43 protein-coding genes (2 of these 43 cut by a window edge) are annotated in these 57,671 nt (G+C 40.3%); 18 read left to right on the top strand and 25 right to left on the bottom strand.

Going from position 1 to position 57,671, the window contains the following annotated elements:
* Positions 1 to 679, top strand: partial view of a response regulator gene (locus tag QUB80_RS07500; protein ID WP_289788882.1) — the 3' portion only. 563 nt of this gene lie to the left of the window's left edge; only the last 679 of its 1,242 coding nucleotides appear in the window; its start codon lies beyond the left edge, outside the window; it ends in the stop codon at positions 677 to 679.
* 110 nt (positions 680 to 789) lie between these two features.
* Positions 790 to 2,145, top strand: coding sequence for a bifunctional UDP-N-acetylglucosamine diphosphorylase/glucosamine-1-phosphate N-acetyltransferase GlmU (gene glmU, locus QUB80_RS07495; protein ID WP_289788881.1), 1,356 nt, complete (start codon positions 790 to 792; stop codon positions 2,143 to 2,145).
* Positions 2,146 to 2,292: 147 nt separating this feature from the next.
* On the opposite strand, the gene QUB80_RS07490 is transcribed toward glmU, so the two are convergent.
* The 3 genes from QUB80_RS07490 to QUB80_RS07480 all read right to left on the bottom strand — a co-directional run bounded on the left by QUB80_RS07490 (position 2,293) and on the right by QUB80_RS07480 (position 6,748).
* A complete protein-coding gene (locus QUB80_RS07490) occupies positions 2,293 to 3,273 on the bottom strand; it encodes an isoaspartyl peptidase/L-asparaginase (protein ID WP_289788880.1) in 981 nt (326 codons plus the stop codon).
* A gap of 38 nt (positions 3,274 to 3,311) precedes the next feature.
* Positions 3,312 to 3,485, bottom strand: coding sequence for a DUF2256 domain-containing protein (locus QUB80_RS07485; RefSeq protein ID WP_289788879.1), 174 nt, complete (start codon positions 3,483 to 3,485; stop codon positions 3,312 to 3,314).
* Between the two features lie 410 nt (positions 3,486 to 3,895).
* Positions 3,896 to 6,748, bottom strand: a complete 2,853-nt coding sequence (locus QUB80_RS07480; protein WP_289788878.1) for a sensor histidine kinase — start codon at positions 6,746 to 6,748, stop codon at positions 3,896 to 3,898.
* Positions 6,749 to 6,932: 184 nt separating this feature from the next.
* Here QUB80_RS07480 and QUB80_RS07475 point away from each other — a divergent pair, with 184 nt between their 5' ends.
* The gene (locus QUB80_RS07475; protein ID WP_289789096.1) at positions 6,933 to 8,075 is read left to right on the top strand and encodes a quinone-dependent dihydroorotate dehydrogenase; all 1,143 of its coding nucleotides are present in this window, start codon (positions 6,933 to 6,935) and stop codon (positions 8,073 to 8,075) included.
* 48 nt (positions 8,076 to 8,123) lie between these two features.
* On the opposite strand, the gene QUB80_RS07470 is transcribed toward QUB80_RS07475, so the two are convergent.
* Entirely contained in the window at positions 8,124 to 8,870 is a 747-nt protein-coding gene (locus tag QUB80_RS07470; protein WP_289788877.1) for a hypothetical protein, read from the bottom strand.
* A 681-nt stretch (positions 8,871 to 9,551) separates the two neighbouring features.
* Between QUB80_RS07470 and gorA the strand changes: the two genes are divergently transcribed.
* From gorA to QUB80_RS07450, 4 genes are all read left to right on the top strand, one after another.
* Positions 9,552 to 10,901 carry a glutathione-disulfide reductase gene (gene gorA, locus QUB80_RS07465; RefSeq protein WP_289788876.1) on the top strand — a complete coding sequence of 450 codons (1,350 nt, stop codon included), beginning with the start codon at positions 9,552 to 9,554 and terminating at the stop codon, positions 10,899 to 10,901.
* Positions 10,902 to 10,934: 33 nt separating this feature from the next.
* Positions 10,935 to 12,314 (top strand): glutathione-disulfide reductase, encoded by a 1,380-nt coding sequence (gene gor, locus QUB80_RS07460; RefSeq protein WP_289788875.1) that lies wholly within the window; start codon positions 10,935 to 10,937, stop codon positions 12,312 to 12,314.
* A 90-nt stretch (positions 12,315 to 12,404) separates the two neighbouring features.
* Positions 12,405 to 13,043 (top strand): YqiA/YcfP family alpha/beta fold hydrolase, encoded by a 639-nt coding sequence (locus tag QUB80_RS07455; RefSeq protein WP_289788874.1) that lies wholly within the window; start codon positions 12,405 to 12,407, stop codon positions 13,041 to 13,043.
* 68 nt (positions 13,044 to 13,111) lie between these two features.
* The gene (locus QUB80_RS07450) at positions 13,112 to 14,260 is read left to right on the top strand and encodes a histidinol-phosphate transaminase (RefSeq protein ID WP_289788873.1); all 1,149 of its coding nucleotides are present in this window, start codon (positions 13,112 to 13,114) and stop codon (positions 14,258 to 14,260) included.
* A gap of 8 nt (positions 14,261 to 14,268) precedes the next feature.
* Here QUB80_RS07450 and QUB80_RS07445 read toward each other — a convergent pair whose 3' ends face one another.
* Positions 14,269 to 14,823 (bottom strand): hypothetical protein, encoded by a 555-nt coding sequence (locus QUB80_RS07445; protein WP_289788872.1) that lies wholly within the window; start codon positions 14,821 to 14,823, stop codon positions 14,269 to 14,271.
* Positions 14,824 to 15,592: 769 nt separating this feature from the next.
* The gene (locus QUB80_RS07440) at positions 15,593 to 16,201 is read right to left on the bottom strand and encodes a GNAT family N-acetyltransferase (protein WP_289788871.1); all 609 of its coding nucleotides are present in this window, start codon (positions 16,199 to 16,201) and stop codon (positions 15,593 to 15,595) included.
* Between the two features lie 613 nt (positions 16,202 to 16,814).
* Between QUB80_RS07440 and QUB80_RS07435 the strand changes: the two genes are divergently transcribed.
* Positions 16,815 to 20,408, top strand: coding sequence for a response regulator (locus QUB80_RS07435; RefSeq protein ID WP_289788870.1), 3,594 nt, complete (start codon positions 16,815 to 16,817; stop codon positions 20,406 to 20,408).
* 225 nt (positions 20,409 to 20,633) lie between these two features.
* Here the strand turns inward: QUB80_RS07435 and QUB80_RS07430 are convergent, their stop codons facing one another.
* From QUB80_RS07430 to QUB80_RS07415, 4 genes are all read right to left on the bottom strand, one after another.
* On the bottom strand, positions 20,634 to 22,817 hold the full coding sequence (locus QUB80_RS07430) for a tetratricopeptide repeat protein (RefSeq protein ID WP_289788869.1): 2,184 nt from the start codon (positions 22,815 to 22,817) through the stop codon (positions 20,634 to 20,636).
* Between the two features lie 258 nt (positions 22,818 to 23,075).
* Positions 23,076 to 23,255, bottom strand: coding sequence for a photosystem II assembly protein Psb34 (gene psb34, locus QUB80_RS07425; RefSeq protein WP_289788868.1), 180 nt, complete (start codon positions 23,253 to 23,255; stop codon positions 23,076 to 23,078).
* Positions 23,256 to 23,478: 223 nt separating this feature from the next.
* Positions 23,479 to 25,443 carry a glycine oxidase ThiO gene (gene thiO, locus QUB80_RS07420; protein ID WP_289788867.1) on the bottom strand — a complete coding sequence of 655 codons (1,965 nt, stop codon included), beginning with the start codon at positions 25,441 to 25,443 and terminating at the stop codon, positions 23,479 to 23,481.
* Positions 25,444 to 25,674: 231 nt separating this feature from the next.
* Positions 25,675 to 26,049 carry a hypothetical protein gene (locus tag QUB80_RS07415; protein WP_289788866.1) on the bottom strand — a complete coding sequence of 125 codons (375 nt, stop codon included), beginning with the start codon at positions 26,047 to 26,049 and terminating at the stop codon, positions 25,675 to 25,677.
* Between the two features lie 427 nt (positions 26,050 to 26,476).
* Here QUB80_RS07415 and cimA point away from each other — a divergent pair, with 427 nt between their 5' ends.
* Positions 26,477 to 28,114, top strand: coding sequence for a citramalate synthase (gene cimA / locus QUB80_RS07410; protein WP_289788865.1), 1,638 nt, complete (start codon positions 26,477 to 26,479; stop codon positions 28,112 to 28,114).
* 219 nt (positions 28,115 to 28,333) lie between these two features.
* Here the strand turns inward: cimA and QUB80_RS07405 are convergent, their stop codons facing one another.
* Positions 28,334 to 28,576, bottom strand: coding sequence for a hypothetical protein (locus QUB80_RS07405; RefSeq protein WP_289788864.1), 243 nt, complete (start codon positions 28,574 to 28,576; stop codon positions 28,334 to 28,336).
* Positions 28,577 to 28,735: 159 nt separating this feature from the next.
* On the opposite strand from QUB80_RS07405, the gene QUB80_RS07400 reads away from it, so the two are divergent.
* Positions 28,736 to 30,898, top strand: coding sequence for an NAD(P)/FAD-dependent oxidoreductase (locus QUB80_RS07400; protein ID WP_289788863.1), 2,163 nt, complete (start codon positions 28,736 to 28,738; stop codon positions 30,896 to 30,898).
* 147 nt (positions 30,899 to 31,045) lie between these two features.
* Here QUB80_RS07400 and QUB80_RS07395 read toward each other — a convergent pair whose 3' ends face one another.
* From QUB80_RS07395 to QUB80_RS07380, 4 genes are all read right to left on the bottom strand, one after another.
* Positions 31,046 to 32,707: a hypothetical protein gene (locus QUB80_RS07395; RefSeq protein WP_289788862.1), complete on the bottom strand. Its 1,662-nt coding sequence runs from the start codon at positions 32,705 to 32,707 to the stop codon at positions 31,046 to 31,048.
* Positions 32,708 to 32,979: 272 nt separating this feature from the next.
* Positions 32,980 to 34,527: a TolB-like translocation protein gene (locus QUB80_RS07390; RefSeq protein WP_289788861.1), complete on the bottom strand. Its 1,548-nt coding sequence runs from the start codon at positions 34,525 to 34,527 to the stop codon at positions 32,980 to 32,982.
* Between the two features lie 138 nt (positions 34,528 to 34,665).
* The gene (locus tag QUB80_RS07385; RefSeq protein WP_289788860.1) at positions 34,666 to 35,439 is read right to left on the bottom strand and encodes a TIGR03943 family putative permease subunit; all 774 of its coding nucleotides are present in this window, start codon (positions 35,437 to 35,439) and stop codon (positions 34,666 to 34,668) included.
* 53 nt (positions 35,440 to 35,492) lie between these two features.
* Positions 35,493 to 36,533, bottom strand: a complete 1,041-nt coding sequence (locus QUB80_RS07380) for a permease (protein ID WP_289788859.1) — start codon at positions 36,531 to 36,533, stop codon at positions 35,493 to 35,495.
* Between the two features lie 619 nt (positions 36,534 to 37,152).
* Between QUB80_RS07380 and QUB80_RS07375 the strand changes: the two genes are divergently transcribed.
* The gene (locus QUB80_RS07375) at positions 37,153 to 38,511 is read left to right on the top strand and encodes a sensor histidine kinase (RefSeq protein ID WP_289788858.1); all 1,359 of its coding nucleotides are present in this window, start codon (positions 37,153 to 37,155) and stop codon (positions 38,509 to 38,511) included.
* Positions 38,512 to 38,608: 97 nt separating this feature from the next.
* Here the strand turns inward: QUB80_RS07375 and QUB80_RS07370 are convergent, their stop codons facing one another.
* The 3 genes from QUB80_RS07370 to QUB80_RS07360 all read right to left on the bottom strand — a co-directional run bounded on the left by QUB80_RS07370 (position 38,609) and on the right by QUB80_RS07360 (position 41,778).
* Positions 38,609 to 39,475, bottom strand: a complete 867-nt coding sequence (locus tag QUB80_RS07370; protein WP_289788857.1) for a DUF2382 domain-containing protein — start codon at positions 39,473 to 39,475, stop codon at positions 38,609 to 38,611.
* Between the two features lie 260 nt (positions 39,476 to 39,735).
* Positions 39,736 to 40,638 carry a DUF2382 domain-containing protein gene (locus QUB80_RS07365; RefSeq protein ID WP_289788856.1) on the bottom strand — a complete coding sequence of 301 codons (903 nt, stop codon included), beginning with the start codon at positions 40,636 to 40,638 and terminating at the stop codon, positions 39,736 to 39,738.
* Positions 40,639 to 40,935: 297 nt separating this feature from the next.
* Complete coding sequence (locus QUB80_RS07360; protein WP_289788855.1) at positions 40,936 to 41,778, bottom strand: DUF2382 domain-containing protein; 843 nt, start codon at positions 41,776 to 41,778, stop codon at positions 40,936 to 40,938.
* Between the two features lie 456 nt (positions 41,779 to 42,234).
* Here QUB80_RS07360 and QUB80_RS07355 point away from each other — a divergent pair, with 456 nt between their 5' ends.
* A complete protein-coding gene (locus QUB80_RS07355; protein WP_289788854.1) occupies positions 42,235 to 42,870 on the top strand; it encodes a bifunctional 4-hydroxy-2-oxoglutarate aldolase/2-dehydro-3-deoxy-phosphogluconate aldolase in 636 nt (211 codons plus the stop codon).
* Positions 42,871 to 42,972: 102 nt separating this feature from the next.
* Here the strand turns inward: QUB80_RS07355 and QUB80_RS07350 are convergent, their stop codons facing one another.
* A complete protein-coding gene (locus QUB80_RS07350) occupies positions 42,973 to 43,146 on the bottom strand; it encodes a hypothetical protein (RefSeq protein WP_289788853.1) in 174 nt (57 codons plus the stop codon).
* A gap of 276 nt (positions 43,147 to 43,422) precedes the next feature.
* Here QUB80_RS07350 and QUB80_RS07345 point away from each other — a divergent pair, with 276 nt between their 5' ends.
* Both QUB80_RS07345 and QUB80_RS07340 read left to right on the top strand, forming a co-directional pair.
* A complete protein-coding gene (locus tag QUB80_RS07345) occupies positions 43,423 to 43,935 on the top strand; it encodes a L,D-transpeptidase (protein WP_289788852.1) in 513 nt (170 codons plus the stop codon).
* Positions 43,936 to 43,984: 49 nt separating this feature from the next.
* The gene (locus tag QUB80_RS07340) at positions 43,985 to 44,518 is read left to right on the top strand and encodes a L,D-transpeptidase (protein ID WP_289788851.1); all 534 of its coding nucleotides are present in this window, start codon (positions 43,985 to 43,987) and stop codon (positions 44,516 to 44,518) included.
* A gap of 120 nt (positions 44,519 to 44,638) precedes the next feature.
* Here QUB80_RS07340 and QUB80_RS07335 read toward each other — a convergent pair whose 3' ends face one another.
* The 5 genes from QUB80_RS07335 to QUB80_RS07315 all read right to left on the bottom strand — a co-directional run bounded on the left by QUB80_RS07335 (position 44,639) and on the right by QUB80_RS07315 (position 51,985).
* Positions 44,639 to 46,237 (bottom strand): Hsp70 family protein, encoded by a 1,599-nt coding sequence (locus tag QUB80_RS07335; protein ID WP_289788850.1) that lies wholly within the window; start codon positions 46,235 to 46,237, stop codon positions 44,639 to 44,641.
* 44 nt (positions 46,238 to 46,281) lie between these two features.
* Complete coding sequence (uvsE, locus tag QUB80_RS07330; protein WP_289788849.1) at positions 46,282 to 47,241, bottom strand: UV DNA damage repair endonuclease UvsE; 960 nt, start codon at positions 47,239 to 47,241, stop codon at positions 46,282 to 46,284.
* A 561-nt stretch (positions 47,242 to 47,802) separates the two neighbouring features.
* Complete coding sequence (locus tag QUB80_RS07325) at positions 47,803 to 49,131, bottom strand: ATP-binding protein (RefSeq protein ID WP_289788848.1); 1,329 nt, start codon at positions 49,129 to 49,131, stop codon at positions 47,803 to 47,805.
* A gap of 118 nt (positions 49,132 to 49,249) precedes the next feature.
* Positions 49,250 to 50,536, bottom strand: coding sequence for a tellurite resistance TerB C-terminal domain-containing protein (locus QUB80_RS07320; protein ID WP_289788847.1), 1,287 nt, complete (start codon positions 50,534 to 50,536; stop codon positions 49,250 to 49,252).
* A 117-nt stretch (positions 50,537 to 50,653) separates the two neighbouring features.
* On the bottom strand, positions 50,654 to 51,985 hold the full coding sequence (locus tag QUB80_RS07315; protein WP_289788846.1) for an ATP-binding protein: 1,332 nt from the start codon (positions 51,983 to 51,985) through the stop codon (positions 50,654 to 50,656).
* 87 nt (positions 51,986 to 52,072) lie between these two features.
* On the opposite strand from QUB80_RS07315, the gene QUB80_RS07310 reads away from it, so the two are divergent.
* From QUB80_RS07310 to QUB80_RS07300, 3 genes are all read left to right on the top strand, one after another.
* Entirely contained in the window at positions 52,073 to 52,396 is a 324-nt protein-coding gene (locus QUB80_RS07310; RefSeq protein WP_289788845.1) for a TMEM14 family protein, read from the top strand.
* A 1,266-nt stretch (positions 52,397 to 53,662) separates the two neighbouring features.
* The gene (locus QUB80_RS07305; protein WP_289788844.1) at positions 53,663 to 54,919 is read left to right on the top strand and encodes a phosphotransferase family protein; all 1,257 of its coding nucleotides are present in this window, start codon (positions 53,663 to 53,665) and stop codon (positions 54,917 to 54,919) included.
* Between the two features lie 100 nt (positions 54,920 to 55,019).
* Positions 55,020 to 56,120 carry a T3SS effector HopA1 family protein gene (locus QUB80_RS07300; RefSeq protein WP_289788843.1) on the top strand — a complete coding sequence of 367 codons (1,101 nt, stop codon included), beginning with the start codon at positions 55,020 to 55,022 and terminating at the stop codon, positions 56,118 to 56,120.
* A gap of 116 nt (positions 56,121 to 56,236) precedes the next feature.
* Here QUB80_RS07300 and QUB80_RS07295 read toward each other — a convergent pair whose 3' ends face one another.
* The gene (locus QUB80_RS07295) at positions 56,237 to 57,136 is read right to left on the bottom strand and encodes a DUF8173 domain-containing protein (RefSeq protein WP_289788842.1); all 900 of its coding nucleotides are present in this window, start codon (positions 57,134 to 57,136) and stop codon (positions 56,237 to 56,239) included.
* Positions 57,137 to 57,244: 108 nt separating this feature from the next.
* Between QUB80_RS07295 and QUB80_RS07290 the strand changes: the two genes are divergently transcribed.
* A protein-coding gene (locus QUB80_RS07290) for an acyl-CoA thioesterase (protein WP_289788841.1) crosses the window boundary here: on the top strand, positions 57,245 to 57,671 show its 5' portion. It continues 20 nt past the right edge of the window; only the first 427 of its 447 coding nucleotides appear in the window; it begins with the start codon at positions 57,245 to 57,247; its stop codon lies beyond the right edge, outside the window.

Raw genomic sequence — 57,671 nt, 5'->3', positions numbered from 1 at the left:
TGGTGCGGATGATTTCTTGAGTAAACCCTTTGATCGGGTAGAATTGGCAGCGCGAGTAAAGTCCTTAGTGCGCCAGAAACGTCTGAATGAGGACTTAGATCACGCTGAACAAGTGTTATTTTCCATTGCCAGAGCAATAGAAAGCCGCGATCCGAATACAGGCGATCATTGCGAACGGTTAGTAGTACTAGGACAGGCTTTTGGTAAATACCTCAATCTTTCACGCAATCAAATTCGAGATTTGATATGGGGTAGTTATCTTCATGATATTGGTAAAGTGGGTATTCCTGATGCAGTTCTGCTGAAAACAGGAAGTTTTACTCCCCAAGAGTGGGAAATTATGAGGCGCCATGTTTTGATTGGTGAAAAAATCTGCCAGCCACTACGCAGTATGCGGGGTGTAATTCCTATTATTCGTCACCACCATGAGCGCTGGGATGGATCGGGCTATCCTGATGGACTCAAAGGTGATGAGATTCCCTGTTTAGCACAAGTATTTCAAATGATTGATATTTATGATGCCTTAATTAGCGAACGCCCCTACAAACGGGCTTTCACACCAGAAGAAGCGCTAGCTATTATGCAAGAAGAAACAGCCAAAGGTTGGCGAAATCCCCAATTAATGCAGAAATTTGCCGAATTTATTTGCAATTGTAAATCATCAAATAACATATTATAGTTGCCAGTCATTGACATTTCGGCGTTCAATGAATAGCTGGTATGATTTGAGATTTGAGTCTCAAATGACCGAGTTTATTCATCAAAATTTCAGTTAGCCGATAGCTAATTATGGTAGTTGTAGCAATTCTAGCGGCAGGACGCGGGACACGGATGAAATCCAACCTTCCCAAGGTTTTGCATTCTTTGGGTGGGCGATCGCTAGTAGAAAGGGTGATCGAAAGTGTCCAACCGCTTTCGCCTTCGCGTCAAATATTAATAGTGGGATATCAAGCCCAAGAAGTGAAAACAGCCACGCTCTCAATTCCAGACTTGGAGTATGTTGAACAGAGTGTACAATTGGGAACGGGTCATGCTATTCAACAATTACTTCCTTACTTGGAAGGATACACAGGTGATGTCTTAGTGCTCAACGGAGATGTACCCCTATTACGCACCGAAACTCTAAAACATCTGTTGCAAATTCATAAAGAACATCAAAATGCCGCTACTATCCTAAGTGCGTATTTACCCGAACCTAGAGGTTATGGACGCGTTTTTTGTAACGGCGAAAATATTGTCCAACAAATTGTTGAAGAAAAAGATTGTACTCCTGCTCAAAGACAAAATCATCGGATTAATGCAGGAGTTTACTGTTTTCGCTGGCAGGATTTAGCCAAAATTCTGCCGCACTTGCAGACAAATAATGCCCAGAAAGAATACTATCTTACCGATGCTGTTACGCAAGTTTCACCCGTCATGGCAGTAGATGTTGCAGATTACCAAGAAATTCTTGGCATCAACGATCGCCTGCAACTTGCCTCTGCCTACGAAATTTTGCAAAGACGCATTAAGGAAAAATGGATGATGGCTGGTGTCACTATCATCGACCCTACTAGTATTACAATTGATGACACTGTAGAATTAGAGCCAGATGTAATTATTGAACCTCAAACCCATCTACGAGGAAATACGGTTATTCAAACTGGTAGTCAGATTGGCCCAGGAAGTTTAATTGAAAATAGCCAAATAGGTAAAAATGTTACTGTTATATATTCCGTAGTAACGGATAGCATTGTCCAGGAAGGAAGCCGAATTGGCCCCTATGCCCATTTGCGCGGCCATGCAGAAGTAGGTGTAGACTGTCGGATTGGCAACTTTGTAGAATTGAAAAATACCAAATTGGGCGATCGCACCAATGCTGCCCATCTCTCCTATTTAGGTGATACCACTACTGGGACTCAAGTAAATATTGGTGCAGGTACAATTACTGCCAATTATGATGGTGTGAAAAAACACCCCACCAAAATTGGCGATCGCACTAAAACTGGTTCAAATAGCGTTTTAGTTGCACCAATTACTTTGGGCAATGATGTCTATGTAGCAGCCGGCTCCACAATCACAGAAGATGTTCCTGATAACTGTTTAGTTATTGCCCGCGAACGCCAAGTGATTAAACCAGATTGGTGTCCAAAAAATAGGGAATAGGAAGAGGAAGGGCAACAGGGGGACAAGGAGTTGAGGCAGGTGAGGCAGGTGAGGCAGGTGAGGAAGTAATAAGAGTAAATTCTTCCCCATCTTCCCTATCTCCCTTATCTGTTCCTCTTCGACTCTCCCACTCCCCCACTTCTCTTCTTAGCCCCTAACCCCTAGCTCCATGTTTTCAATGCAGCCCACTTCTGTTCCTTCCGGAATTTCTAAAGTGTCGCCAAATTTTTCACCGTCGTGAAAGGCAGCCAGTAAAACTTGACTGGTTTTACCCCAAGCGATCGTTCCACTAGCATCCAGGGCGATCGCTCCAAAATCACGCTGATGCTGGGATGCCTCTGTAAAAGAACGCTGCATTGCTTCCTTGAGTGACATACCATCAGTAACACGCACCACAATCCGTGGTGCTAAACACTCATCGATAATATCTTCGCCAATACCAGTACAGCTAACTGCTGCATACTGAGTAGCATAATTACCAGCTGGCATTGCCGAATCGCTAACACGTCCAATTCGCTCAAATCCTTTACCACCCGTGGAAGTACCAACAGCTAAGTTACCGTGGGTATCTAAAGCTACGACACCTATCGTGCCACGTCGGGCATTACTGCTTTCTACTAATTCTGGTTCTGCTACTACACCAGCCATTGCCCTCTGAAAGTTTTCCTGGCGTTCTTGAATCCACTCTTGCAACCGTAAATCAGTTAAAGCGTTATAGCTGGGAATTTGTAGTTCTCGTGCCAATTCTGCCGCACCGTAATCGGACAAAACTCGATCAGGAGAGCTTTGTAAGGCTTGTGCCAGTTCGATTGGATTTTTTACTCTCGAAATATTGATTACACCGCTAAAGCTTTGGGTTGTACCATCCATCAGAGAGGCACTCATGCGGATTTGACCGTCTGATTGCAACACAGAGCCAGTACCTGCATTAAAGCAAGGGTTATCTTCCAACATTTGACACCCTAGTACAACCGCTTCTGTGGCAGTTGCTCCCGAACACAGAAGAGAATAAACCTCTTCCACAACTTTGTAGAGCGACTTACGCACAGCCTCTACTCCACCTTTTCCGTGCAGAGAACTACCAGCCCCCCCGTGAATAATTAATTTTGGTTGCACCTGCGATTTCATCTCCCCTTGATATTTGAGCCAACTCAGTCTAAGTATATTTACGATTCAGTAGTTTCGTTTGTAGTTGTAGAAGAACGGCGACGACGACAGCGTTCTGAACAATATTTCACTTCGTCCCAGCAATCTGCCCATTTCTTACGCCAAGTGAACGGACGTTGACATACCGGACAAATTTTTGTGGGCAGGTCAGATTTAGAACGAGCACGTCCCATGTTTATACTATGCGGATGTAAAATTGATTTCACCAGAGATGAAAATCAATTATAACCAGTTTGTTACAAAGACAGAACATTTTCTGTAGATACAACATGAAATCAGTCATTGATAATTAATTCAAAATATTGTCATGAAAATTTAAATTTCTATAAATTAATCATGGTAAACATTTTAGGTTTTTTCTGTATAGAGTTTATCTATTACAACTTTATACTTATAAGCAGATAGCTTCAGCTATTTAATATTCTGGACTGTAAGCTATTGTCTACATATAGGCAGTACGAGAAAAATTGCCTGCGGAGTTTGATACGCCACTTGCTACCACCGGGAGAATCCCGGCAACGCAGTAGCTCTTGTACTACACTGTCTGATCGTTATCACCGCGTCTTTATTTTTTCTTGCATAGTCAAAGTGGATTGATACTATTAGCTAACGGTAACAGCAAGCGACTAACCGCTCGACCATCTGGTAATTGATAAATATGTAATTCTCCTCCGAGTTGGTGCATAAGTTTTTGACAGATCTGCAAGTGTAAAGTCAGTGGTTGCTCGAAGCGAGAAGAAGCCAGCACATCTTTGGATGTATCTTGAACTAGCTCTGTGAGTAACTGCGGTTCAATAAAGCCATTGTCTGTAATGGAAACTTCTAATAAGTGTTCATCTGAACGGCGACACCAAATATCAATTCTTCCGCCATCAGTAGAACGTTGACAGGCAGCTATTAGCAATTCATGGAGAACCAATTCAATTTTGACAATATCACCTGCGATCGCTAACGAAGATTGAGGCAACAGAGAATGGTTTGGTTCTGATTCTTGAGTTTGCTGTTGTCCTAAACCATGCACTCCAACCCATAGCTTTTGTTGTTTGAGTAAATTGTCTACTCGTTCGAGCGATCGCTTGAGTAAACTTGCAATGGGTATAGTTTCCCAACTCATTTGCAACTGCCACACTTCAAGTTTTAATAGCGCTTTCATAGAAGCGTTGGTTTTATCTAGCTGCCATAGCAATTGTTGGTAGCGCATCTGAGTCATTTCATGATCGGGAATGCCCAAATCCTGCATTTGAGTCAGTAGCTGCGTCACCGTTCTTTGCAAATCTTCTAAACGACGATGCTTGTACCAATTCAGTAAGCTGAGTTCTTCTGTTCTAGACTGAAGCATCTGAGAGATTTGCAACCATCGCCGCGACCAAGCCATTTGGTAAACTAAAGTTTCTGTGACACGCAAGCAATCTTCTGACCATTGACGTTCTAGATGATCGGCGGTGACCACTACACCTGTAGGATGATGATCGGGAGTAGTACGCAACGCCATCACCAAAATTTGACCAATGCCAGCACCGTTAAACCATTTCCTTGTTGTCGCCGGTAAATCATCTACTGTTAGAGCCAAAATTCCATCTGTAGCTAGCGCCCACTGAATCAAAGCTTCTGTTTGTAATGGCAAAGGTATATCGGTCAAAATTTCAAAATGAGAATTGGCTATCACTCCGGGTATAATTTTTGCAACATTATCTCCTGATTGCCAAGCTATTAGTACTGCGAGAGAACAATTGAGAATAGATGCTATTTGCTCTAAGGCAGTCTGTTCCAGATGCTGTAAAGGTTGATTTTTAGCACTTTGGGAATCTTCCAGAATCCGAAGACATCGCTGAAAGCTGTGTAAAATTTTTTGCTGTTGTTCCGTGCGTTGGTATAGTTGCCTTTGGCGCAGAATTACACCAAGTTGTTGAGCAACAATCTGTACTAATTCCTTTTCTAAAGATGTCCAACTGCGGTGGGTTTCGGTTGCAATTGCCAATAGTGCATGGGGTGGAGAGTTGGGAGCGCAATTACTAATCACCAGCGATTGCACACCATTTTTGATTAAGGAAGGATGCCAATTAAAAAACCGCAAATCTTCTTCTAGATTTTCAATTGCCACTCCTTGAGTAGAACGTAACAGCAACTGCCAATCTACGTCTTTGAGAGCATCGAGAGTAGATATTGGTAGACGATGACTATGCAAATGGCTTTGGTAAAAAATTTGATAATTATTCTGTTGAGGATCGTATTGCAATAGCAAAAACCTAGTTGCCGAGAGTTGTTGCAAAATTTTTGTTGCACAGTTATCTAAAATTTCTTGAACCTGATAATCACTATAGATTCCTTGGGCAATATGACCTGTTATGTGGGCATGATCTTGAATTTTTTGGATGGTACTTTCCGTTTCCTCTAAAGGGGCAAGTAGGGAAATTAATCCCGCAGTACCCTTAATGAAATTTTTATCTGCCTCTGTCCAAATTCGCGGCTCAGTGGCTTCCACCGCTAAAAAGCCCAGCAAATCCTTTTGACAAATAATCGGAGCAGCTAAAAGACTACGCACTTGCAGTCTTTGCAGCAACTTTAGTGTGAAATTACTTTGTAGCGAACTGCGTCCTTCTCCAATCCAGACAATTTCATTTAGCGATAAAGCAAAATAAAAGTCACTTAAATCATTTACGGTAATTTTAGTTACCGCTTCTTGAGCCTTGGAGAGAAAACCGCGATTGACATTTTTGTTACTAATCCGTCGCCAAAAGTAGCGTTCTTCCCTGTCAAACCAATAAATCCTGGTTCGGGCAGGCAGAACAAATTGATGAGTTGCCTCTACTAATGCTTCTAACCTTTGCTCCAAATTATTAAGGGTTCGCAGACTTTCTAACAATGGTAATAATAGTTCGTCAAAGCGCTTGGTTTGCTTGTGCTGCAAATCCATCTCCATTTCATACAGCACTGCTGCCAATTCGCCCAAAACCATCATCAATTTGGCTCTAGTTACGCCACTGAGTAAGTAGCCCCAACGCTGGGAACCAAGTAGCACCAAACCTAAGCAGCGATTCTTGTAAGAAATTGGCGCGATAATTGTTCCTTGGATATTAAATTTTTGTGCTAATTGTTGCCATCCCTCAGCCCGAATTTCTGCTCGCAAATCTGGTACACCTAAAGGATGCTGTTCAATCACTACTTGTTCTAATAAATCCCCAGGATTGAGAACCACTCGTTGTTTTAAGTAACTGATGTCACTACTAGGAGTAATTCCTCCTTTGCCAAACAACACGTGATTTAGGCGATCGTAAAGAGCAATCCAAATCAGGTTGTATTCAAACTGTTCTTGCAGATAAGAAAGTGTTGTTGCGATCAGAGCATCAAAATTATCCTCTTCCCTGAGAGTTTGAAAAACGCGTCCAAGCGAAAGTATTTGTTCGTCGGCGGCTGTGAAATTATATGGCTGCCTCATTTGGTAATTTAAGTCAACGTCACTGGTTTATACATAAGATGCCCAGAATCAAGCTCTAACTAAATATTTCCGCTCATGCTAAGTGACGAATTTTTATAGACCTGACTAACTACCTGTGCGATATATTATTATTTGTTTCGTTTTACAAAATTTGATCAGGTAGGGCGGGTTGGCACTCAAAGAAATGGATATCTATCAAGTTGCGATTCGTCCCATTTTATTTAACCTCCTCAATGCAGATCCAGAGTGGCTACACTCCTCAACGATTAGGAGTTTACAGTGGCTGGCAAATAATCATCATCACCCACCTGCTAGCTTGGTAAACAAACGCTTGCAGCAATCGTTGTGTAAGCGCGATCGCCGTCTGGAACAAACACTATTTGGGTTAAATTTTTCTAATCCAGTTGGCTTGGCTGCTGGATTTGACAAGGATGGCGTTGCCACTAAAATTTGGCCAAGTTTTGGTTTTGGCTTTGCAGAAGTGGGAACTGTAACCTTTCATGCCCAGCCTGGCAATCCCCGTCCCCGCTTATTTCGCTTGCCCTTAGATCTAGCTGCTCTCAATCGCATGGGCTTTAATAATAGCGGTGCAGCAGCAATGGCAGCACGTTTAGCAGAGTGCAACCAGCACCAATCCTCTTCAATACCTATAGGTATAAACCTGGGCAAATCTAAGGTAACACCCTTAGAAGAAGCGAAAAATGATTATCTCAATAGCTTTCGCTTGTTGAAGGAATTGGGAGATTACTTTGTTGTGAACGTTTCTTCTCCCAACACACCAGGATTACGATCGCTCCAAGATGCAGCCATGCTCAGTTCTATCTTGGAGGCATTACAACAAGATAATCATGCACAAAAGCCAATATTTGTCAAGATTGCACCTGACTTGGAATGGGAAGCGATCGCTGACATTATTTCCCTAGTCGAAACCTACAACTTAACAGGGATAATCGCCACCAATACCACCATTCGCCGTGATGGTTTGAAAACACAGATGATTACTCAAACAGGCAAATCTCCCCAAGCAGAAGCGGGTGGAATTAGTGGTGCGCCGTTACGCGATCGCTCCACGGAGATTATTCGATTTATTGGGCAGCAAACTCAAGGTAAAATGCCGATCATCGGCGTTGGTGGTATTTTTACCCCAGAAGACGCTTGGGAGAAAATAACTGCTGGTGCTTGCCTCATCCAAGTCTACACAGGCTGGATTTACTCTGGCCCAATGATAGTACGCCGTATTCTCGAAGGCTTGCTTGCAAAGTTAGAAAAAACTGGATTAAATTCCATCTCCGAAGCCGTGGCACTAGAAGTAAAAAGTAAAGATTAGAAACAGAATTAACTAGGCTGTTTCCTTTACCTTTTGTATGCTTGCCTGTTAACTTTTAGTTTCTTCCATAGGAAAAAACTCCTTCGTTTCTGGAGAATATACCCAAGCAACACCATCCGGATCTCTGCTACGACTCCATTCAGAAAAGTCTGGATCGTCTCGTCGTTTATACACTGTACTGGAATAAACATTAAGCCGTTTTGCCAATTCAGATTGGATCAAAGAACCAAAAGTCAGCTGTTTTTCTAGTGGTTTTTTGATTTCCTCTAGATTTGCCTGAGGTACGGTTTCTGTTTCTAGTTCTTCCTCTGTAAATTTGGGTGACGGTGGCGCTAACCAATTTTCAACAGGTTGAGTATCATGTTGAGAAGGAAGAAGCTCTTTAACTGGTTCGCTACTGTCAAGTATACTACCTAGAGTACTGACAGTGATAAAGTGATATACCTTGTTACCGTCCTCAGAAGTAACAATGTTGGCTCCAAATTCTGAAGCTTTTGCATCTAGGTAGCGTTTTGCCACATCTCCCGCAAAATTGCCTTTAATTGCCAAATCCATAGGCGTTATTCTGCCTTGGTTTTCCCGAATTATCTGATTAAACATCGGGTTAACTTGCAGACACCACTTTTGCCATTGATAGAACTGCCAAATATTGAAGCCCAATATCAGTAGAATCGCCGCCAACCAAATTCGCCAGGTAGCAACTAGAAAAATAATCAAAAAAGATAGTGGCAAAAGCAGAATAAGATAACTTTTGCCATAATCTTCGCCGTAGTCTTCTATTGATTTTTCACTCATGCCGATTTTTGCCAAGTGACTCTTAAAGAAATGATATTATCTTGGCAAAAATTTAGGCAAATATTTGTAGCTTTAGTTTATTTGCCAAATTTTTTTGACAAAACCTATGTATGTTAATGGTTGTACTAGGCAACTACCTCTGGCTATCCTTAGCAATGGGGTGCAAAAATGAAAAATTTTGATCTAAAAATAAATAGCAGGCAAAAATTGGCGTTCAGACTTGGGCAAAAAGGCAAAAAAAGGCAGAGAACAACTACATGATTCTTGGTTTTGCAGCCGACTTCCGCAACTTGGGTATCACTGCCAAGGATAGTTTTAGTTCAACTATAGCTTTGGTGGCACAGCTGCATCGTGGCTTATGACTGGAACTTATAGTAGTTAGACAAGATGCTTGTTATGGATGAAGGAACTTCTTATTAAGCGGGAAGATAGCAAAGCGATCGCCCTGTCACTTTAATTTACATGGCTTGAGTCTAAAGAATCTATAGAAATAACTGAATCAGACTTTGATGAGAATCGCTTGGTAAGTGGGGAGATTAAGTCATAGAAGAATCCTCCACTAACATCTATACCTCTAGTATGAATTGCCTCTAATAGCAAAATTCAATATGCAAGATAGATGCTCTCATCCCTGGAAACAGTGAAGATGAAGACAAAAGCTCTTCATACTTCTTAACAGCCATGACATTTGATTATGACTTATTTGTAATAGGTGCTGGCCCAGCTGGACTAGCAGCAGCAAAAAAAGCAGCCTCTTTTGGCGTGCGTGTTGCCATTGCCGAACAAGAAGCCCTCGGTGGTACTTGTGTAAATCGCGGTTGTGTTCCAAAAAAGTTTATAGTACACGCCGCAGACTTCGCTTTTCAAAATCAGATGGCACACGGTTACGGTTGGAGTGAATGTCAAAGAAACTTCGACTGGACGCGTTTTATTCATTCAGTACACCAACAGATAGAAAGTATTAATTACTCATATTTTGAGCAGGTGCAAAAAGCCGAAATTGATTTAATTCGCGGTCATGCTACTTTCATTGATGCTCATACCATAAATATTGATGATCGCAAATTTACAGTTGACAAAATTTTAATTGCTGTTGGCGCACGTCCAATGCAATCGCCTATCCCTGGAATCGAATACAGCATTACTTCCCGCGAAATGTTTAACCTACCGTATTTACCAGAACGGTTGGCAATTATTGGCGGTGGCTACATAGGTATAGAATTTGCCAGTATGATGAACGCTTTTGGTTGCCAAGTTACGGTTGTTGAAACAGATGAGATGATTCTATCGGGTTTTGATGATGATATTCGCTCTGGCATTCAACAGAGTCTCAAAAACCGGGGTATTGAGTTTTTCACCAACTGTAGTGCTGAAGAAATTAAACATGGTGGTGAGGAAGGCTTGTTGTTAACCATCGCTGGCAATAACCCAATCACAATAGCAGCAGATACTATCTTAGTTGCCACAGGTCGTATTCCGAATACTAAAAATCTTGGCTTGGAAAATGCTGGAGTAACAGTTGGCAACAAAGGTGAAATCCAAGTTGATGAAGATCATCGTACTACCCAGGAAAATATTTTTGCTGTTGGTGATTGTACCAACCGTTTGCAATTAACCCCTGTTGCCAAAGCAGAAGGCGTTAATTTTGCCAATATAGTTTTTGGCAAAAAGCCACAAAAACTCAATTACGATTTTGTGCCTTCTGCCGTTTTTACCCGTCCGCAAGCAGCAAGTGTGGGAATGACTGAAGCCAAAGCACGGGAAAAATTTGGTAAATCTGTAAAAATCTACCGCGATCGCTTTCAACCTTTATTGTTTAAGTTGGGCAACCAAGATGAGCAAGCAATGCTCAAATTAGTTGTAGAGGGTGAATCAGAGCAGATATTAGGCGCTCACATGGTTGGTGAAAATGCCGCAGATATCATCCAATGCCTCGCTGTCGCAATTTGCAAAGGTATTACCAAGCCAGACCTAGATGATACAATTGGCATCCACCCAACTACAGCAGAGGAATTCCTAACGTTAAATTAAATTAAGGGCTGGAATTACAAAAAATAATAATTTATGACATACGATTACGACCTGTTTGTCATTGGTGCTGGTTCTGGAGGTTTAGCGGCTTCCAAACGTGCTGCCAGCTATGGAGCAAAAGTAGCGATCGCCGAGCAAGATTTAGTTGGCGGTACTTGTGTCATCCGTGGCTGTATTCCCAAAAAACTCATGGTTTATAGCTCCCACTTTCCCGCGTTATTTCACGACGCCGCAGGCTACGGTTGGAAAGTAGGTGAAGCCGAGTTAGATTGGGAATATTTAATTACAGCTATAGATAAGGAAGTTAGAAGACTCTCGCACCTGCATATTACCTACTTAGAAAAAGCAGGAGTAGAACTGATTCCCAGTCGCGCAACTTTGGTGGATCCGCACACTGTAGAAGTTGATGGACGCAAAGTTACAGCAGATAAAATTTTAATTGCTGTTGGGGGGCGTCCCGTAAAACCAGAGTTACCGGGGATGGAATACGGTATTACCTCCAACGAAATGTTTCACCTCAAAGAAAAACCAAAACACATCGCTGTAATTGGTGCTGGTTATATTGGTACTGAATTTACCTGTATTATGCGTGGTTTGGGATGTGAAGTTACCCAAATTATCCGTAAAGAACTGATACTAAAGGGTTTTGATGAAGATATTCGCACCAACATCCAAGAAGGAATGACTAACCACGGAATTAAAATTATTCAAAATACAGTGGTGGAAACAGTTGAAAAAGTGCCAGAAGGACTGAAGCTAAATTTATCTGGAGATAATACAGAACCAGTCATCGCTGATGTATTTTTGGTAGCAACAGGCCGCATTCCCAATGTCGAGGGATTAGGCTTGGAAAATGCAGGAGTTGAACTAGTACCCAGTTCTATCGAAGGGCCAGGGTACAGTACGATGAATGCGATCGCTGTCAACGAATATAGCCAAACTTCTCAGGAAAATATCTTTGCTGTTGGCGATGTTACAGACAGGATAAATTTAACTCCGGTTGCAATCGGTGAGGGACGTGCTTTTGCAGATAGTGAATACGGTAATAACCGTCGTGTATTTAGTCACGAAGATGTGGCAACCGCCGTATTCTCCACACCTGAAGCTGCTACAGTCGGTTTGACGGAAGCCGAAGCACGTCAAAAATTCGGAGATGATGCAGTAACAGTATATCGCGCTCGCTTTCGACCGTTGTTTCATAGCTTGACTGACGCTGAAGAAAGAACAATGATGAAGTTGATAGTCGATGCCAACACCGACAAAGTACTGGGCGCTCACATGGTAGGAGAAAATTCAGCTGAGATCATTCAAGGTGTCGCGATCGCTGTGAAAATGGGTGCAACTAAAAAGGATTTTGACGCGACTGTCGGTATTCACCCCACAGCAGCAGAAGAATTTGTCACAATGCGTTGATTGTTATTTGTAATATTAGTCATTAGTCATTTGTCAGTCACCAATGATAAATGACTAATGATTAAGGATGATCTGACTAAGAAAAGCTGAATGTCTAGTGAATATATTTACCTTCATGGCTTTGCATCCAGTCCTCATTCTGCCAAAGCTCAGTACATAAGCGATCGCTTTGCAGAATGCAATATCAAGTTGCAAATTCCTGATTTGAATTTTGGGAATTTTTCTCATCTCACAATTACGCGGCAAATCAATCAAGTCGCCGCAGAATTTTGCCAAAAGACACCAGTAACTCTCATTGGTTCAAGTTTAGGTGGCTTAACTGCTGCCCACTTAGGGCAAAAATATTTACAAGTAGAAAAACTTGTTTTGTTAGCACCAGCTTTTGGATTTTTATCCCATTGGTTACCAACTTTAGGAGATGAAAAAATCCAACGTTGGCAGCAAGAAAAATATTTAATGGTTTATCACTATGGGGAGGAAAAATCCCTACCTCTAAGTTATGATTTCATAACAGATGCTGTTCAATACAAAGAAGAAAATTTACAACGTCCTATTCCCACCCTGATTTTGCACGGAAAAAATGATGAAGTTATTCCAATTCAAGCCAGTTACGATTTTACGAAACTTCGTCCCTGGGTAAAGTTAGTGGAAATTGACAGCGATCACGCTTTAGGTAATGTCATGGCAGAAATTTGGCAAGCAATTAGACAGTTTTGCCAGCTACCTTAAAAGTTGTATAATATCTAGTTCTGAGTCATTAGTCCTTTAACTAATGACCATCGACCATTGACTAAATTATGCTGCCATTCATCCGCTCAGATTTAGCTCTATTTACTGCTTATAAACCCCACCCTGGGAGCGATACAGCCCAACCAGTCTCAGCAACTCAGGTTGATCGTCTAGATACTAATGAAAGTCCTTATGATTTGCCTTTTGAGTTAAAAGAAAAGCTGGCATGGACATATCAGCAGGTAATAGAGACAAATCGTTATCCCGATGGCGCTCATGAAGAACTAAAAAGCGCGATCGCTGAGTATGTTAACGAATCAGCAGACTTATCCTCACCTATTTTTACTACTACTAATATTTCCGTTGGGAATGGTTCAGATGAGCTGATCCGTTCGTTATTAATTGCCACTTGTCTAGGAGAAGGTTCTATTCTCGTTGCTAATCCCACTTTTTCTATGTATGCGATTTTGGCGAAAACTTTGGGAATTTCAGTCGTAGAGGTGAACAGAAATGAAACGAATTTTGAAATTAATTTAGAAGCAGCACAAGCAGCCATAGAGCAAACTCACAATCCTCCTATCCGGGCAGTTTTTGTAGTTCATCCCAATTCCCCTACCGCCAATGCTTTAACCGCAACAGAAATAGCATGGTTAAAAAGTTTGCCAGAGCAAATTTTAGTGGTAATTGACGAAGCTTATTTTGAATTTAGTCAAATTACCGTAGTCAATGAATTGTTACAGCGCTCTAACTGGGTAGTATTGCGTACATTTTCTAAGGCTTTCCGGTTAGCCGCTATGCGCGTTGGTTATTGCGTTGCCCATCCTGAGCTAATTGCAATATTAGAAAAGATTCGCCTACCCTACAATCTTCCCAGTATCTCAATGGCTGGGGCATTAGTTGCTTTACATAACCGTAAACTGTTGCTAGATTCAGTGTCGCAAACTTTAAAGGAACGAGCCAAACTAATTGAAACTTTATCACAGCAACCAGAACTGCAAGTTTGGGACAGTGCGACTAACTTCATCTATTTACGTTTGAAACCAACTGCTTCTCAAACACAAGACACCACATTAAAAGCACTGAATCAACAACTTAAAGCTAATGGTACTCTTGTACGAGAAATTTATGGTGGATTGAGAATTACTATTGGAACTCCTGACGAAAACACCCGCACTTTGAATAACTTGCAAGTTGCTCTAGCAAATCTCAAATTATAACTGTTAATTTAGTAATAAAATCTGTTATCTACCTCGCTGCCCAAGCGGCGCACCACTGCCACAGTTTGTGGCAAGACACCTACTAAAAGAGCAAAAGCCTCATCTGGTAATAAAGCCACAACCTCAGGGGGAAAATATTGTTCAAATTGATCGAGGATCTTTTGAACTCGCTGTTGGGGAACTTGGTTTTCCGTAATTTGCTTGATCAAGCGAATCCACTGCCGCCTAATTAAGTAAGCTTTTTGTCGCTCTTCATTAGTTTCAGGAGGCAATAAAGACAGATTTCCTATCGGCAGCGCCCCTTGACAATCACGATCATAATCGCCACCTACTGCTGCTCCCGGCCCTGCAAACTCAGCATGATACTGTTTAAAAAGTATTAATCCATTTCGTTTTCGACTGTTGATCACGAATACTTTTCCGCTTAATAGCTTTTTGAGGATATCCGAGCCATAGGATCGTTCAGCCCCATCTGGCATGACGATATAGTCAAGGAAACTTCTGTCAGGGTAATAGGTAGATACCATAGCAGTCTGATAGCGTCGGCGCTTTTCGCTATCCATCTTTTCCCAAAAAGAAAATGAATTTGATAATTGCTTGCACTTAAAATAGATTGTTATTTAATTAAAGCTTTTTTCTTATCTTAATTATCAACTTTTAAAGTCAACTGAACTAAGATAAAAAATAATATAGGCTCTGTCCAGTCATTGAGTAACCATAATTTTATGAGATTTAAATTGATTTGTCTGCTAGCATAAGTGTATTTTATTAAAGTTTTTATAAAGATGAATATATAAGTTACAAAGATATTATGAGGACTTTAATAACTATCAATAGTATTTTTACTGTTATGGTAAATATCATCGGTTTTAATATCAAAAATACTTATATTTGTATACATAAACATTTTTCACATCATTAAAGCTTAAATCAAAAACAAATTTTTTCTAACCTTCTAATAATATATTTACTTTTTTGGGAATATATTAATAAATGTATATATAGTTCAAAGTTTAGATAAAATTATTGTCAGCAAAAGCAAAAAAAGAACTTTTGCAACTTTACAATTAATTACTCAATAACTTAGTACATTTATCAAAATTTTGTTTAATAACCATAAAGTTATATATACATCAATCTTAACTAATTTAGTATATTGGCGTGTAAAATGCCAAAGTAGAAATTAGTTGAAAAGTAATTGAATTTGGTTATAACAGGCTAGAAGCTCAACCAGATGAAAATTTTCAACGATTAGCTAAATTTATATAAGTTTCTTGACTAAGTTAGTGTCAAAGTTGGTGTTGAGGATACAAAAGCTAATAAACAGCTAATTTAATCAACTAAAAGATGTTTGTGTAATAATATTTGTTGCGATCGCTTAAAAAAGAATATATTCCAGTTAGGTTCAACCTTGTGTACTCGATACCCCTGCTTGAAATAAAGCTGACGTGCCTGATAGTTATTTTCCAAAACGTGGAGATATAGTTCTTCAAACCCCCATTCTCGAACTATTTTTTCACTGGCTATAAGCAGCTGTGAAGCAGCACCTTGCCTGCGATATTTGGGGTGAACGGCTAAATTAGATAGGTAAGGAAAATTCCTGCCAACCTCTGTCCAAGCATCATTAAATCGCACACCTAACTCTACGGTACCAACTAAGTTATCAGCTAGACCAGCAGTAGTCTCAACCGCAACCAAACACATATGATGGGGTGCTGCTGATGCCAAGCGATGTCTTAAATCTTCGTAAATACCCAAACGTAGTAGTGGGAAAGCCCACCCCCAGAAACCTTTTTGGGAGTGAAAGCTTTCGGCAATAATTTGAGCAACACCGATCAAATCAGCAGCTGTAGCCGCACGGATTTGGAAATGGCAGGAAGCTTGATCGGCGGCTATAACGAGCGGTTCTTTGTGGAATGGATCTAAAAACCAGGATGTCAAGGTTAGTTTCGTGTTGAATTGATTGAACAACAATCCTTTCCAATATCCTAAAACACCATTCAACTTATGTGAAAAACTGAAACAGTTTAATTTGTTGAACTTAGTTTTAAGAATTAGGGACTAGTTGAAGCATAATCTAACTGCCAGAGACTAGGAGTGGTAGTAACTAGTCTCTCATTTATCATCCCTCATTTAACATTCCCTACCTAGCTGCCACTTGTCTTGGTGATGCTGCTGATAACTAAATTTTAATATTAATTTGGTCAAATATTATACTTACTTTTTGGGCTTATGATTATAAAGTTTGTGCTTTGACAAAAACATACATAAATAAAATTTACCTGTAAGTGTTAGTGTCGGCGCTATGACGGGAAAACTTAGTATGTAGCATATATAACTTCAACCGGATATTGAAACCAAATTGGAGCAATGCACATGGTATCAAATAGTTGTCATCAGAGGTAAATAGTTGTGAGCAAACCTCTTCCAGTCAGCAATCTTGTCAGCAAACAGCTCATAAAGTCAAAATGCTCTGCTCTTACCTGACTCAGTCTCATCCTTACCTGATCAGATTATTGTTTATCCGACTGCCTTTGCAGCAGGAAAGCGGTGCATGAAATCCCAAGCAAACTATAAGCCTAAAATTTTGGTTGTCGATGACGAACCAGACAACCTTGACTTGCTGTACCGCACCTTTTATCGCGATTATAAGGTGTTGAGGGCCGGTTCTGGCCCCGCAGCATTGGATCTACTTTCGCAAGAGGGAGATGTATCAGTAATCATCTCCGATCAGCGAATGCCGATGATGAGTGGTACTGAATTTTTGAGTTTAACAGCAACTCAGTATCCAGACATTATTCGCATCATCTTAACTGGCTACACCGATGTCGAAGATCTGGTAGAAGCGATCAATTCTGGTAAAGTATTCAAATATGTCACCAAACCGTGGGAGGCAGAAGAACTTAAAGCGGTGGTACGTCAAGCTTTGGATACTCATAATGTTCTTAAAGCCCGTACTCGTGAACTAACCCGTACACTTCGTCAGGAATCGCTGCTAAATACCGTCACCAATACGATTCGTGGTGCCTTAGATTATCGGCAAATTCTACAAACAATTGTGGATACTGTAGGCCATATGTTGGAGGTAGATGTCTGCCTCTTACGTCCATTTCAAGATAATCGATTGGTAGATGAAAGATTTATTTACCAAAAAAGACTTTCTCAAACAATAGAACAGTGGGAGCATCAGCCGCGTTCAGAGTTTGCCCCTATAGCAGATCCCCTTTGGGCGGCTTCCCTTGGAGTGTGGACAGGTGCTCAGAAAACAGAACAGCAAAGGCAGCCCCGTGTGGAAGTTCCTGCTGTTGAGGAGGCTACCGTGGAGAATGTTGACTTCTCACCCCTTGCCCCCCTCTCCCACTCCTCTTTGGCACAGACAGTTTGGGAAACGCGCGAAGTACAGGTAATTCAAGATATTGCCAGCGATGAACGCATCCAAGGTGAAACTCCCGAACTCCAAGATCGTGCTGCTGCTTTTGCTGAAGCTAATATTTGTTCTAGTTTGGTATTGCCGCTGATTTGCCGACAAGAACTGATGGCGGTGCTAGCACTGCATCAGTGTAACCAGCCCCGTGCTTGGAGTGAAGACGAGGTGCAGTTGGTGATGATGGTAGCAGATCAAGCAGCCTTGGCTTTATCTCAAGCTTATGCTTATGAGCAAGTACGTGCTCTTGCTCAACGTGAAGCCTTGATTAATACGATTACTAGTGCTATTCGCTCTAGTTTAGATCCACAAGATATCTTTGCAGCTATCACTCATCAATTAGGACAAGCTTTACAAGTTGACGGTTGTGTATTGTCTTTGTGGACACAAGAAGATGAGTTTGTTCACTGTGTAGGCTTATACGACAGTTATAAAAATTCGGACACAGAAAATTTAAAGCATACCGACTATGCTGACAATCAGAGTTTACCCTTATCACAAACACCTATAAAAGAGAATCCAATCCTACAAGAAATGTTGCGGACACAACAGCCAGTGGTAATTGGTGATATGGGGCAATGTCCTCCGCAAATTAAGGGAGCCGATTTGCCTTTGCGATTGCCAGCGCGATCGCTGATGGTAGTTCCTTTGCTTGCTGATGGCAAAACTATAGGTAGTATTACGTTGCGTGAAAGTAATAGTGTGCGACAATGGCTGCCGTTTGAGATTGAGTTAGCCAAAGCCGTAGCAGCACAAGCGGCGATCGCAGTACAGCAGTCTCACTTGTACCAAAAAACTCGCGAACAAGCTGAACGTTTGCTGGAGTTAGACAAACAAAAAACCGAATTTTTTCAAAATATCTCCCACGAATTTCGTACACCTATTACCTTAATTCAAGGGCCATTAGAATCTGCTGTAGTTTCAAAGGAGGGATTATCTTACGAACAAAGTGCGATTGCTCTGCGCAACTCCCGCCGTCTGCTGCGACTGGTTAACCAACTTCTCGATCTACAACGCTTAGATGCAGGGCGAATGCAGCCTAGTTTTCGTCCTTGCGATTTACTTGAATTTGTTAATTCAATTGTCGAGTCGTTTCGTCCTTACTGCCAGAAAAAGGGATTGCATTTAGTTACTGAAATGGCTAAATGTCCTGAAGTTTACTTGGACATGGAAAAATTCGATAAGGTAGTTTACAATCTCCTGTCCAATGCGATGAAATTTACTCCCGAAGGCGGCATTATTACTATTAAAGTGCAGCCTCAAGGTGAAAATTGTCTATTACAAGTTCAAGATACCGGTATCGGTATTCTTAAAGAACAAATACCTCTTTTATTTGAACGCTTCCGCCAAGCTGAAGGCTCAGAAAGCCGTTCCTATGAAGGTACCGGTTTGGGTTTAGCTTTAGTCAAGGAACTGGTGGAAATTCACGGCGGTAAAGTCACCGTGGAATCAGTTTATGGTGAAGGTACAATTTTTAGCATCTGGCTTATTCCCGGTAGTACTCATCTTCCTCAACAGCAGTTACTAGAAGCCTCTGTGGAAGTTAATCTCAGTCGTGCTGCTGTGGAATTGGCAGATTTAGAACTGATCGAAGAGGGGATTGGAGAAGAACAAATCATTAGCACCCAGCCTCTAACCCCTGGTTCCTCGATCCTAGTTGTAGATGACAATCCAGATCTGCGTACTTATGTATCTGGGATTTTACGTAATAGCGGCTACCAAGTGCAGACAGCTCGTAATGGCTCAGAAGGATTCCAGATTGCCAAGAAAATTTTGCCTAGTTTAATTGTTAGCGATTTAATGATGCCTGTGGTGTCAGGTTTGGAAATGATTCGGATGATCCGCAATGAAGACAAGTTGAAAGGAACACCAATCATTTTGCTGACAGCGAAAATTGATGAAGAAACTCGTATTGAGGGTGCAGAGCGTGGTGCAGATGCTTATTTAGCTAAACCATTTAATGATCGCGAACTTTTGGCAGAGGTGCGAAACCTCTTGGCTTTAAAGGAAAACGAACGAAAGGTAGTAGAGTTAAATACTTATTTGACAGAATCTGTACTTAAGCGCTTTTTGCCACCTGCTTTGGTTAAAAAAGCTGCTGCTGGAGATTTAGTTTTGGATTTACGCCCAGAACCACGTTTAATAACAGTCTTATTTAGTGATATTGTCGGTTTTACTCAGCTAGCAAATACTCTAAGATCACGGCGAGTAGCCGAGTTGCTAAATGAATATTTAGAAGCTATGACGAGAGCAGTATTTGATAATGGTGGTAGTGTGGATAAATTTATGGGAGATGCGATCTTAGCTTTGTTTGGAGCACCAGAAGAACTAACACCAAATGAACAAGTAAGGCGTGCTGTTAATACTGCTAGAGCAATGCTGCGATCGCTAGAGCATTTAAACCAACGTTGGCGAGAGCAAGGTATTTTCGATGCCACCGAACGTAAAAGTGTAGAGTTTCGTTGTGGCATTCACCAAGGTACGGCAGTGGTAGGTATGTTTGGTAGTATCGAACGTGCTGATTATACAGCCATAGGCCCTAGTGTTAATATTGCTGCTAGATTACAACAAGCTGCTGTTGCTGGTACCATACTTGTTTCTGCTGCTGTAGCAGATTATTTACAAGAAGATGAAATTATTAAAGGTAGTCCATTAGAACTAAAAGGAATAGATGAAACAGTTTTAACTTTTGCTGTGACACCAGAATTGGTGGTTAATGGTTAATAAAAAACTGGTAATTAATAATCAACTATTAAGTTAAGTCAACATAAGTAAATTAAAAACATAGGGCCCCGAGTTCTTCGATAAATCGGAGTTCTTATACCATTTCCCATTAATTACAATACATATAAATCTTGTAGAGACGTGCCATGGCATGTCTCTACAAAAAGATATGTTTCACTTTGAACCTGGTAACGAGGGTTTGTGGGCTGCCGCCTCCAGGCTGTTTTACAGCTTGGGCATAATTTCCGATAATAAATGACCGGGAACTTTTGATAAGGCAAGATTTTGTCCTTTAATTCCTAACTCATTATGAAAAGCGCGAATGGTTTTGACAATATAAGTAAATGTAGTTTGATAAGATTCTTGTTTATGAGTTAATCTGTTTAAAGCTTGTAAATGATTTTCTAATGCCGCTTCTAAATGCCGAGAACGAGAGGCTTTATCAATATTTAAAGACTGATCGGATGCTAGTTGATAATGAGCTAATCCTAAATTATTGTGAGTGGTGAATATATCGAAGCTCAAACTATCTTCGCTGAGTGAATTAGCAATAGCAATGCATTCTTCATAGGCTTTAATGCAAAGTTTGAGGAATTTTTGCCGTTCTTCTTTTGTTGTTTGCGATTGGTTTGCTAAGTTCCAGTAAGCAGTACCAAGATTATTTTGCGTAGCGGCACAGGCAGTAGGAACATTAGCAGGAGTGCGATATTTTAACGCCTCCCCATATGCTTTCACCGCCAGTCGCAAATTTTCTGTTGGATGATCGTATTGTGCTAAATTCCAGTGGGCAGTACCGATATTGTTTTGGATCATGCCATATTTGAGCGGTTCCTGTTCTGGGTGATAGTAATTTAGGGCAAGACTGTAAGCCGCGATCGCTTTGTGCAAGTTTTCTGCCGATTGAGTATGTTGCGCTAAATGCCAATAAGCAGTACCCAAATTATTTTGAGTGGCAGCATACTTCAATGGTTCCATATTGTTGGTACGGAAGCGTACTACTTCAGTATAAGCTGCGATCGCTTGTTGCCAGTTTTTGACTGGATTCTTGAAACGTGCCAAGTCACCGTAAGCTGTCCCTAAATTATTTTGCACGCGAGCGTAAGTTTCTGAGTGTGTGTCGGGCGAAATTAACTTCAAAGCTAACTGATAAAATTCAATTCCCTGTTCTATATAAGATTGCCCTTCTTCAGAATTGGGTGGTGTACGGTACAACATCCAGTACAGTGTTCCCAAATCATTTAAGATATCTGGAACGTGGGATGAGGTTTCATCATGAGTAATTGCCTCTTGATATGCAAGAATCGCTACCATAATGTTTTCTATGTTTGCCTGCCCTTGTTCGAGCCGCAGGCGATATAAATTTCCTAAGCGATGATAAGCTGCTGCAATTGTCTCTGGTAAAGCTTGTTTTGAATGTAATGCATCAATTTCTTCCAAAAGTTGCTGCGCTTGTATGCTTTCATCTCGATTTTGAGCGATCGCATGATCAGTATTATTAATTGTGGCTTGTATTAACTCCGTTAATTCCTGACTGATGTGTGTAAATTTCGGCTCTGAGCTTGTTTCACTAACACTGATTTGATGTGTTAGCTCCTCCTGCGGTGGTTCTGGCATCAATATTTCTGATCTACTTACAGGAGTTTCTGGGATTTTATCTTGATGATTGACGACTGGTGGCTGTGACTGAAAGTCAAAATCTACCTCAAAGAGAGATTCTTCCAAAACAGATTGCTCAAAACTGCCCAAATCCAAACTTTTATAACTAGATAAACGTTCTGGTGAACTTCTATTATTAGCAGTTGGTGTTGGTTCTCCAGCAAAAACAAACACACCTGTGCGGCAACGCCAAAATTGTGGTGCTGACTGCTGAATCGCATATAACCAAGGGCGCGGCACCCACAACAATAAACTAGATTCTAAAAAACGGCTTGATTCTGGACTTGATAAATGCTGTTCGGTTAATCGTAAATAATGTAAAAATAAACGCTGTATTGCTACTGGTTGCTTAGTTAGCTGCTCAACACCTACAATCTGAAAGCCTGGTATTGGTAGCGATCGTCCAGGACTATCTTTTGATGCTCCTACTATTGGTGGTGGATAATTAACTAGCCATTGATTGATCTGAGCTATGGGGTTAGGATCGCTTAAGTTCAATCGTAAAGTGACTAATCGCGGATAAGCTGGTGTACTGGCTTCTTGTATTTCTGAAGGCTGATATAGCACTTGCCCAACCGGATAAGCCAAAGTTGAATGCAAACGCGCCGCTACTTGATTTCTTATGCTTAAATCATCACATATTGCTAAAAAAATTTGTCGTCGTAAACCAAGGCTAAGGGCAAGTTTTAGGCGATGGTATACTTGCCGATTCCATACAAATTTATCTGAATGTGCTGTTTCATTCACGCTCATGGCGGCTAAAGAGCCAAAATGCAGTGTACATTCCCTTTGGGGGCATATGCAAGCAGTCTATAATTCTGATTTTGACTAAGATTTGCAAATATATTGTTATTCTGTTCAGGATAAATTAATTATTTCTGGCATCAATAATAAGTATAAAACTATACTTCTGTCTACTTCAATTGTAAAAAATAAAAAACCAGGTTCCGATAAAGTTTGGAACCTGACAGGATAGATGTAATGTCAATTAATTTATCAATAAAACTTTTACTAACTAAGATTAGAAACAGAGAAGGCAACGAAAACTAAACCACCAACCAGAACCATTGCGGCAATTCCTAAAAAGATATAATTGCGCTTTTGCTGTGACGTAGGAGGTTCTGCTTGATAAACTTTAGGTTCACGCGCAAAATTATTTAAACGGCCGCCTTCTTCAGTCGTATAGGGCATGAATCAATTCCTTACTCTTCTCATTTTTTTAATGTTACATAAATGCAACATATACTCTCACCCATCAGAGATAATTCGTTACAAAAGTTTAGGGGCTAGAAGAGGAAAAGGAGAGGATATGCCTGGAGGCGGCAGTCCACAAACCTTCGTTACCGGGTTCAGCCGGGTAACGAGAAATCTAAAATCCCCAGAACCTAATCCCCAACTCCCAAATCCCAAGTCCCTAATTCGTGACAGTGCCAGTCATAGGTGAGGAAGGGCTGGCATAATCTTTTGTTGGCATTCTACCAGCAAGATATGCTAAACGACCTGCGATCGCTGCCATATTCATTGCACGTGCCATTGCGGGTGCGTTTTTAGCTAAGGCGATCGCGCTATTAATTAATAATGCATCTGCGCCCATTTCCATCGCTTGGGCTGCTTCTGATGGCGCTCCAATCCCGGCATCTACTACTACGGGTAAGTTAGCATTCTCGATGATGATTTGAATGTTAGCCGCAGTTTTTAGCCCTTGCCCGGAACCGATGGGCGCTGCTAGGGGCATGACAGTAGCGCAGCCTACTTCTTCCAAGTGCTTTGCCAGTATGGGATCGGCGTTGATATAAGGTAGAACGGCAAAGCCTTCTTTGACTAACTGTTCTGCGGCTTGGAGAGTGCCAATTGGATCTGGCAGTAAATACTTAGAGTCGGGAATTACTTCTAATTTGACAAAATTGTTATCTTCTTGCCCAAGGAGTTTTGCCATTTCTCTTCCCAAACGGGCAACTCTGATTGCCTCATCTGCTGTTTTGCAGCCAGCAGTGTTTGGCAGCATCCAAATTTTAGTCCAATCTAGTGCTTCAGCTAAACCTTCATGTCCGGGAGCGTTGGTTTGCACACGTCTGACAGCAACAGTAACTATTTGACAGCCGCTCTCCACGACACTTTGCTGCATTTCCTCAATACTACGATATTTCCCCGTGCCTGTCATTAAGCGAGAGGTAAAAGATTTGCCAGCAATGACAAGTGGAGAATCTTGAATGGGAAGCGAATTAGTAACTAACTGTGATGGTAAGTGACTATTGGAGAGTGTAAGCATTTGGCTGGGGGTAGATGACTGAGTCTGAAAACGCGAATAGTGAAAGTGATAAAGTAGAGGATCGGCGGATTTTTGTTCCTCAATCAAATCGGCAATCAATTCCGCCGTGATGGGTGCTAGAAGAATACCATTGCGATAATGGCCAGTTGCCAAAGTTAAATTTTTACAATTACTACTTCCCAGTATTGGTAATTCATCAGGAGTAGCAGGGCGAAATCCCCACCATAATTCTTCAATTGGATAATGCTGGATTTGGGGATATAATCGAATCGCTTGTTGGAGTAAGGTTTGAATTCCGATTGGTGTATTGTAGGGCGTAAAGCCGACATCTTCGTTAGTAGCACCAATAATAATGCGGCGATCGCGTCTAGGCACAATGTAAATATCATCACCAAACAAAATACGTGTCAAAGGCAATTCTGTCACATATTCTGGCACTCGCACACTTAGCATTTGTCCTTTTTTTGGGCGCACTGGTAGGGGAAATAATTGATTTGACCAAGCACCTGCGGCTAAGATATAGTTTTCAGCACGCAACACTCCAGCATTGGTTTGTACGCCCACAACCTGTCCTTGCTGCTGCTGAAGTCCCTCTACTGTCGTTCCTTCTTTCAACTCTATGCCTAACGAGCGTACTGAACTCAGTAGAGCTTTTGCTAAAGCACGATTATCTACTTGGGCATCTTCGGGGTACCACCAACCACCGATTACTTCTTCACCCAACCCTGACTGATATTGGTTAATTGTTTCTTTGTTTAACCAATAAGCAGTCTTAGAAGACGCAAAGAAACTTTCATCTGCATTCCCCACGTCCTCTTCCAAAACTGGTGCTAAACTTCCACAAGGCCAGTAACCAGTGTTTAAACCAGTGATTTGTTCTAGTTTCTGCGTCCAGTTGGCATAAATAGAACGCGATCGCCAGCACAATTGTTGCATTGCTGGATGGGTAATTTTTTCGGTATCTGGTGCTAGCATTCCGGCTGCGGCATGAGTAGCGGCAGATTGAAAGTCGCGGCTTAAGATGGTAACTTTTGCTCCGCGCAGTTTCAGTTCAACAGCGATGGCTAAACTTATAATGCCGCCACCAATAATCAAAACATCTTTATTCATTATTCATGTAGTTAATTGTCAAGAGTTAGTAGGGGTGATGAAATTTCTGATTTCAGTGGTAGGGCAAACACAATTATCTCGTTCAAAGCACCCACAAAAAAGTTAAATAGTCAAGAGTCACTAGTGATGGTTTTTACTGCTGACTATGGACTTTTGACTAAATAACTCCTAACTCCTAACTCATCACTCATAACAGGTAACTCATAAGTGCTAACCAATGAATGGTAAGCGCTACCATAAAGCTGGAATTGGTTCGCTGCTTTGGTTTGAATTGTTGGATTGAGTGTCGTCTGTAGTGTTAACTGAGTCAGTTGTATTTTGAGCAGTTGTGGTTTCAGTTGTATTTTGAGCAGTTGTGGTTTCAGTTACTGTGTCATCAGCAGTATTACTCTGTGATGCATTACTCCTGGTGTTATTTTCAGAAGCAGTACCAGCTGCCGTACTATTAACATTGATATTAGCAGGCAAAACTCGCGATGTTTTACCTCCATTTCCCGGAGCTTGAGCGGTGTTTTGTCCACCCATTGGAAAGTTAATGCCCAGCAAGGTACCTAATAAAATTGCTAAACCTCCAGCCATCAAAATCAGTGGTGTCCATCTACCCATGTTAGTTTTTCTCCTTTTAGTATCCAGACTAGTTAAAGACCTACGCTCCAAACATCCATCAAACTTTGTAAATAAGTGGCAAACTCCCTATAACCTGAGTTTGATTAGTTCAACACAGGTTTATTGTAGGAGAATGAGGAGGTAGGGAGCGCTGCTTATGCCAGCGCCAATATGCTGTTTTCCTTTGCTTGACTTTTGAAACGTCGAATTGTACACAGCAAATGCTGATCCCTGATTGTTAATTACCTTAGCACCGCTATTGTAGAGGTCAATACTATTTTGCAGCAAAATTTTCTTCACATTGTCTCCGCGCAAGCACTCAATTTTATTTTCTTGAGCTAGTATCTTGAGCATCTTGGATGACTAAACTGGCTGTTTTTTGGATATTGACACATTGTCTTAAAGTTGTCTTTCAAGTCACAGTTTTATGACCGTAAATTCTTCGCCCCAAATTTGGATCTACGACACCACTTTACGAGACGGCACTCAGCGTGAAGGCTTATCAGTATCAATTGAAGATAAGCTACGCATAGCTAGGAGGCTGGATCAACTGGGTATTCCTTTCATAGAAGGTGGTTGGCCGGGGGCAAATCCCAAAGATGTACAATTTTTTTGGCAGTTACAAGAAGAACCACTCCAGCAAGCTGAAGTTGTAGCTTTTTGCTCGACTCGCCGTCCCCATAAAATTGCGGCATCCGAACCAATGCTGCAAGCAATCCTTGCTGCTGGTACCCATTGGGTAACTATATTTGGTAAGTCTTGGGATTTACACGTCACAGAAGGACTCAAGACTACTTTAGCAGAAAATTTGGCGATGATCCGCGATACTATTGAGTATTTGCGTGCTCAAGGACGTCGCATTATCTACGATGCGGAACACTGGTTTGATGGTTATAAACAAAATCCCAGTTATGCTCTGCAAACTTTAGAGACAGCGATCGCTGCTGGTGTAGAATGGGTTGTCTTATGTGATACAAATGGCGGCGCTTTACCCCATGAAATTACGCAAATCATTACAGATGTCATCAAGGCAATGTCTTGCGATATTCAAATCGGAATTCACACTCATAATGATTCTGATACAGCTGTTGCCAATGCTCTAGCAGCAGTTATGGCAGGAGCAAAAATGGTACAAGGTACTATAAATGGATACGGCGAACGTTGCGGCAATGCTAATCTTTGTTCGTTAATTCCCAACTTGCAGTTAAAACTTGGTTACGAATGTATAGAAGAAAACCAGCTTCTCCAACTAACTGACACTAGCCGCTTTGTCAGTGAAGTCGTAAATCTTGCTCCTGACGAACACGCACCATTTATTGGTAGATCAGCATTTGCTCACAAAGGTGGCATCCATGTATCAGCAGTGGAACGCAATCCCCTGACTTATGAACATATTCAACCAGAACAAGTAGGAAACCGTCGTCGCATCGTCATTTCTGAACAGTCTGGAGTTAGCAATGTCTTGGCGAAAGCTCGCTGTTTTGGGATTCAATTAGACAAGCACAACCCGACAACACAGCGAATTCTTGAACGTTTAAAGGAATTGGAGAGTGAAGGATACCAATTTGAAGCGGCTGAGGCAAGTTTTGAGTTGTTGATGCGCCAAGCCTTAGGAAACCGTCAGCAATTTTTTGAAATCAAGGGCTTTCAGGTTCACTGTGATTTGGTGCAGGAAGAAGAAACCACAAGCTCTCTTGCTACTGTTAAAGTTGCTGTCAATGGTAAGGATATTTTAGAAGCAGCCGAAGGAAACGGCCCAGTTGCAGCTTTGGATGCAGCTTTACGCAAAGCTTTAGTGAATTTCTATCCCCAAATAGCTGCTTTTGAACTAACAGATTATAAAGTGCGAATTCTTAACGGGCATACGGGTACATCAGCCAAAACCCGCGTCATGGTTGAGTCTGGTAATAGTCACCAACGTTGGACGACTGTTGGAGTTTCCCCAAATATTCTGGCGGCTTCCTATCAAGCAGTAGTAGAAGGACTAGAATACGGTTTGTTGCTACATTCACAAGCTGAACAGGCTGAAGCGATTATGAGGGCGTCATCCGATTTTGGATTTTAGATTTTGGATTTTGGATTGCTTACCTAGACTAAAATCGGGGGTTTGTACAATCAACAAAATTATCGCTGAAGTTAAAATTTGACTAGTTCAAGTGCTAATCCCATATATATTACGATTTAGACTCTCACACCACGTAGGGTGATTGGCAACTTTTTGCGAATTTTTAACTACCTTATGGCACAGTGGCAGAAAATTCTTAATCTTGATGCTGTGCCTTCATTAAGCACTCTCAGAGAAACTTTTCCAAGCTTGAGCAACTACTTGACTTAGCCAGCGTCGTTGCTGCCGATCTAGCACACTGTCTTCTGCTAATACTTGAGCAGTTAACTCGTCTAAGGATTGTCCTTGAGCGCGAACAATTTTGACTACACCAGCGATCGCCATAGCAACTAATTCTTCATCTACTGGCTTTTGCCGTAAGGCAATGATTTCTTGAGTGCTATCTGGAATGGGATAATTCATGGCGGAAGTTTACAGAGATAAAAAATGAACAATTATTTTGATAAACTTTTAAAATTTCTTTACCGAATTTTCATTCAATAATTAGGGCGCATTTTAGCGTAAATTTGCCCTCTTTTTAATCTGTCTTAGTGAATATCTTTGTCGGAGATGAGAAAAAACATGAAAGAGATACTTTACCTAGAAATTCCTGTCCCTGATACATCAGCTGTATGCAAATGGCTGCAAGCTAAATTTGAACCAGGAACAGGGGAAAAAATCCTGACACCAGATGGCTTTCGTCTGAGAATGATTGGAAATACAGCGAGTGAAGGGAGTATTTCGGAAAACCTGCCCAGCGAACTTTCTGTTTTTGTCTGGTCAGTGCAGCGAACAACTTATTTAAAAGTGTTTCGTTGGTCAAGTCAACCCTTACCTCAAGAAAAACAAATCCTCAAACGCCTGACTACTGACATCAGAAATCGCTTTCCGCATCACTACCCCGAACCACCAGCAATTGATTTGTCTAAGCAATCTATTTTCGAGGCACTAGCCCCCCATTACCCGTTGACTGTCAAGTACTTTCAGAAAATACCAAATGGAGAATACGATCTCAAGCGAGTTTACTGGTGGGAGCAACGCTGGCGTCAAGGTGTGCGTAATCCCCAGAAGCCACGGCAGGTGGTGTTTTCTCATCATGGGGATAGGGAGTTAGGGAATAGGAAAGAAGCAGAAGTGCAGGGGAGCAGAGGTGCAGGGGAGAAAAACTTTCCCGATACCCAATCATCAATCCCCAATTTCCAATACGATCTCATTTACATCGGTGGCGCCCTGGGTGTGATCCATGCAGCAGTAATGGCAAAACTTGGTTATAAAGTTTTACTAGTGGAACGATTACCTTTTGGGCGGATGAATCGGGAATGGAATATTTCCCGCGATGAAATTCAAAGCTTGATCAACTTGGGTTTGCTTACTCCTGCCGAAGTCGAATCGATTATTGCGCGGGAGTACAAAGACGGATTTAATAAATTTTTTGATGCTTATGTTCCCCAAAACCTCAAAGCACCCATATTGCACACTCCCACAGTCTTAAATTTAGGTTTAGATTCCGAGAAATTACTACTTCTATGTGGACAAAAGCTACGATTAGCAGGTGGTGAAATTTGGGATGAAACAGAGTTTATTAAAGCTGATATTTATACCTCGGAAGTTATTGTCACCGTTCAAAACTTAAGCGATCGCTTAAGTAAGCAAGTTAGTGGACGAGTGCTGGTAGATGCGATGGGAACTGCCTCGCCAATCGCCTGGCAGTTAAATGGAGGTCGTGCTTTTGACAGTGTTTGTCCGACGGTGGGGGCGGTAATTGAGCGTGGATTTGAACCAGGAGTGTGGGATTCTCAGTACGGGGATGTTTTAAATAGTCACGGTGATATTTCTAGGGGTAGACAGCTAATTTGGGAATTATTCCCAGGAGCAGATCAAGAATTAACAATTTATTTGTTTCACTATCATGAAGTCAATTCCAAAAATCCCGGTTCCCTATTGGAAATGTACGAAGACTTTTTCACAATTTTGCCTGAGTATCGGCGCTGCGATGTAGACAAATTGGTGTGGAAAAAGGCGACATTTGGTTATATTCCAGGACATTTTAGTGTTGATAGTCGCGATCGCACAGTTGCATTCGATAGGTTAATTGCCATTGGTGATGCAGCATCACTCCAGTCTCCCCTAGTTTTCACAGGTTTTGGTTCCCTAGTTCGCAATTTAGAACGCCTCACCACTCTTTTGGATGTTGCCCTCAAACACAACCTACTTTCTGTACGACACCTCAACCGAATTCGGGCTTTTCAAAATAATATTGCTGTGACTTGGATGTTTTCTAAAGGCATGATGGTTCCAACTGGAAAAAATTTACCCCCAGAGCGCATCAATGCTATGCTCAATAACTTTTTTGGATTATTAGCAGACGAATCACAAAAAGTCGCAGATGATTTTATTAAAGATAGATTTGATTGGTTGACTTTTAATCGCCTGGCACTGAAAGCAGCTCGCAAAAACCCCGCTTTACTACTATGGATTTGGGAATTAGCTGGAGCTAAGGATTTACTGAGGTGGACAAGTAACTATTTTGACTTTACTCGTCATTCTCTAGCTATTAGCCTGTTCAGTGGATGGTTGCCAAATTTACTGCGCAAATTCCGCCCTTGGCTGGAATCTCGTTATCCAGCATTGTGGTTGCAACTATTAGCAATCAACTATAGTCTATTTGCAGGTAAAGGTCACCCTGATTGCAAAGTAGTACCAATTAGTACCGAACCAAAACTTCAAAAGTCAATTGTTAATTAAGTAAGAGTTGATCAACACAACAATAAGGGCAATCAGATTCATTATTTTTTCAAAACATAAAATTAAAAGTTGAAACCCCTAAACTCTTTTATAGGGTTTCTCTTGTGCTAGCTAAACGACGCCTAACGGCGAAAAAGTCTGGTGTGTCTACTGCTGCCTTCTGCCTTCTGACTTCTCATTATTTGGGCGAAAATTCGGCAGTTCCACTGATGCCAAAGACTTTCGCCCTTTGGGTGGACGTTGGGGATAAAGTAATGGAGAAGGTGAATGAGAATGGGTGGAGTCGTCAGTCATTGGTTGTTGAGGCACAGATGTTTCTGGTGAATCTTGGGGAAACAACTGTGAAGTTTCTATCCAATCATCCAGATCGTCTTCAGAATTAGTGTCAGGGCTGGTAATGTTATTATTTACTGATTCTTCAGCATCATCACAGGGTGTAGCAAAACTTTCTGTTTGTGCCAAAACTTCATCACTCTTTTCCACATCTACTTCTACACCTTCTGCTGCCATAGGCTGTGGTGAAGTAGATGCAGGTTGAGCAGTAAAAAATGTTTGGAATAGGTTATTTAGTTGTTCTTCTAGGTTTGGCTGCTCTGAAGATGAGGCTGTTGCTGATGGATGAGAACTATTGATTTCTGGCTCAATATTTGGTTGGTTCGCTGCAAGCGGAGCTTGATCACCTAATTTATCTGTAGCTGATGATTGAATGGGAGTAGGATTTTCCTGAATAGATTTATCTTTAGCTGATGACGGAATAGAAGTGGTAGGATTTTCCCATTGATGGGTTGGTGAGTTCAATTCCTGCCATACTTTGTTTGGTTCATCCTCAAATGATTCTGATTCTGCTGACCAAGGTCGAATCGGTCTTTGATTGGAGAAAATAGAGTTAGCTTGCTTAGAGTGGGTGGTGTGTCTATTACTTACACTGCTTTGAGCATTATCCTCTAGTGAATCATAACTTGGGACTGTTGTGTCTAAACACTTTTCCAAAGCTGCTTTAAATTGTAGGGTTTGGCGTTGCTGCCGCATTAGCCGAGAACGCAACTCTCGACAAGAATTTTCTGATTGTAATAGCTGGTGAGACTGTTCGTTATGTTTAGTTTGAAGTAAGGCACATTCCCGCTCTAGTTGAGCAAGGCGATTTTGACTAATTTCTAGCTGCCCTTTGCAACTTTCAATGAAAATTTCTTGAGTTTGAACTGTAGAGACGGCAGTTTCTAATTGCTGAAACAGCGACTTAATTTGCTCTTGGGTGGCAGCAAGTTCTTGAGCTTGTTGCTTGAGCATTGTTTCTGCAATAGTTGAACGCTTTGTCTGTAACTGCAAAGTTTCTTCTGACTCAGCTAAGGCTGCTTTCAAATGTTCTACTTGTTCGTACAATTCATTGTTGGCAGAACGTAATTCCTCATTCAATGCTAGCAGTTGCTGAAATTCGGCACCTACTAGTTCTTGTTGTTGTTGATCGGGTTCGGCAACCCAATCTTGCTCAGATTCTATCTGCTCAAATGGCAGTTGATTTAATTCCAAGACGCGATCGCTCGCTATGTGTGTGTCTACAACAGATAAAGAGCTAGGGTGTGGAAGTAATTCTTCGGTTGTAGACGAGCGATCAGATTCCGACTCGTCAACTACCTCTGCTTGAGATTGCTGCTCTTGTGCTGGTGCTAGCAGTGGTAAGTACGATATTGTCTTGTTTGTAGGATGCCCAACGAAATCAAAAGGACAATTGGTTTGTTGCGATTGTGCCACATTGGCAGGATTTAGGGGTTTAAGAAAATTCCCGTTATTTGGGGTGTCTGCTTCATTCATCACTGTTCACCCACCAGCTTCAAACTAATTGATTGGAGAATCCAAGAGCACGACTGAGTTGTCAGTGCTTTGTTGTCAAAATCTACTTTAGAAGGCAAGTTCGCCTGCTCCCCAGTAAGAGTTATCTTAATTAAATTAGTTATAACTTTCTCTCACCACGACCAGCAAAAAAACAAAATTTGACAGTCCTGCCATTTTTGATTATTTCACAAGTGCTAATTCCAAAATGTGGGTGATTAGGAGAATCAGCGAATAATCACTATTCTCAATTATTAAGGAAGCCAACGGGGATGAAATCCAACTAAAGGAAGTTGTTCTGGTTTCAATTCTGTAGCCTCCTGAGTATCGATCATAGGTAGTAGGGGCATTAACCACAAGCTACTGGTAGTAATTACTTCCCCATCCTCTGTGGTTAGCACTTGGGCATCTGGTGATGTCACAGGAGTTGTCTGCGGCACTACTTGGTCAAATAATAGCCCCAAACCATCAGGAGATAAACTCATTTTCACGTTTCGCTGATCGGGCGGTAGTACTAACAACGGTTTCTGCTTGCCTGTTTTGAGATCGATTGCTACTAAATATGGCTGTTCTTGATAATATTCTCCTGGTAGTAGCTGTGTGAGCAAACAGTAAAGAGTTGGAGAAGCCGTATCAAATTGGCAGTTGACTATTGAACCTTTGGTAGTTAACAGTTTTTTCTGGACACCTTGGTTGGTTACTAAAAACAAGTCTCGCGTATAATCTGTATTAAACTTAACCATTGCAGCTTGGGAACCATCCGGTGAAAAAGCTTGTACTAATCCAAACTGCGGGAAAAAATCTAGGGGTTTTGTACCATCTGCCTGGAGGGGTAAAATTGCTGTTCCCTGCCCTTGAGCAACTGCTACAGCTTTACTATCTGGTGTAATCATAAAGTCTCCTCCCGGTTGGCTTTGCAAGCGTTGCGGGGCATTTTTTACAGAATTGTCTCCATTTGCTGGAATAAACCACAAGCCAAAGTCGTTAGGATTATTTTTATTTCCCCGTTGAACAACAATAGTTTGTCCATCGGGTGATAAGTCAAATTTTAAGTTTTGATATTCTTTATTATCTAAAATTAAATCAACTTTACTGGCGGATTCTGCATTTTGATGATGTGGTGCAGCAAAACCAGTAGTTACTTTATATAATTGAGCCGACAATATATCTTGGTTGTTAGCAGGGCGAGCAGAAAATAAAATTTTCTCTCCATCTGGAAATGGCTGAAAGTCCAATACAACCAAGTCTTTGGGAGTAAGTATCTTTTTTTGCTCTTGTGTCAAGTTGTAGAGAACTAATCTGCCTTGATCTTCTTGCTCTGCTCCGATATAAAGAAGAATGCGATCGCGGGTGCTAAAAGTGGTGCTAAAAGGTTGCATCACACTTTTTTTTCCACCTTGAGCAGCAAATTTATCCTTCGCGTCTTTTAGCTGTACTTTATAAGTTGTTCCATAGGGTGCTGGGGTAATGAAGGTATAACCCATACGTCGCCCAGCCCAACTGATTGTACCTGCTAGCGGAGGCTCAATTTTCAAATTTTCCTCTACGCTTTTAGTGTCCATCGGACGGCTAAAGGTGAGGATAAAAGTTTTATATTCTGCCCCAATTTTTTTATCTTGGGAAGTATCATTCGTTGATATGTCTCTTTCTTCTAAGTGAATATGCTTCCAAGTAAATTCTCTGACATTAGCTTTAACTGCATCACCTTGCAATATTAATAGCCCAATGAGCAAAATTAACAGCAACATCAGGGCGATCGCCACCCGATCTAGAGGTTGGAAAAATGCTTTTTTAGTAGTCATTGGCAAATAGGTTGATTGATAGTAGTTAGTCGATAGTAGGGGCGGGTTTATGAAGATAAGTTGTCGGTTGGAACCGAAAGTGACTCTACAAAACCCGCCCGTACAGTAGTTAATAGTTTCTTTACCACTAACTAATAACTAATAACTATAGGGATTTTTAGGTTGAGGAATTTTTTTGAGCGAGTTAGCAACAATTGTCAGTTGACGTTTACCTGCTAGTGTTTCTGTAGCCATTTGTCCTTCTACTTCCAACCAAGTATCAGGGGGGTATTGTTCGCGATTTTCTGACAATTTGACAGGTAATCCTACGGGATAAGCATCTGCTGCACAACAAGTCAAAACAAATCGTGCTAATAATAAATGTTCTTCTCCAAGCTGTGGTGGGTGAATTACAAATCCCTGTACCTTAACTCTATTACCTTGATATCTATCTGGTTCTGGATAAACATTCAGCATTCGCACCCAATCTACTAGCGATCGCTCTTCAGGAGGAACAGCAGCACGAAACGCTTGGGGTTTGACGCGGGTTGAACCTAATAACTCACTCAAATCTCTTTGCAGTGCTTTGTCACTAGCAAATACTTGGGGTGTAATTATGAAGCCCAAAATAGCTGATGTTAATAGGAAAGCACTACCCCAGCCTGGCGGAAACAAAGTTATATGTTGGACATTAGTACTTGCTTCTCGACGAGACAGGAGTAATAGTTCTTTGGCTCGGAAAATACTGATTATTAGTAAGCATAAAGCAGCTACTATTACTAAGCCAAAAAAATTTGGATGAATCAACAAATTCAGCTTGTTAGTTAACCAATATTTCAACAGTAAAACACCCCAGGCTGTAATGGCGAAAACATCTAGCCAGGAAAGTAACCTGTTAATAATTCTATTTTTACGATTCTGATTATTAGTCATTGGTTATTTGTTTTTTGTCACTAGTCAAAAACGAACAAAAAACGAAGGACAAGTTAAAAGATGTACAAATTAAGTGTAAGAGTGAACAAGAATGTCAATAGTGCTGGTAAAGCAAATAAGTAAAAGATAGCTTGGGGTTTAAATATTGATAACAAAAGACCAACAGCTTTAATATCAATCATTGGGCCAAATACCAGAAATGCTAATAGGGAACCACTGGTAAAGGTTGAGGCAAATGACAGAGCAAAAAAGGAATCGACGGTAGAACAAATTGATACTACTGCTGCTAATACCAACATAGCTGTAATAGAACTAACTGGCCCTGCACCTAGACTGAGAATTAACTCACGGGGGGCTAGCACTTGAATAGCCGCTGCGATCGCACTACCGATTACTAGTACTCCCCCTAACTCCCGCAGTTCTTGAATAGTATTTTCCATTACTAGGCGAAGTTTCGCTGCTAAGGGTTTATCGTAACTAGAAGCTGTGGCTTCAGCAGCAGTTTCTAAACGCACGGTTTGCCCTGCTCCCAATAGATATGTGCCTGACTGTAATAGGGCAGATGTGCCTACTTGCTGCTGCATTTGATAATTTTTAGAGCCACGTTGTGATTGTGTTCTTAAGGCTGGGTTAAATTTTAAATAACGCGCGATCGTTGGTTGAACAAAAGGAGTTAAGTCTTTTTGAAAGCTAAAGACAAAGGCAACAATAGTGGCGATTAATAGGGAAAACACTACACGTAATACTACTATTTCTGGCTGATCGTGAAATGCTGTCCAAGTTGCCCATATGACAATTGGGTTAATTGTGGGTGCTGCTAGCAAAAAGCCAATTGCCACTGGAGTCGGCACTCCCTGTATCAATAACCGCCGTGCTACTGGCACGTTACCACACTCGCATACAGGGAACAAAAAGCCTACCATACTGCCAACTAATGCACCCATAAGTGGGTTCTTTGGCATTTTGTCTGCCAATTTGCGCTCATCAACAAAAAATAGCAGCAAACTGGAGAAAAACACTCCTAGCAGTAGAAAAGGCATCGCCTCGACTAGCAGACTCAGAAATAGCGTAAAACCATTGTTAAATTGATTCATGGGCGTCGCTGTCAAAAGCGGTTTTGAATTTTAAGGTTCTGCCAAGTCATTCTATCGGAATGGAGATCGTAAACAAGTGCAGATAATTAAAGTTCCATTAAACTATCGGTAAATACTCGGTTTGTCAGATAACCATTAAAAGCTTGCAAACCACTACTAATCATGGATACTTTATTTTAATTCAGCTATATTTATCAATGAATCTTATACATAGATAGCGAAAGTTCAAAAATGGTTCCTATTTCAGACTTTAGTACCTCTTCTATATTGATTACTTTTTCTTATATTTATCTTAAAGTTACTCAATCTGAAATGTTTTGAGTTTTCACTACAAAAATTTTCAAACTGCAATACCAAAATGGAAAAAATCATAGTAGGTGGAATAATATTTGTATTAATAATTACAAATTAGTATTGAATTTTCTTAAGTGTAAACAATAATTAAGATTAATTACCCAAAATCAAATATTTACACTTTCTAGTAAAAAATGTACTACTTGTTAAGTAATAATACTTAGGTATTTTAATTCATGATTCTCTATTTTTCAATAATCAATAGAGACAGAGGCTAAAATGTTAGCTTATTGTTTGTCAAGATTATTAAGAAATAGGGTGCTCAATGACACAAAAGTTTCGTCCAGATATATCACCACCATTTTTGTCTGGTGGTAGCGATCGCGATCTAAATTTACAATCTACTCTCCAGGAATTACAGCTTTATAAATTTCAAGTGGAAACTAGCACCACAGCAGCAGAGGTGGCGAGAGTATTTGAAAAATACCCACTTTTGCCGGGAGTAGTTTTAGTAGAAGAGGGAAATTACATTGGCATGATTTCGCGGCGGAGATTGCTGGAATTATTTATTCGTCCTTACGGGCAAGAGTTATTTTTTCAGCAACCACTAGCTATTTTTTACAGCTATGTGCGTACACCAGTTCTATTGCTTGCTGATAGTACATCGATTTTGGCAGCTATGCAATTAGCAATGAGGCGATCGCCTGAATTGATGGCAGAACCAGTAGTTGTAAAAACAGAATCTGATATTTACTTTTTATTAGATGTGCAGGAATTAAATATTGCTTGCTGGCAAATTCGAGGCATAGAAACTCAGGTACGTTATGAACGCAGCCAAGTCCAAATGATTCAGAATGATAAGATGGCAAGTCTAGGGCGATTAGTAGATGGAATTGCCCATGAAATTTTAGATCCGGTAGGATTTATTTGGGGTAACTTAACTTATATATCCAAATACAGCCAAGATCTGCTTAAATTAATAGCAGTTTATGAAAAAACATCTCCTGAACCTACTAAAGAAATTATTCATTTTAAAGAGGAGATTGAATTTGATTTTATTGAACAAGATCTATCAAAAGTACTTACTAGTATATATACTGGTGCAGAAAGATTAAAAAAACTTGTCACCAGTTTACAAAATTTTTGTCATATCGATGAAGTTTATCCCAAGCCAGCAGATTTACACAGATGTATAGATAATATTTTACTACTAATAAATAGCCGGATTAAAAAAGAAATTCAAGTTATTACAAACTATGGTCATCTTCCACCTGTATATTGTTTTGTTGGTCAACTTCACCAAGTTTTTATGAATATTTTGAGCCAAGCTGTAGATGTTTTACTTGATGAAGCAGTAAGGCTTCAACTTAATCAGGCTCCAGATGGAAAAGTTGAAACTCCTCGCATTGAAATTAAAACATCAGTTATTTCTCAACCATCTCATAACTCACAAATACCCGATTCTCGCTGGGTTTCAATTCGTATCACTGATAATGGCCCTGGTATGTCCAAAGAGTTTCAACAGCAAATAATTGAATCTTTTTCTGTAGAAAAAAGGGCTGATAAAGAAACTAGTTTAGCAGTAAGTTATAGAATTGTCACAGCAAGACATGGCGGTAAATTTAATTTACGCTCAGAAGTTGGTATAGGCACTGAATTTGAAATTTTATTACCTTTGGTATGAGGTCAAAAGGTACTGGGTACTGGCGATTAGGGACTAGGAAGAAGAGGAATTTAACCTGGTAACGAGAACTACTCCCTGTCCCCTGTCACCTTTCCCCTTACCTAATTGATGTACGTTCAAACCATTCCTGATATTTTTGTCTGTTTTCCTCATCTTCAACAGAAATAGTTACTCTTACTTTCTTGCAACCATGATTTTTTTCCAAGGCGATCGCATTTAAAAGTAAACTAGCAATTTTGGGCGAATTAAAATCACCACTCACAGTCAAATTACCATCAAGAATGCTAACAGTTGCTTGCTCTAACTCTGTTAATTCAACACTTGAAAGTTCCTCTTGACTTAAATTAATCTCAGCGAGTTGTTTATGTTCGGGGCTTACTTGTTCAACAATAAGCTTTTCGTATCTAACTGGAATTTGTACTATGCGAGTTTCAATTTCTTTGCGAACAATTACATCACCAACTTTCCGTTTGTTTCGGTCAACAATTATTCTTTCACCTAGCAAACGAATAATCTCTTCTTCAGTAATATTTTCTGAAACTCCAGAATCTAAAGTCGGGTTTTGAACCTGTGAATGAATAATTTCAGTAGTATTAGCTTGCTCTAACTTTTGAGTACCGTCGGCTATTTCGGATTGGTAATATTCTGGCATATGCTCTAACTGTGATTGTTCTATGTCTAGAAACACCGATTTTGTAGCTACGTCGATTCTTTTAATTAGCTTACTAGATAATAAAAAGTAGTGGTGATTTTCTTGTATAGGCTTTGTATCTCCTTCTTGATGCTCATAAATTTGAGAAACCATCAAATTCAGTTGATGATGAAAATCAAGAATTAAATCTTTTACCCTCCCTATAAGTTTACCTTGCTTATCTAATACTGCAAAATTTCGGATTCTTCTAATTAAGTTATTAAGCAAGGTATTAATATGTTCTTTATTGGGAGTAGTAGAGTTAGAAAACATAATCTTTATCTTATAAAATGTTTACTTATCAAGTATTTAAGTTATAACTTAGCATTCAAAATCCTCCGAATTCCTTTTGAAACTTTTTTAGACAGCTTTCTAGGTTCTATATATATTTGTATATTACTATTTGTAGTACAAGTAAAGCTGTTAATTACGCTCTACTTGTACTAATTTAAATCGGTGAAAGATTTTGAGTCTATAGCCCAAAGTGAATATTTAATGGGCTATAGACTACTAACTAAAGCAGCCTGATTCTATTATCTATCACGCTCGTCTATCGGCAAATTAGGAGCGTTGATATCCAATTCTTCCCGACGAACTGTTTCTTGAGCCTCAACAGTATCTTGCTCTACTTCTTTTCTAACTCTGACTTCTTCACGTACTACAGCTTCTTTGCGAATATCAGGAGTTTCTTCGTAGATATCCACACGAGCAACTTCACCTTCGCGGAAGTTAGCTTCACCGGGAGCAACTGCTCTACCTGCATCTTGTGGTGTTACGCGCTCAACAACTACTCGCTCTTTCTCTACTGGAACTGCAACTCGTGCTGTTTCAGTTTCAACGCGCTTACCAACAGCAACTTCCCCAACTTTACGACGTTGTTTGTTGGCGATTAACCGCTCTTCGTATAGTCTGAGAGTTTGGTGATTTTGCTCATTCATCTCAAACAAAGATGGTTCCCGCTCGTATGTGTAGCTGTCGCGCTCATAAGTGGGAGTAGCAGCAGAAGTATAAGCTGTAGATGCAGTAGGACTTTCAAGAGGGGCTGATGCTTCTAGAGGAGCGGATCTATCTACTGCTGGAGAGGTACGATATACACCACGTACCCGTTCTTCGTAGTCGTAATCAACGGTTTGTAGCTCGTCGTATTCAGGTAGATTGTCTGCTTGTTCTCTTGTCATACCAATGGCATATACGCGATCAGCAGCACGATCTACGCGGGAACGTCCAACTGGTAATAACACTTTCTTACCAAAAATCCAAAAGCCCATATCCACTACCATATAGCGGAAACGGCCGTTCTCGTCTACTAAGACGTCGCTAACAGTACCAATCTTCTCATCACTACCTTGTGCATAGACACCCATTCCTTTGATGTCATTGCCTTCAAAGCTATCTTTATAATCGGGATCAAAATCTGTGAGTTTGTAAAGAGCCATGCTGATTCTCCCAAACGGTTTTATCTTGTTAATACTAGACTAAGCAAATCTTAAAACTTACCCATCTTTCTAACGAAGGAGTTAGTTGTTTATAGATATAATCTATTGGCATATCTTTGATATTTTCAGCATAGTCTATATAAAATCTAATGATTATTATAGTTTTATTAACTATGAATTATCTGTTATTTGATCATAAAAAACAGGCAGAAATAAATAATTTATCTGCCTGTATAAATAAAGGAAATATAGAAAAGAGGTTCTAATTTTTTACTTACTTAATTAGAACAAATAAGGTTAAATTGTGTCAATTCTATTTGCATTAGTCTCATCTATCGGTAAATCACCTTCGGTCTTAATATCTAATTCTTCACGACGAATTGTTTCTTGAGCTTCAACAGTATCTCTATCTACTACTTTTTTAACACGAACTTCTTCACGTACAAATGCTTCTTTATGTATTTCAGGTGTTTCTTCATAAATTTCTATGCGTGCTACTTCTCCTTCTTGGAATTGAAGCTCGCTTGGATTAACTACTGTTTCTCCTGCTGTGGGAGTAACTCGTTCAATTACAACTCGCTCTCTTTCAATAGGTATGGAAACTTGGGCAGTTTCGGTTTCTATGTGTTTGCCAACAGCTACCTCTCCAGTTTTGACACGATTTTTGTTAGCAATTAACCGTTCCTCATATAATTTAATAGTTTGATGTTTCTGTTCACTCAAATTGTATAAATCTGCGTCTTGTTGATAAGTATAAGAATCGCGATCATAATTGAGATTAGTTCCTAAAGGACGATAAGCTCTGCGTACCTGTTCTTCATAATCGTAATCAACAACCATGTTGTCTCTGTATTCAGGTAACTGCATTACTTGCTCTCTACTCAGACCATCTACAGTAACGCGCCCGGCATTATAATCTATATGGGAAAGGCCGATTGGTAGTAATATTCTTTTGCTAGTAACATCTACTTCACTATCAATTACTAAATAGCGAAAACGTCCATCTGCATCGACTAATGTATCAATGACTGTGCCAATTTTATTTCCTCCTTGAGTATAGAGAGGCAAACCTTGGATATCGTCGCCACTAAAAGTTTCGCGGTAGTTAGGGTCAAAGTCTGCGAGTTTGTAGAGAGGCATAGAACTATTACCAAATTTTTTAAAGAACTTCATACCTTAACTAGCTTAAAAATTCATTTGCTTGTTTTCCTCTCGCTAGCGAGTGAAATTCCTTAATTACTCAGTATTCCATAGTTATATATCTCAAGATCCTATATTCTTGAGTTTGAATCGAATAGCTCTCCTCCAGACGCGATTAATCGCTTAGATACTATTTTTTTTGATTAAAATCATTTTTATTAATAAAATCTATCTGTGGTTATACTATATTCACGAAAAGGCTGATATGGATGTACCCCACCGCCTACGGCACCTCCCCTTACTAAGGGGAGGTTGGGAGGGGTTGAATATGAATCACTCAAAAAGTGAAATGGTATTAGAAGATTCAAGCATTTATTGTTTACACACTCTAATCTCGCCACATTAATTTTGGTGTAGATTTTCAGTCACTGATTTTTTCAAATTCACACTTAAGTAATGTCAAATCACCCTTGGTTAACCCTGGCGCAAAAATACCGAGTGATCGCTGTGATTCGCGCTTCAAATCTAGAGCTTGGACACCAAATGGCTTTGGCTGTAGCATCTGGGGGAATGCATTTAATCGAAATTACTTGGAATAGTGCCAATGCCGGTGAGTTAATCTGTAAACTCCGCTTAGAATTACCTGATTGTTTGATTGGCACAGGAACACTGTTAAATTTGCAACATATGCATCAAGCAATTTCTGCCGGAGCGCAATTTCTATTCACACCTCACGTTGACAGGGCTATGATTCAAGTTGCGCTTGAGCAAAATCTACCTATGATCCCAGGGGCGCTTTCTCCCACCGAAATTGTGAGCGCGTGGCATTATGGCGCAACCTGTGTCAAAGTATTTCCCGTGCAAGCAGTAGGAGGGGCAAAGTATATAAAAAGTTTACAAGGGCCATTAGGGCATATTCCTTTGATTCCTACTGGTGGCGTCACATTAGCAAATGCAAGAGAATTTTTACAAGCGGGAGCGATCGCTGTGGGTTTAAGTGGTGAGTTGTTTCCCAAACAGTTTGTAGAAGTTGGAGATTGGCAAGGAATCTCTAGGCAGGCGAAAATCTTGATGGCTTCACTGGGGGTGTAGCCACACAAATAAAGACTGCGGAGGCAGCCTGTAAGGATTTTATTTGTCTAGCCCCAGGCTGGAAGCCTGTGGGCTTTATTTTTGATCTTGAAAATGGGAACTCTATGAATGAAGAGTACTTGATGCATTCATAGAGAGAAAACCATGCTGAGTAGAAGGCAGAAGGCAGTAGACAGAGGAGCCACTGCGCCCTTGGAGGTTCCCCGGAGGCGGAGCAACTCCTGCTCCGCTCCGTTGTAGCAAGTGGCGTGGCAGAAAAAAAGAAAGTTTTTTCATTCATGACGTCTACTTAGCGACTTTAAAGATTCCAAACTACGAATAAAACAAGGATGATACCAAATTGGCATAGGAAAACTTTTAATCCAAAATCCAAAATTGGTATGACTGGCTCTGCTGCTCCTATTTGCCATTCTGTGCATTTTGACAATTATGAATCTGGACAACTGCTATAGGATGAGATGAGAAAACTCATGCCTGTTGCAGCAATCGAGTCAAAATCTGAGCGAAAAAACTCAAATTTTCCCAAAAATTTGTCATTTTGGTGTAACAGTTATGAAAAATCTACTTTCCCTGAATTGGGTGCGTTGCTCAAAAACACTCCTCGCTAGTGTGGCATTATCTATAAGTCTTTTTGGCACCAGTTCACAGGAGATATGGGCGCAATCTAAACCTCAGGTGATTAGACAAGCGATCGCCAATCTCCAAGAAACTGAAAAACGCTGGATCCAAATCAACCTGTCACAACAAAAATTAATTGCTTGGGAAGGGAAAAAACCTGTTTTTGCAGTCATTGTCTCCACAGGTAAAAAATCTACTCCCACTCGTACTGGTGTTTTTCAAATCCAAACTAAACTCAGGAAAACTCGGATGCGCGGTAGAGATTATGACGTTCCTAACGTTCCATATACGATGTTTTATCAAGGAAACTATGCTATTCACGGAGCATACTGGCATCGAAGATTTGGCACACCTGTTAGTCACGGCTGTGTGAATGTTGCACCCAATCACGCTAAATGGCTATTTGATTGGGCATCGATAGGTACACCAGTGGTTGTTCATCGATAGTTGAGAATATTGGTTTGCGATCGCACTAAAGCTAGAAAGTAATACACAAATGGCAAACTTGGTTGGTAGCAGTTGGGTTGGTTGGTTAGGAGCTTTGTTTGCGTCTGCGGGATTGGTATTGGGAACTTCTTTTACTCTTTTAAATTCCCGCATTTCTGTGTCTCACTTTTCCTATCGCTCATTCAACCCTGACTACTTCAGTCAACCCGAAACAGTAAAGCAAGTAAAACCCCGCAAGAAAATTGTAATTGATTTATCCGAGCAACGCTTATATGCATGGGAAGACAATAAACTTGTTCATTCTATAAGAGTTTCAACTGGAAAGCGCTCAACTCCTACAAAAAAAGGTAACTTTCTCATTAGCACTAAATATCGCTCTGCCAGAATGCGAGGGCCGGGCTACGATATTCCTAATGTTCCTTATACTATGTATTTTTTTCGGGGCTATGCTATTCATGGCGCTTTTTGGCATAACCGATTTGGTACTCCCGTTAGCCACGGTTGTGTCAATTTACCAGTAAAGGAAGCTCGCAAAATTTTCAATTGGGCTGAGATTGGTACTTTGGTAGTGGTGCGTAAGTAGAGAGTAAAGTGACAAACAAGATCCCCGACTTTTCAAAAAAGTCGGGGATTTGTATCTTTCATCTTCTAAGTAGCCGTCATGAATGAAAAAAACTTTTTCCTTCTGCCCCCTGCCTTCAACTTAACTTAATTGCGCTACCAGTTGATTCTCCAGTAGAGTTTCATTCGTCAATAAATCCTCGACTGTAATTCGCAAAAAGCGCTGATCGTCAACCAAAAACCGAATTTTAATCCGATCGCTTCCCGGAAATCCTGGTGGTGTAAGGTTTGCAATTGTTCTTGCTCCATCTTTATCATTTAGGGGTTTAACGGTGGTAACACCACTATCAAGACGGCGAGTAATTAGGCGATCGCCATCAAAATAAACTTCCGTACTGCCTGTATCTGCTCCCAATTCGCCCATAATTAATTCAATGCTAGGCTGATTTTCTAAAGAAGCACCCAAGACTAACTCTACTGGCTGAGTCATCGGGTAAGGCTGCCCCTCTTTAATAATCGGATGCCAACCGTGACGATAATTGCGCTTATCCCAATAGCGGATGCCGTAGCTGTGGTAGAGAAAATCTTTGATTTCTACACCTTGAACTATCTGTAAGGCACCTTGGGCGATCGCTTCAAACGGTCGTTCACAGCGAATTTTATCTGGTTTAAAATATTGCTTGATCCATGTCTGCACTGCTGGTATTTGTACGGTACCACCAACTAAAAGCACAGCATTAATATCTGCTACTTCGATGCCTTGACGTCGTGCTTGCTGCAACAGCTGAGTCATTGAGTCATCAAGTCGCTCAAAAAACGCGTGTTCTTTGAGGATACTCTCCAAAGTATCGCGATTTAATTCTAGTTCATAACTTTCAAAAGTTTCATCATTGAAATAAACTTCACTGGCTTGGGTTTGGTTTGATAATTGAATTTTGACTTTTTCTGCTAGCCGCATTGTCAAGGGGCTGACTGTCAAACCTTGAGTTTGGGCAAAGTAATCAACTATCCAATTGTCGATATCAGAACCACCCAAATTTTGTCCGGCTTTTGCTAACACACGGGCAGTTTTTACCTTTTGCTTAGAGGTTTGAGCTAGAGATTTATTTCCCCATTTCAGTAAAAATCCGACGGGTTTACTAGCTACTTGCACGCTGCGATCCAACCTGACTAGGGATAAATCGAGTGTTCCACCACCAAAGTCAACCACCAACAAAACTTCTTTGTCTGCCATGCCGTAACCCAAAGCTGCGGCTGTGGGTTCATCCAGGATTCGCACCTGCTCTACAGGTAGTGCTTGACAAACTTTGCCCAACCAGTAACGATAAGCTTCAAAACTATCTACGGGTACAGTTAATATCAGAGATTCTACACCACCTTGCATCGGTGCTAATTCTTCAATCACTCGGTTGAGAAACCATTGCCCGACTTGTTCAAAAGTAACTATTTGCCCATCTAATTCGGGTAAAAAACCTTGGATATCTGTGCCAATACCACGTTTGAAAGTACGGAAAAATCGCGGATCGTTTTTTAAATCCAAACCGCGATCGCGTACTTGTTGCCCTACCAAAACTTTTGCTTTGGCGGCATCTTCTACATACACCAAGCTGGGAATTAGGGGCGGATTGAGACTTTGTTGAACTGATAAACCAGCTAAATTGAGAGTTTCTGGTTCTTGGGTAACAGGATTCCAACGAGCAATAACTGTATTGCTTGTACCAAAATCGATTGCGATCGCCATATCTTAAATTTCGCGCTTTTATTGCAAAAACGCAAACAGTTACTCTATGAAAGATTATTCTGCATTAGCCACCACGATCGCAAATGGTTAACAGCTTCTTCTTTCTGCTTGGCTTCCACTTCGATCCAAGGTGCTTGGTGATAGACACTGGGCATGGCAGTAATTAAGTTACTGTGCTTTCTGTCATTAAAAGCCTGCTCGCCATTAGAAATATGAACCATCTGCCACTGTGGATTAGCCCAAGTTTCTCGCGCCGCAGCAAGCATTTCTGCCACACTCGGATGATCGTAACTATCCAAATTTTCGTGGCAAATGTGGTGATGGGCATCAAATGCCATTGGCACACCAGCACTTTTACAGACTGCTAAAATTTCACTGGCACTGTAGGCATATTCATCATTCTCCAGAGTCAAGCGACTTTTGACGTTTTCTGGTAATTCCGAAATTACCCGCACTAATTGTTCGGGGCGTTGAGATTTGCCGCCATGAATATTCATCAAAGACCAAACAGAACGAGGTAAACTCATTAAATCCATCGTGCGAGCGTGACGCTCTAGAATCTTGATGCTTGTTGCTACTATTGCTGGAGAATCAGAACTCAACACTACATATTGATCTGGGTGCAGCACCATTCTGATTCCCAATTTTTCTGCTTGTTGTCCAATCTTAGCTAAATCGGCACTCATTTCCTCTAATATATTTGCACCGATTTCGTCTTCCATGTCGCTCATCGGAAATAAACCTGAAGGCATCCGATAAAGTTGAATTTTGTGCTGTTGACAAAAAGTTAATGCCCCATCCAAACGCTGCAAATTATCCCGATAAAGTTCTTTGAGGGTGTTGGCGCGTTGTTCTTCACCAAGTTGTAAGTAACGCGTGCGTGTTATTGTCCGATAGCGCACCTCTTTAGAGAAGGTTATGCAGACTAGCCCCAAGTATGGCGATGTGCTGTGAGATTTGTGCTCTAAGAATGGAAGATTATCTAACTGAGTACTTAAAGTCATTAACTATATATTTATTAATGTCGGTATCTTTTTGATTTAACTAAGTTCTGCCTGGAATAATTAGTATCTAAAGACAGAAGCTGTATTTAAATGGGTTTTAACTACCATCCCAGCATCATGATAGCGTTGGCGAATTTATCAGGGAGTGGGCATTGCTCACCCTACAATTTGCTGGTTATCATACTAAATCCGGTTGTTCAACCCCTTTTTTGTATAGCCACACCCTTCTAGGGTGTAGGGTAAAAGGGGATATTAAATTCAGATGTAGTATCAGTAATTCGTCAACAAATTTCGCCAACGAGCCTCGGCACTTCGTGAATGAGTCTTGGAACCTCGTAAATGAGTATTGATACCATTTCACTTTTTGAGTGATTCATATTCAACCCCTCCCAACCTCCCCTTAGTAAGGGGAGGTGCCGTAGGCGGTGGGGTAGATCCATATCAGCCTTTTTGTGAAATAGTATGAAACCTCGTAAATGAGTATCACAACCTCGTGAATGAGTCTTAGAACTTCGTGAATGGTTTAAGCGTAAGGCTTCTAGCCTAAGAAGCTTTGATTCTTTACAAACTAAATTCTGCTACATCATCTTCATCCACATCTGAATCTTTACCTGCGACTGTGGGTTTAAAATTAGTGCCATGAATTAAATCACCAAAAGATATACCTGAATTTTGGTGAAGCACATTCAAAACGCTAATAAAGTCTCGTACTATTTCGCCAGGAGTTAGTAATGCTTCTGCACCCAAACGATTGACAATTTCTTGGATAAAGTCTTTTAAATCGCGAGTTTTTAAACTCTGCTCATAACCAAAGTTAAGCGCATGAATTTCAGTCAATCTTTGCAACAATGTCAGGATTTCTTCTTCTGTTAATGGGTTAAGTCGCATCACTGGGCCTAAAAATTCTTGCACGTTAGCCTGAGTTAAAAAACGGCTTTCTTTGGTGCGTCTTCGCCAAGCTGCATCTGCAAAAAGTCCACGATTTGGATCTTCTAAAAATTTTGTTGTACCACCAATAAAAACACCAAGATGCTCTGCTTTACACTGCATGGTGTCATTAAATATTGCTAATAATCTGTTGTAATTCTTTTCTCGTGTGACTGTAGTAGGTATTTGATATATGTGTGCAGCTTCATCGAGCAAGACTAAAAGTCCTCTGTAGCCAATTTCGGCTACAAACTTAGCTAATAATTTGATGTAGTCATACCAACTGTCATCATCAATAATTATGCGCACACCCAGAGCTGCTTTTGCTTCAGTTTTAGTGTTATATTCTCCTCGCAACCAGCGCAAAGCTGCATTTTTTAAATCATCATCATCTAAGCGGTAACCACGCCAATAAGCGATAATTACGTTACCAAAATCAAAACCGTGAACTAAATCTTCAATATATTGAATGACTTCTCTAATTTTGGTTTCAACTTGATCGTCAAAGCCATCATCATTGGGGCGCATGCCACTTTCTTTGGCTACTTCTTGCTGAATCTTATTAATCCATCCTTCCAAAATTGAGACTAAAGCACCACCATCAGGACGAGTTTTTGTGGCAAGGTGGCTCATTAATTCTCGATAGGTTGCCAAACCTTCATGGTTTGTGCCTGCAAGTCGGCGTTCTGAAGATAAGTCAGCATCGGCAACTACAAAGCCTTGTTCTACAGCACGATTACGAAGCAGTTGCAGTGTGAAGCTTTTACCCGAACCGTAGTTGCCAATTATGAAGCGAAATGCTGCTATACCTTCTGCGATGTCATCGAGGTTTTGTAACAGGCTTTTGAGTTCTCTTTCTCTACCCACTGCTATTTGTTCAAGCCCAACTCTTGGCACTACTCCCGCACTGAGAGAATTGATAATTGCAGTAGATACTTTTTTCGAGATTTTGAGCTTTGCCATGTAGATCACCTCACTTCGCATTATTGTAGCTTGAGGGTAGGTATAGTTTTCAAGCCGCTCCCTTTGAAGGGCATACCCTAATTCACGGTTAAATCAGTGACTAGTGATTCTGTTAATTCTAATTTGATGAGGTAAGTCTCGCCATCATGTCTTGATAAACAGCGATCGCTCTTTCGACGTTGCTTTGATGCTCTGGATAAATTTCTGGAGCATCCGAACTTGGATCAATAATTAATTCACCAAGGGTATCATTGGCACGCTCATTGATAGAATCAATTAATAAATTTGGCATTGTGATGTTATCTTCAGCAATTTTTTTAATTGCAGCATAAGGATTTTCCTGCTCTATAATTGCTTTGAGAACTTGAATTTCATGATTTGGTAGTTTCTCGACAAATTTCACCCAATCTTCTGGGATAATTTCTACAATTTCAGTAGAATAATTACTATTTTCTGTTGGCTCAATTAATTCTGCAAAAGGAAATAACTCTACCTCTTCTTCTTGCCCCGGCTCAAGCAAGTTGTCGTTGTGCAAAACTTCTGTTTGTTGTAGCAATTCCCAAACTTGGCTTTGCAAATTGTCTCGTTCATCTTGTAATAAGATGACTTGTTCTTGTAAATGATGAAGTTGAGTTTCTTGTTCTGCTACTTGTGTACGTAAAGAATTTAGATTAGATTCTACATTTCCTTTTTCAGCTTTTACATCTAGTAAGACTTGATTCAGTCTTTTTTCCTCTGTTTCCATTTCATGAATTTTAACTCTCATTTGGTATAGCTTTTCTTCTAGTTGAGGTTTAAGCCTACCAAGTAAAACTAAATTGCTTTCTAATTCTTGTTTATGTTGTTGAAGTTCGCTAATTTGAGTTTGTAACTGATTAATTTCGGCTTTGGATACGTTATAGTTCAACTCTAAACGTCTTTTATCTGCGTTCAGATTAGAAAATGATTTATTAATTTCTACTTTGGTTGATTCCAGATTACTGATTTCATCCTGCAAATAATTAATTTGTGATTCTAGCTGTTTTTTCTCAATAATAAAACTGCTTAATTCCCGATTGAGAATATCTCTTTGATTGCGACGTTCTACTACTTGGTTTTGGAACTTGTTTGACTCTTGATAGAGTAAAGCATGATGTGCCTCAAGTTGATTTATTTCTGCGAGCATACGCGATTTCAATCCTTCAAGCTCTCGAATACGCCTGTGAAGCGAATCACGCCTAGCAAGCATTTCATGATTTCTTTGTTGTTGCTCTACAAATAAGGCACTATAAGTCACAATCAAGGTGATTAAACCGATAATGAAGGATTTACCAAAATTCCAGGTGAGAGCAAGACTGAGACCAAAACTAATACCGAAGGCAACTATGCCTAAAATGAATCTATTGCTTACCATTGCTGATTGCATATTGCTTGATTTGAGCATAGATTGAGTGTAAGGGAGAGTTTTAAGTGTTATGTATGCACATTTGTTATCAGTGAGATTGAGAAATTGAATTTATATTGATTACTGAAAAATAGATGACTAGTTTGTAAGTGAATGATTTCGTGAATTAAAAATTGATAAATCTGCTTTTAAAAAATCTATAAATTGCTTTGCTGTTCTGCCAGAACGCCCGTTGTGACGAGTTGCCCATTGCAAAGCTTGGTATTCCAAATCTTCATCAAGAATATCAATTCCAGCTAAATCTGCAAGATGGCGGATAATTTTTAAATAAGTTTTTTGATCGGCAGGTTCAAAAGTCAAAGTTAAACCAAAGCGATCGCTAAACGAAAGTTTCTCTTGCATGGTATCCCAAGCGTGAACTTCATCGTTATCTCTGGGAGCGGGGCGATCAGTAAAAAACTCCCGCACTAAATGGCGACGGTTAGAAGTGGCATATACCACGACGTTTTGCGAACGTGCAGTTAAATTACCTTCTAATACTACTTTTAATGCTTTAAACGCATCGTCATCCTCTTCAAAGGAAAGGTCATCAACAAAGATGATAAATTTCTGGGGCGCTCCTCGCAACTGTTCCACAATCATCGGTAAATCTTTCAATTCTGATTTTGCTACTTCCAGTAAGCGTAAGTTGCGATCGCCATACTCATTAAGCAGAGCTTTGACTAAAGAAGATTTTCCAGAACCGCGACTACCGTAAAGTAATATGTGCAGTGCTGTCTGCCCTAATAATAAGAAATTTGTATTTTTTAACAAAGTTTCTTTTTGCGACTCGTAACCCGTTAGTTCACTCAATTTCACAGGATCGAAATTGGCTATGCCGATAAATTGTCCAGATTGCCACCGCAGCGCTTTAAACTCAGCGAATAAGCCTGTGCCAAATTTGTGATAGTAAGCTGCCAAGTCTTGTGCAACCTCAGCCCAATTTTCTAACTTTTGTAGTTTCTCTGCTAATTGTAAGTCGTGAATTGCTTCTATTTTATGTTGCTCGTTGTACCACACTACTGGCGACACAGGTAAATGTGCTACACATTGCACCCATTCACTCAAAGTCGCAGTGCTACATTCATATAGATGTTGCAGTGCTTGTAAATCATGTCTAACTGCTGCTACCAAAGCAGGAGGCAAACTTGCAAATTTCTGCTGTTGGGCTTGTTTTGTAAAAGGATTCTCGTCTTTGAGAATTTGAGTTACTAAATATTCCTCCCAATTTTGATTTATTGCTGCTAAGGATCTAAAGTAATTACCATAGGCTTGTAAGCAACTCCTAGCGTCTGCCTCAGTATAACGTATAGTTTGCAACAAATTTAAAAATGCTATACCTACCTCTGTTTGCAGAACAGATTGGTAGAGTAAGAGTGATGCTGCTTGGCGCTGAAGGAATTGAACCTTTGCGATTGCTTGATTATCCATCAATCGATTCAGTTATTTAGCTAGATAGCTATGATAAATTGTCTGCTGACGCTTGCGGTAAAATTAAAATCTACATAGGTTTTAACAATGGCTTTAGATATTGTTGCCGCCTTTATCTACGGTATCGTTACAATTATCGGTGGTATTATTGGTTACATCAACGCTAGTAGCAATGTTTCTCTGATCAGTGCTAGCATCTGCGGCTTACTGCTAATTTTCGCGGCTTTTATGCGGCTTCAAGGACAAACTTGGGGTTTAACTTTAGCTGCAATTGTTACTGCGGTACTATTGATTGTCTTTGCATTTAGATTTGCCAAAACACGTAAGTTTATGCCTGCTGGGTTGATGATTATTTTGGGTATGTTAACTCTGGCAGTAATGGTACATCAATTTGTGGCAATCAGAAGATAGTGTCATTTTCATGGCAACTTTTCTCTAAAAACAATAATTAGTACATTTATATTACAACAAAGTGGTTTTTTAACAATATCGACTGTGATTAGCCACACTATGCTTGCGAGCACAACCTTTGTTGCTAAGTGAGTCAGCATAAATAAACTGAAAACCCAAATCTCCTACTTTTGAGAAAAGTCGGGGATCTTACAGGGTATATATTACGTTTAATTTGGTTGTTTTGCTGATTCTTGTTCCAATTGGCACAAAGTAGTTTTCTTCCTACTTGCACTAATTTATACTAAGTTTATATATTTTGACTTTCCTCCTGTAAATTCAAAAAGAGTGTTGAATTCAGTTCACAACCCTGATTTATACCTATCTGACTCTCTTTAAGAGGTACAAATTTCTATAAATTTCTATAAATCTGGAGTTCAGGATCAGTAATTACTACACTGCGGAAATTATGATTTGTAAATTAATATTTTTGTGTAGAAAAACGCTTACTATCAAGCGACTTGCTTTGTCTAGTTATTGTTTAGTTTTTTGCTATTGATTGAGGTGAGGAAGAAATGTTTTTAAGTGTGAGAGTTAGTCAGAAAAAAATTGCGATCGCTCTTTTAAGAATCCAGATCAGGCATGAATATTACTTGGGAAGGATGCAGTAAATAAGTGATTACCTGATATCCTGCACCCTGGGTAGAGTATCTAGTTTTTTTACCAGGATAATGTTGGTAACTGGGGTTTCGAGGCTTTGCCTTTAAGCTTTTAGTGGAAGTCTTGATGTGAATTACTCTACTTTTTTCAAGATAATCGACTATTTCAGGCTTTTAGGTTGTCAAAAATCATTAGATTTAACCTAAATTTCTACAGCTAAATTTAATTATTAGTGATGGTTCATACTGTCTTCGTGTAACACCAAATAAAAAAAGATTGCGACGTATGGATTCATCAAACCCCGACACACCAAGGAGATGTCCAATCCAAAATCCACGCATTGGTATAACTTAGTCAAATCAAAAACCGCAATTTGTAAACCCCGTAGATACGCCAGTAATTTCACTCAAGTATTTAAAGATTTGAATAGATACAACAGAAAAATTTAAAGTAACAGTAAAGGCTGTCTTGCCATTTTGGCAAGTATTTCTTAAAGGTATAGGATATTAATAGATAGTACCAATCATTAATGATACTTGTAAGTTTGTGCTATTTAGCTCTGCGTAACATCAGGCTAATAACAACGTTGCTAATTTTCTAAGTAATTATACGATTTAGGAAATATACATGATATTTACACTGTCTTCTCATAACGTTATTCAGTATTTGCAACAAGCAGATCTGTGTAGCTCAGAAGATGGCGCATCAGCCAAAAACTTGCCAGAGACTAACAACAAAAATGCCAACTTACTGGTGACTCTCAAAGGCGATCGCCATCCCAGCACGGGCGCTCGTACACTGCTAGTTAAACAAGAACATCAGATTGACGATCATCGCATTCCTGAGGAGTTTTTCAAGGAATGGCTGTTTCATCAACTGTTGCAGCAGTTCCCAGTTTTAGGAAACATTGCAGAAATCGCGTCTTTAGTTCTGCATTTTGATGAGGAAAATTCTATCCTTGTTCGCAACTATCTATCGGAATATTTAGAACTAAGAGATTTTTATCAAAACAGCGATATTTACCCTTCAGAAATTGCTACTGCTATTGGTAGTTGCTTGGGCGTGCTGCATCGTGCCACATTTAATCGCCGCGAATATCGTGATTTTATGGCAACTGCTCCTCAAGGGCAGTTTCGCTATCAGTTTTACAATCCCGCTCAAGGTATAGAGTCAATTAGTTCAGATATTTTCGGTAATGCTCCAACCCAAGCACTGAAATTTTATGCTCTTTACCAACGCTACGAAAGTATAGAAGCAGCGATCGCCCAATTAGCAGCTTTATGGGAACCTTGTTGCCTAACTCACAACGATTTAAAACTAGAAAATATTTTGGTGCATTCTCGGTGGAATCAACTAGATAACTGTCTTGTGCGGCTAATTGACTGGGAAGCTTGTGCCTGGGGAGAACCCGCCTTTGATTTGGGAACTCTAGTAGCAAGTTATTTAAGAATTTGGTTAGAAAGTCTAGTAGTAGATCCCTTGATCACCCAGGAAGAATCTCTACAGTTAGCAGCTACACCTTTAGAAGTTCTTCAGCCTTCTATGCTGGCATTAATCCAAGCTTATTTGAATGCTTTTCCGATGATTTTGGAGTACCGACACGACTTGATGCAGCGAGTTGTTCAATTTGCGGGTTTAGTTTTGATTCAAAATATTCAAGACAGTATTCAATATGACAGACACTTTGATAATATAAGTGTCTATGTACTCCAAGTTGCCAAAGATTTATTAACAAAACCTCAAGAATCTGTGATAACAGTTTTTGGTATACCTGAATCAGAAATTGTTAAACCCTTTACAAAAATAAGTAAACATCCACAAGCAAACAAGGAACAGAATTTGGTTCGCGTTTTCTACAACAAAACCCGTTTACGTGGGTGTTAAGAAAAGTATTAAGTGTCCAGGATAAAGTAGGAACTGTGGAGTATAACGTAATTAACTTCATCTTTTTCCACGCTCCTCTCAAAGTATTTAAGTTTGAATCATGCTAGGTTCTTGCGATCGTGAACTGCTCGATATTGCCAGCAATATCCAGATTGAATCTAAATTTTGCATTTGCCATCCCAATTATCAACCCTTTGCCCTGCCCAGTCAGTTAGCACAGAGATTTCAGAAAAATTCTACAGAGCTACAGTATAAGTATCTGACTCTGCTACTGCGAAATTTTATTTACGGTATTTATTACAACGGTTCGTTGCAAAGTATCTTGTCATTAAAAGCCGAGCCTACAGATTATTTACCACATAAATCTTTAGAAAATAACTCGATTTTAGGGATTGATAGGCAACTATACGAGCAATTGCACCAGAGCAATCACGGCATTGGTTACTTTGATCCTGATTGGCAGGTATTGCGTCGAGAACCTGATGGCAGTTTAGCAGTGACTAAAGGTGGCTTGACGATGCACATAGAAAGCGTTAGTCTGGCTCCTGCAAAGCAGGCTCGGCATTTAGAACCAATGATGCAAGCTGCTAAGGTGGGAGATGTAATTGACATTTGGATGCCCAAGAATCGACTGCAATATGGTTGCTATGTGGCAGTCAGCAATATTGGGCAAAAAGTACAAGCAAACTTTGACACTGATTTGGGAAAAGGGCGAATCTATTTGAATTTAACTCCATCAGGTGCGATCGCGATGATGGAGAGCTTGACACTGGAACTGAATGATGCAGCAATTCCCTTTAGTTTTCAAGTTCCATACAATTACTCTGCTTACGGACGTTACGATTCAGGAGTGCTTTACTTTGAACGTCACGACTATCCCACAGTCAGAAAAGTTCTGCAAGCCGTATATACACAACATCAATCTCATTTTCACCCAGAAACTCCCCTGTTTACAAAGTTTTTGGCACCTGGGCTAAGTCTTGCTGAAGAACCAAATCAAAAGTTTGTTGCTCAAGAAAGTTTTGGTATCAACCGTTGTCAAATTGTTGCCAATGCTTTGTTGGAGGCTTGGCAAAAAGGCAAGAATTCCGTCGAAGAGCGCATACAAACTATCTATAAGCATTTTTCTAAATTCGGAATCGATTTGCAACGTCCCTATCTCAATCCTTGTTCTGAGGATATATATTATCCTTTGAGTTGATACACCTGAAGAAATAAGGCAGAAGGCAGCTATGCTAGAGGCAGAAGGAAAGACAAATGGGTGGCGGGTGTGCAATCGCGCCCTTGGATGTTCACATAGCGATCGCCTTTAGTTGATTATGGGTGTTCATCCTGAACAACTTGCGAACGTCGTTTGCCCAAAAGCCCAGCCAAAATTGCACCAAAGCCAAGAATATTCACTACCGATAACACCAATCCTCCCAGTACCGGAATCAAACCAATTAAAGCCAAAATCAGCATCCCAATCAGAAATTTTTGGATAGGCGATCGCCCAGTAGCTGATAAAGTTCTTTGCCCAAGCCAAAGAGCAACTCCAAGATTTCCAACAAGCACCGTAATAGCAACTAGTAAAGCAACTAGGGGCAACAGTGGAATTCCGATTAAGCTCACTGCTAGGAGGATAACTAGCAAAAGTACAGCAAACAAACCGCCTAAACCCCACAATCCACATTGGAGGGGATATTGGCTAATAGTTGCTGCCAAGCTTGGCAAGAAATTCCGTCGCCAAAGTAGGATCAAAATACCAATAATAGTACCTATAAGTATATTCAGAAGGTGGAAAGCCACATTGAAGAGATAGCGAAAAATAAAGTTGCCAAATCTCCTTTGCCTAACACCATGCATTCCCCATCTACCATTCTCGAAGACTGTACTTGAAGCACCACCTATAGTGGCTCCCTGTGCTGTAATAATTTTTCCTCCCACTGTATAAACATCGCCATCAACACGAGCGCCCTTTTCTAAAATCACATCACCATCAACAGCGATCGCAGTCTGAGTGACTCGTGCTCCCTCTTGAATCGTCACCATGCCTCCGATCGCAAGAGCATTTTCCACAGTTTGTTGAGGAGCTACTGTCACATCACTGCCAAAGTGGATAATATTAGCGTTGTTAATATTAATGTCGGTTTGCGCTAGAACTGTTGTTGAAAACAGAATTGCGCTCAGGGTTGATAATAATAAAAAAATCAAGCGGTTGAGAGTATTTCGTTTCACTCTATTTTCCCCTGATTAAAAATTATCTCTAATACCCTATTTTATTTATGGTGTTTATATTCAGATATATTCAGAAATTAAATCTATACAAAAGGCGAAATTTGACTTATGTCTTTTACTTATCATCGCACCGTCCGCTTTCAAGATACTGATGCTGCTGGTGTAGTATACTTTGCTAATGTTTTGGGTATTTGTCATGAAGCTTACGAAGAATCTTTAGAAGCATCAGGTATTAATCTCAAAGAATTTTTTAGTAATTACTCTGTAGCTTTTCCAATTGTTCATACTAGTGTAGATTTTCTGCGACCAATGTTTTGTGGTGATAAGTTAACTATTAGTTTGATGCCACAAAAGCTAGGTGTTGATAAATTTGAAATCAATTACGAAATCATAGTTGCTGATGTTATGGTTTCTAAGGCTATAACCAGACACGTTTGTATTGAAACAAATAGTAGAAATAGAACAGAGTTGCCCGAATCAGTGATGAGATGGTTGGAAATAAACCGCAAAGACGCAGAGAACATTGAGAGAAGAA

This window comes from Chlorogloeopsis sp. ULAP01, from assembly GCF_030381805.1.
In the GTDB taxonomy this organism is placed as follows: domain Bacteria; phylum Cyanobacteriota; class Cyanobacteriia; order Cyanobacteriales; family Nostocaceae; genus Chlorogloeopsis.
This window is presented reverse-complemented; position numbering and strand designations above follow the sequence as displayed.

Excerpts from the sequence above, each read along its gene's own strand:
- glmU (WP_289788881.1), top strand. The coding sequence starts at position 790 with ATGGTAGTTGTAGCAATTCTAGCGGCAGGACGCGGGACACGGATGAAA.
- QUB80_RS07490 (WP_289788880.1), bottom strand. The coding sequence starts at position 3,273 with ATGAAATCGCAGGTGCAACCAAAATTAATTATTCACGGGGGGGCTGGT.
- QUB80_RS07485 (WP_289788879.1), bottom strand. The coding sequence starts at position 3,485 with ATGGGACGTGCTCGTTCTAAATCTGACCTGCCCACAAAAATTTGTCCG.
- QUB80_RS07480 (WP_289788878.1), bottom strand. The coding sequence starts at position 6,748 with ATGAGGCAGCCATATAATTTCACAGCCGCCGACGAACAAATACTTTCG.
- QUB80_RS07475 (WP_289789096.1), top strand. The coding sequence starts at position 6,933 with ATGGATATCTATCAAGTTGCGATTCGTCCCATTTTATTTAACCTCCTC.
- QUB80_RS07470 (WP_289788877.1), bottom strand. The coding sequence starts at position 8,870 with ATGAGTGAAAAATCAATAGAAGACTACGGCGAAGATTATGGCAAAAGT.
- gorA (WP_289788876.1), top strand. The coding sequence starts at position 9,552 with ATGACATTTGATTATGACTTATTTGTAATAGGTGCTGGCCCAGCTGGA.
- gor (WP_289788875.1), top strand. The coding sequence starts at position 10,935 with ATGACATACGATTACGACCTGTTTGTCATTGGTGCTGGTTCTGGAGGT.
- QUB80_RS07455 (WP_289788874.1), top strand. The coding sequence starts at position 12,405 with ATGTCTAGTGAATATATTTACCTTCATGGCTTTGCATCCAGTCCTCAT.
- QUB80_RS07450 (WP_289788873.1), top strand. The coding sequence starts at position 13,112 with ATGCTGCCATTCATCCGCTCAGATTTAGCTCTATTTACTGCTTATAAA.
- QUB80_RS07445 (WP_289788872.1), bottom strand. The coding sequence starts at position 14,823 with ATGGATAGCGAAAAGCGCCGACGCTATCAGACTGCTATGGTATCTACC.
- QUB80_RS07435 (WP_289788870.1), top strand. The coding sequence starts at position 16,815 with ATGAAATCCCAAGCAAACTATAAGCCTAAAATTTTGGTTGTCGATGAC.
- QUB80_RS07430 (WP_289788869.1), bottom strand. The coding sequence starts at position 22,817 with ATGAGCGTGAATGAAACAGCACATTCAGATAAATTTGTATGGAATCGG.
- psb34 (WP_289788868.1), bottom strand. The coding sequence starts at position 23,255 with ATGCCCTATACGACTGAAGAAGGCGGCCGTTTAAATAATTTTGCGCGT.
- thiO (WP_289788867.1), bottom strand. The coding sequence starts at position 25,443 with ATGAATAAAGATGTTTTGATTATTGGTGGCGGCATTATAAGTTTAGCC.
- QUB80_RS07415 (WP_289788866.1), bottom strand. The coding sequence starts at position 26,049 with ATGGGTAGATGGACACCACTGATTTTGATGGCTGGAGGTTTAGCAATT.
- cimA (WP_289788865.1), top strand. The coding sequence starts at position 26,477 with ATGACCGTAAATTCTTCGCCCCAAATTTGGATCTACGACACCACTTTA.
- QUB80_RS07405 (WP_289788864.1), bottom strand. The coding sequence starts at position 28,576 with ATGAATTATCCCATTCCAGATAGCACTCAAGAAATCATTGCCTTACGG.
- QUB80_RS07400 (WP_289788863.1), top strand. The coding sequence starts at position 28,736 with ATGAAAGAGATACTTTACCTAGAAATTCCTGTCCCTGATACATCAGCT.
- QUB80_RS07395 (WP_289788862.1), bottom strand. The coding sequence starts at position 32,707 with ATGAATGAAGCAGACACCCCAAATAACGGGAATTTTCTTAAACCCCTA.
- QUB80_RS07390 (WP_289788861.1), bottom strand. The coding sequence starts at position 34,527 with ATGACTACTAAAAAAGCATTTTTCCAACCTCTAGATCGGGTGGCGATC.
- QUB80_RS07385 (WP_289788860.1), bottom strand. The coding sequence starts at position 35,439 with ATGACTAATAATCAGAATCGTAAAAATAGAATTATTAACAGGTTACTT.
- QUB80_RS07380 (WP_289788859.1), bottom strand. The coding sequence starts at position 36,533 with ATGAATCAATTTAACAATGGTTTTACGCTATTTCTGAGTCTGCTAGTC.
- QUB80_RS07375 (WP_289788858.1), top strand. The coding sequence starts at position 37,153 with ATGACACAAAAGTTTCGTCCAGATATATCACCACCATTTTTGTCTGGT.
- QUB80_RS07370 (WP_289788857.1), bottom strand. The coding sequence starts at position 39,475 with ATGTTTTCTAACTCTACTACTCCCAATAAAGAACATATTAATACCTTG.
- QUB80_RS07365 (WP_289788856.1), bottom strand. The coding sequence starts at position 40,638 with ATGGCTCTTTACAAACTCACAGATTTTGATCCCGATTATAAAGATAGC.
- QUB80_RS07360 (WP_289788855.1), bottom strand. The coding sequence starts at position 41,778 with ATGCCTCTCTACAAACTCGCAGACTTTGACCCTAACTACCGCGAAACT.
- QUB80_RS07355 (WP_289788854.1), top strand. The coding sequence starts at position 42,235 with ATGTCAAATCACCCTTGGTTAACCCTGGCGCAAAAATACCGAGTGATC.
- QUB80_RS07350 (WP_289788853.1), bottom strand. The coding sequence starts at position 43,146 with ATGAAAAAACTTTCTTTTTTTCTGCCACGCCACTTGCTACAACGGAGC.
- QUB80_RS07345 (WP_289788852.1), top strand. The coding sequence starts at position 43,423 with ATGAAAAATCTACTTTCCCTGAATTGGGTGCGTTGCTCAAAAACACTC.
- QUB80_RS07340 (WP_289788851.1), top strand. The coding sequence starts at position 43,985 with ATGGCAAACTTGGTTGGTAGCAGTTGGGTTGGTTGGTTAGGAGCTTTG.
- QUB80_RS07335 (WP_289788850.1), bottom strand. The coding sequence starts at position 46,237 with ATGGCGATCGCAATCGATTTTGGTACAAGCAATACAGTTATTGCTCGT.
- uvsE (WP_289788849.1), bottom strand. The coding sequence starts at position 47,241 with ATGACTTTAAGTACTCAGTTAGATAATCTTCCATTCTTAGAGCACAAA.
- QUB80_RS07325 (WP_289788848.1), bottom strand. The coding sequence starts at position 49,131 with ATGGCAAAGCTCAAAATCTCGAAAAAAGTATCTACTGCAATTATCAAT.
- QUB80_RS07320 (WP_289788847.1), bottom strand. The coding sequence starts at position 50,536 with ATGCAATCAGCAATGGTAAGCAATAGATTCATTTTAGGCATAGTTGCC.
- QUB80_RS07315 (WP_289788846.1), bottom strand. The coding sequence starts at position 51,985 with ATGGATAATCAAGCAATCGCAAAGGTTCAATTCCTTCAGCGCCAAGCA.
- QUB80_RS07310 (WP_289788845.1), top strand. The coding sequence starts at position 52,073 with ATGGCTTTAGATATTGTTGCCGCCTTTATCTACGGTATCGTTACAATT.
- QUB80_RS07305 (WP_289788844.1), top strand. The coding sequence starts at position 53,663 with ATGATATTTACACTGTCTTCTCATAACGTTATTCAGTATTTGCAACAA.
- QUB80_RS07300 (WP_289788843.1), top strand. The coding sequence starts at position 55,020 with ATGCTAGGTTCTTGCGATCGTGAACTGCTCGATATTGCCAGCAATATC.